60 protein-coding genes and 1 tRNA gene (2 of these 61 running past the window's edge) are annotated in these 56,991 nt (G+C 28.3%); 22 read left to right on the top strand and 39 right to left on the bottom strand.

All coding sequences use genetic code 11. The annotated features are described in order from the left end of the window. The 3 genes in view from CLV39_RS03870 to CLV39_RS08585 are tightly spaced (each overlapping or abutting the next) and all read right to left on the bottom strand, a layout consistent with a single transcriptional unit that may run on beyond the window. A protein-coding gene (locus CLV39_RS03870) for a 6-pyruvoyl trahydropterin synthase family protein (RefSeq protein ID WP_121923130.1) crosses the window boundary here: on the bottom strand, nucleotides 1–249 show its 5' portion. It extends 99 nt beyond the left edge of the window; 249 of the gene's 348 nt are visible here — the first part of the coding sequence; it begins with the start codon at nucleotides 247–249; its stop codon lies off the left edge, out of view. Then, entirely contained in the window at nucleotides 249–755 is a 507-nt protein-coding gene (locus CLV39_RS03865; protein ID WP_121922923.1) for a hypothetical protein, read from the bottom strand. The genes CLV39_RS03870 and CLV39_RS03865 overlap by 1 nt, the downstream gene beginning before the upstream one ends. Beyond that, nucleotides 745–906: a hypothetical protein gene (locus tag CLV39_RS08585; protein ID WP_170145602.1), complete on the bottom strand. Its 162-nt coding sequence runs from the start codon at nucleotides 904–906 to the stop codon at nucleotides 745–747. Before CLV39_RS08585 ends, CLV39_RS03865 begins: the two co-directional genes overlap by 11 nt. Before the next feature lie 91 nt (nucleotides 907–997). Between CLV39_RS08585 and serA the strand changes: the two genes are divergently transcribed. Both serA and gap read left to right on the top strand, forming a co-directional pair. Continuing rightward, the gene (gene serA, locus CLV39_RS03860) at nucleotides 998–2,587 is read left to right on the top strand and encodes a phosphoglycerate dehydrogenase (protein WP_121922922.1); all 1,590 of its coding nucleotides are present in this window, start codon (nucleotides 998–1,000) and stop codon (nucleotides 2,585–2,587) included. 12 nt (nucleotides 2,588–2,599) lie between these two features. Continuing rightward, nucleotides 2,600–3,610: a type I glyceraldehyde-3-phosphate dehydrogenase gene (gene gap / locus CLV39_RS03855; protein ID WP_211325048.1), complete on the top strand. Its 1,011-nt coding sequence runs from the start codon at nucleotides 2,600–2,602 to the stop codon at nucleotides 3,608–3,610. 18 nt (nucleotides 3,611–3,628) lie between these two features. Here gap and trpS read toward each other — a convergent pair whose 3' ends face one another. The 4 genes from trpS to lipA are packed head-to-tail and all read right to left on the bottom strand — an operon-like array spanning nucleotide 3,629 to nucleotide 6,628. Then, a complete protein-coding gene (gene trpS, locus CLV39_RS03850) occupies nucleotides 3,629–4,882 on the bottom strand; it encodes a tryptophan--tRNA ligase (RefSeq protein ID WP_170145601.1) in 1,254 nt (417 codons plus the stop codon). A 15-nt stretch (nucleotides 4,883–4,897) separates the two neighbouring features. Then, complete coding sequence (locus CLV39_RS03845; protein ID WP_121922921.1) at nucleotides 4,898–5,362, bottom strand: DsrE family protein; 465 nt, start codon at nucleotides 5,360–5,362, stop codon at nucleotides 4,898–4,900. 11 nt (nucleotides 5,363–5,373) lie between these two features. Next, complete coding sequence (locus tag CLV39_RS03840; RefSeq protein ID WP_121922920.1) at nucleotides 5,374–5,781, bottom strand: VOC family protein; 408 nt, start codon at nucleotides 5,779–5,781, stop codon at nucleotides 5,374–5,376. Nucleotide 5,782: 1 nt separating this feature from the next. Next, nucleotides 5,783–6,628: a lipoyl synthase gene (gene lipA, locus CLV39_RS03835; RefSeq protein ID WP_121922919.1), complete on the bottom strand. Its 846-nt coding sequence runs from the start codon at nucleotides 6,626–6,628 to the stop codon at nucleotides 5,783–5,785. Nucleotides 6,629–6,710: 82 nt separating this feature from the next. On the opposite strand from lipA, the gene CLV39_RS03830 reads away from it, so the two are divergent. The 3 genes from CLV39_RS03830 to CLV39_RS03820 are packed head-to-tail and all read left to right on the top strand — an operon-like array spanning nucleotide 6,711 to nucleotide 8,346. Next, complete coding sequence (locus CLV39_RS03830; RefSeq protein WP_121922918.1) at nucleotides 6,711–7,127, top strand: CoA-binding protein; 417 nt, start codon at nucleotides 6,711–6,713, stop codon at nucleotides 7,125–7,127. 11 nt (nucleotides 7,128–7,138) lie between these two features. Next, the gene (folE, locus tag CLV39_RS03825; protein ID WP_121922917.1) at nucleotides 7,139–7,702 is read left to right on the top strand and encodes a GTP cyclohydrolase I FolE; all 564 of its coding nucleotides are present in this window, start codon (nucleotides 7,139–7,141) and stop codon (nucleotides 7,700–7,702) included. After that, on the top strand, nucleotides 7,702–8,346 hold the full coding sequence (locus tag CLV39_RS03820) for a 7-carboxy-7-deazaguanine synthase QueE (protein WP_121922916.1): 645 nt from the start codon (nucleotides 7,702–7,704) through the stop codon (nucleotides 8,344–8,346). The genes folE and CLV39_RS03820 overlap by 1 nt, the downstream gene beginning before the upstream one ends. A gap of 30 nt (nucleotides 8,347–8,376) precedes the next feature. Here the strand turns inward: CLV39_RS03820 and CLV39_RS03815 are convergent, their stop codons facing one another. Genes CLV39_RS03815 through CLV39_RS03800 form a run of 4 tightly spaced genes read right to left on the bottom strand, consistent with a single transcriptional unit; the run spans nucleotide 8,377 to nucleotide 11,758 of the window. Beyond that, nucleotides 8,377–9,093: a 2-oxoacid:acceptor oxidoreductase family protein gene (locus tag CLV39_RS03815; protein WP_121922915.1), complete on the bottom strand. Its 717-nt coding sequence runs from the start codon at nucleotides 9,091–9,093 to the stop codon at nucleotides 8,377–8,379. After that, nucleotides 9,093–9,953, bottom strand: a complete 861-nt coding sequence (locus tag CLV39_RS03810) for a thiamine pyrophosphate-dependent enzyme (protein WP_121922914.1) — start codon at nucleotides 9,951–9,953, stop codon at nucleotides 9,093–9,095. Before CLV39_RS03810 ends, CLV39_RS03815 begins: the two co-directional genes overlap by 1 nt. Nucleotides 9,954–9,970: 17 nt before the next feature. Beyond that, nucleotides 9,971–11,161, bottom strand: coding sequence for a transketolase C-terminal domain-containing protein (locus CLV39_RS03805; protein WP_170145600.1), 1,191 nt, complete (start codon nucleotides 11,159–11,161; stop codon nucleotides 9,971–9,973). Between the two features lie 24 nt (nucleotides 11,162–11,185). Next, the gene (locus CLV39_RS03800; protein WP_121922912.1) at nucleotides 11,186–11,758 is read right to left on the bottom strand and encodes a carbon monoxide dehydrogenase beta subunit family protein; all 573 of its coding nucleotides are present in this window, start codon (nucleotides 11,756–11,758) and stop codon (nucleotides 11,186–11,188) included. Between the two features lie 240 nt (nucleotides 11,759–11,998). Here CLV39_RS03800 and CLV39_RS03795 point away from each other — a divergent pair, with 240 nt between their 5' ends. From CLV39_RS03795 to CLV39_RS03785, 3 genes are read left to right on the top strand one after another with little or no spacing between them, the layout of a single operon-like run. Continuing rightward, nucleotides 11,999–13,606 carry a proton-conducting transporter transmembrane domain-containing protein gene (locus CLV39_RS03795; protein WP_121922911.1) on the top strand — a complete coding sequence of 536 codons (1,608 nt, stop codon included), beginning with the start codon at nucleotides 11,999–12,001 and terminating at the stop codon, nucleotides 13,604–13,606. A 12-nt stretch (nucleotides 13,607–13,618) separates the two neighbouring features. Further along, nucleotides 13,619–14,359, top strand: a complete 741-nt coding sequence (locus CLV39_RS03790) for a hypothetical protein (RefSeq protein ID WP_121922910.1) — start codon at nucleotides 13,619–13,621, stop codon at nucleotides 14,357–14,359. After that, a complete protein-coding gene (locus CLV39_RS03785; protein ID WP_121922909.1) occupies nucleotides 14,349–17,216 on the top strand; it encodes a DUF2309 domain-containing protein in 2,868 nt (955 codons plus the stop codon). Before CLV39_RS03790 ends, CLV39_RS03785 begins: the two co-directional genes overlap by 11 nt. An 8-nt stretch (nucleotides 17,217–17,224) precedes the next feature. Here CLV39_RS03785 and CLV39_RS03780 read toward each other — a convergent pair whose 3' ends face one another. The 4 genes from CLV39_RS03780 to era all read right to left on the bottom strand — a co-directional run bounded on the left by CLV39_RS03780 (nucleotide 17,225) and on the right by era (nucleotide 22,564). Next, nucleotides 17,225–18,154, bottom strand: coding sequence for a CobW family GTP-binding protein (locus CLV39_RS03780; protein ID WP_121922908.1), 930 nt, complete (start codon nucleotides 18,152–18,154; stop codon nucleotides 17,225–17,227). 346 nt (nucleotides 18,155–18,500) lie between these two features. Beyond that, entirely contained in the window at nucleotides 18,501–19,235 is a 735-nt protein-coding gene (locus tag CLV39_RS03775; protein WP_121922907.1) for an ABC transporter permease, read from the bottom strand. A 33-nt stretch (nucleotides 19,236–19,268) separates the two neighbouring features. Next, nucleotides 19,269–21,578 carry a 5-methyltetrahydropteroyltriglutamate--homocysteine S-methyltransferase gene (metE, locus tag CLV39_RS03770; RefSeq protein ID WP_121922906.1) on the bottom strand — a complete coding sequence of 770 codons (2,310 nt, stop codon included), beginning with the start codon at nucleotides 21,576–21,578 and terminating at the stop codon, nucleotides 19,269–19,271. A 68-nt stretch (nucleotides 21,579–21,646) separates the two neighbouring features. After that, nucleotides 21,647–22,564: a GTPase Era gene (gene era / locus CLV39_RS03765; RefSeq protein ID WP_121922905.1), complete on the bottom strand. Its 918-nt coding sequence runs from the start codon at nucleotides 22,562–22,564 to the stop codon at nucleotides 21,647–21,649. Nucleotides 22,565–22,635: 71 nt separating this feature from the next. Between era and CLV39_RS03760 the strand changes: the two genes are divergently transcribed. From CLV39_RS03760 to CLV39_RS03750, 3 genes are read left to right on the top strand one after another with little or no spacing between them, the layout of a single operon-like run. Then, a complete protein-coding gene (locus tag CLV39_RS03760) occupies nucleotides 22,636–23,979 on the top strand; it encodes a glutamate-5-semialdehyde dehydrogenase (RefSeq protein ID WP_121922904.1) in 1,344 nt (447 codons plus the stop codon). 9 nt (nucleotides 23,980–23,988) lie between these two features. Next, nucleotides 23,989–24,780 (top strand): 3-methyl-2-oxobutanoate hydroxymethyltransferase, encoded by a 792-nt coding sequence (panB, locus tag CLV39_RS03755; RefSeq protein WP_121922903.1) that lies wholly within the window; start codon nucleotides 23,989–23,991, stop codon nucleotides 24,778–24,780. Then, on the top strand, nucleotides 24,743–25,369 hold the full coding sequence (locus tag CLV39_RS03750; RefSeq protein WP_121922902.1) for an L-threonylcarbamoyladenylate synthase: 627 nt from the start codon (nucleotides 24,743–24,745) through the stop codon (nucleotides 25,367–25,369). The genes panB and CLV39_RS03750 overlap by 38 nt, the downstream gene beginning before the upstream one ends. Here CLV39_RS03750 and CLV39_RS03745 read toward each other — a convergent pair. After that, on the bottom strand, nucleotides 25,347–26,300 hold the full coding sequence (locus CLV39_RS03745) for a hypothetical protein (RefSeq protein WP_147435394.1): 954 nt from the start codon (nucleotides 26,298–26,300) through the stop codon (nucleotides 25,347–25,349). The genes CLV39_RS03750 and CLV39_RS03745 overlap by 23 nt on opposite strands. Nucleotides 26,301–26,325: 25 nt before the next feature. Then, nucleotides 26,326–27,126 (bottom strand): thiazole synthase, encoded by an 801-nt coding sequence (locus tag CLV39_RS03740; protein WP_121922900.1) that lies wholly within the window; start codon nucleotides 27,124–27,126, stop codon nucleotides 26,326–26,328. A gap of 249 nt (nucleotides 27,127–27,375) precedes the next feature. On the opposite strand from CLV39_RS03740, the gene CLV39_RS03735 reads away from it, so the two are divergent. From CLV39_RS03735 to CLV39_RS03725, 3 genes are all read left to right on the top strand, one after another. Continuing rightward, complete coding sequence (locus CLV39_RS03735; RefSeq protein ID WP_121922899.1) at nucleotides 27,376–28,464, top strand: outer membrane beta-barrel protein; 1,089 nt, start codon at nucleotides 27,376–27,378, stop codon at nucleotides 28,462–28,464. Between the two features lie 109 nt (nucleotides 28,465–28,573). Further along, nucleotides 28,574–29,500, top strand: a complete 927-nt coding sequence (locus tag CLV39_RS03730) for a tRNA nucleotidyltransferase/poly(A) polymerase family protein (RefSeq protein ID WP_121922898.1) — start codon at nucleotides 28,574–28,576, stop codon at nucleotides 29,498–29,500. 146 nt (nucleotides 29,501–29,646) lie between these two features. Then, a complete protein-coding gene (locus tag CLV39_RS03725) occupies nucleotides 29,647–30,045 on the top strand; it encodes an HD domain-containing protein (RefSeq protein WP_121922897.1) in 399 nt (132 codons plus the stop codon). Here the strand turns inward: CLV39_RS03725 and mnmA are convergent. From mnmA to CLV39_RS03705, 4 genes are read right to left on the bottom strand one after another with little or no spacing between them, the layout of a single operon-like run. Then, on the bottom strand, nucleotides 30,022–31,080 hold the full coding sequence (gene mnmA / locus CLV39_RS03720) for a tRNA 2-thiouridine(34) synthase MnmA (protein ID WP_121922896.1): 1,059 nt from the start codon (nucleotides 31,078–31,080) through the stop codon (nucleotides 30,022–30,024). The genes CLV39_RS03725 and mnmA overlap by 24 nt on opposite strands. Then, on the bottom strand, nucleotides 31,080–32,306 hold the full coding sequence (locus CLV39_RS03715) for a type II secretion system F family protein (protein WP_121922895.1): 1,227 nt from the start codon (nucleotides 32,304–32,306) through the stop codon (nucleotides 31,080–31,082). Before CLV39_RS03715 ends, mnmA begins: the two co-directional genes overlap by 1 nt. A gap of 4 nt (nucleotides 32,307–32,310) precedes the next feature. Further along, nucleotides 32,311–33,384, bottom strand: coding sequence for a type IV pilus twitching motility protein PilT (locus tag CLV39_RS03710; RefSeq protein ID WP_121922894.1), 1,074 nt, complete (start codon nucleotides 33,382–33,384; stop codon nucleotides 32,311–32,313). A 29-nt stretch (nucleotides 33,385–33,413) separates the two neighbouring features. Then, nucleotides 33,414–35,135: a GspE/PulE family protein gene (locus CLV39_RS03705; protein ID WP_121922893.1), complete on the bottom strand. Its 1,722-nt coding sequence runs from the start codon at nucleotides 35,133–35,135 to the stop codon at nucleotides 33,414–33,416. Between the two features lie 126 nt (nucleotides 35,136–35,261). Here CLV39_RS03705 and CLV39_RS03700 point away from each other — a divergent pair, with 126 nt between their 5' ends. Together CLV39_RS03700 and CLV39_RS03695 are read left to right on the top strand one after the other, a co-directional pair. Continuing rightward, on the top strand, nucleotides 35,262–35,582 hold the full coding sequence (locus CLV39_RS03700; RefSeq protein WP_121922892.1) for a c-type cytochrome: 321 nt from the start codon (nucleotides 35,262–35,264) through the stop codon (nucleotides 35,580–35,582). Nucleotides 35,583–35,620: 38 nt separating this feature from the next. Beyond that, nucleotides 35,621–35,980, top strand: coding sequence for a c-type cytochrome (locus CLV39_RS03695; RefSeq protein WP_121922891.1), 360 nt, complete (start codon nucleotides 35,621–35,623; stop codon nucleotides 35,978–35,980). A 2-nt stretch (nucleotides 35,981–35,982) separates the two neighbouring features. On the opposite strand, the gene CLV39_RS03690 is transcribed toward CLV39_RS03695, so the two are convergent. After that, nucleotides 35,983–36,180 carry a hypothetical protein gene (locus tag CLV39_RS03690; RefSeq protein ID WP_121922890.1) on the bottom strand — a complete coding sequence of 66 codons (198 nt, stop codon included), beginning with the start codon at nucleotides 36,178–36,180 and terminating at the stop codon, nucleotides 35,983–35,985. 95 nt (nucleotides 36,181–36,275) lie between these two features. Here CLV39_RS03690 and leuC point away from each other — a divergent pair, with 95 nt between their 5' ends. Continuing rightward, the gene (gene leuC, locus CLV39_RS03685; RefSeq protein ID WP_121922889.1) at nucleotides 36,276–37,562 is read left to right on the top strand and encodes a 3-isopropylmalate dehydratase large subunit; all 1,287 of its coding nucleotides are present in this window, start codon (nucleotides 36,276–36,278) and stop codon (nucleotides 37,560–37,562) included. A gap of 154 nt (nucleotides 37,563–37,716) precedes the next feature. Here the strand turns inward: leuC and CLV39_RS03680 are convergent, their stop codons facing one another. From CLV39_RS03680 to CLV39_RS03670, 3 genes are read right to left on the bottom strand one after another with little or no spacing between them, the layout of a single operon-like run. Next, nucleotides 37,717–38,229 (bottom strand): 6-carboxyhexanoate--CoA ligase, encoded by a 513-nt coding sequence (locus tag CLV39_RS03680; protein ID WP_121922888.1) that lies wholly within the window; start codon nucleotides 38,227–38,229, stop codon nucleotides 37,717–37,719. Between the two features lie 45 nt (nucleotides 38,230–38,274). Then, the gene (locus CLV39_RS03675; RefSeq protein ID WP_121922887.1) at nucleotides 38,275–39,642 is read right to left on the bottom strand and encodes a class II fructose-bisphosphate aldolase; all 1,368 of its coding nucleotides are present in this window, start codon (nucleotides 39,640–39,642) and stop codon (nucleotides 38,275–38,277) included. A 52-nt stretch (nucleotides 39,643–39,694) separates the two neighbouring features. Continuing rightward, nucleotides 39,695–40,297: an NAD(P)/FAD-dependent oxidoreductase gene (locus tag CLV39_RS03670; protein ID WP_121922886.1), complete on the bottom strand. Its 603-nt coding sequence runs from the start codon at nucleotides 40,295–40,297 to the stop codon at nucleotides 39,695–39,697. Between the two features lie 60 nt (nucleotides 40,298–40,357). On the opposite strand from CLV39_RS03670, the gene CLV39_RS03665 reads away from it, so the two are divergent. Next, nucleotides 40,358–40,546: a hypothetical protein gene (locus CLV39_RS03665; RefSeq protein ID WP_121922885.1), complete on the top strand. Its 189-nt coding sequence runs from the start codon at nucleotides 40,358–40,360 to the stop codon at nucleotides 40,544–40,546. Here CLV39_RS03665 and CLV39_RS03660 read toward each other — a convergent pair. The 5 genes from CLV39_RS03660 to rpsT all read right to left on the bottom strand — a co-directional run bounded on the left by CLV39_RS03660 (nucleotide 40,543) and on the right by rpsT (nucleotide 44,906). After that, nucleotides 40,543–41,295, bottom strand: a complete 753-nt coding sequence (locus CLV39_RS03660; protein WP_121922884.1) for a TatD family hydrolase — start codon at nucleotides 41,293–41,295, stop codon at nucleotides 40,543–40,545. The genes CLV39_RS03665 and CLV39_RS03660 overlap by 4 nt on opposite strands. 10 nt (nucleotides 41,296–41,305) lie before the next feature. After that, nucleotides 41,306–43,192, bottom strand: a complete 1,887-nt coding sequence (ftsH, locus tag CLV39_RS03655; protein ID WP_121922883.1) for an ATP-dependent zinc metalloprotease FtsH — start codon at nucleotides 43,190–43,192, stop codon at nucleotides 41,306–41,308. A gap of 3 nt (nucleotides 43,193–43,195) precedes the next feature. Next, complete coding sequence (gene tilS / locus CLV39_RS03650) at nucleotides 43,196–44,539, bottom strand: tRNA lysidine(34) synthetase TilS (RefSeq protein ID WP_121922882.1); 1,344 nt, start codon at nucleotides 44,537–44,539, stop codon at nucleotides 43,196–43,198. Between the two features lie 6 nt (nucleotides 44,540–44,545). After that, nucleotides 44,546–44,622, bottom strand: a tRNA-Met gene (locus CLV39_RS03645). An 8-nt stretch (nucleotides 44,623–44,630) separates the two neighbouring features. Then, a complete protein-coding gene (gene rpsT / locus CLV39_RS03640; protein WP_121922881.1) occupies nucleotides 44,631–44,906 on the bottom strand; it encodes a 30S ribosomal protein S20 in 276 nt (91 codons plus the stop codon). A 156-nt stretch (nucleotides 44,907–45,062) separates the two neighbouring features. Here rpsT and CLV39_RS03635 point away from each other — a divergent pair, with 156 nt between their 5' ends. Then, nucleotides 45,063–46,265 (top strand): methionine adenosyltransferase, encoded by a 1,203-nt coding sequence (locus tag CLV39_RS03635; RefSeq protein ID WP_121922880.1) that lies wholly within the window; start codon nucleotides 45,063–45,065, stop codon nucleotides 46,263–46,265. Nucleotides 46,266–46,277: 12 nt separating this feature from the next. On the opposite strand, the gene CLV39_RS03630 is transcribed toward CLV39_RS03635, so the two are convergent. The 3 genes from CLV39_RS03630 to CLV39_RS03620 all read right to left on the bottom strand — a co-directional run bounded on the left by CLV39_RS03630 (nucleotide 46,278) and on the right by CLV39_RS03620 (nucleotide 49,657). Next, nucleotides 46,278–46,943 carry an MtnX-like HAD-IB family phosphatase gene (locus tag CLV39_RS03630; protein ID WP_121922879.1) on the bottom strand — a complete coding sequence of 222 codons (666 nt, stop codon included), beginning with the start codon at nucleotides 46,941–46,943 and terminating at the stop codon, nucleotides 46,278–46,280. Then, entirely contained in the window at nucleotides 46,944–48,950 is a 2,007-nt protein-coding gene (locus tag CLV39_RS03625) for a thioredoxin domain-containing protein (RefSeq protein WP_121922878.1), read from the bottom strand. Between the two features lie 107 nt (nucleotides 48,951–49,057). Then, complete coding sequence (locus CLV39_RS03620; protein ID WP_121922877.1) at nucleotides 49,058–49,657, bottom strand: bifunctional nuclease family protein; 600 nt, start codon at nucleotides 49,655–49,657, stop codon at nucleotides 49,058–49,060. Nucleotides 49,658–49,803: 146 nt separating this feature from the next. Between CLV39_RS03620 and CLV39_RS03615 the strand changes: the two genes are divergently transcribed. Then, the gene (locus CLV39_RS03615; protein WP_121922876.1) at nucleotides 49,804–50,214 is read left to right on the top strand and encodes a DUF2203 domain-containing protein; all 411 of its coding nucleotides are present in this window, start codon (nucleotides 49,804–49,806) and stop codon (nucleotides 50,212–50,214) included. A 133-nt stretch (nucleotides 50,215–50,347) separates the two neighbouring features. Further along, nucleotides 50,348–51,517 (top strand): DEAD/DEAH box helicase, encoded by a 1,170-nt coding sequence (locus tag CLV39_RS03610; RefSeq protein ID WP_121922875.1) that lies wholly within the window; start codon nucleotides 50,348–50,350, stop codon nucleotides 51,515–51,517. A gap of 21 nt (nucleotides 51,518–51,538) precedes the next feature. Here CLV39_RS03610 and thiD read toward each other — a convergent pair whose 3' ends face one another. From thiD to CLV39_RS03595, 3 genes are read right to left on the bottom strand one after another with little or no spacing between them, the layout of a single operon-like run. Then, nucleotides 51,539–52,312, bottom strand: a complete 774-nt coding sequence (gene thiD / locus CLV39_RS03605; RefSeq protein WP_121922874.1) for a bifunctional hydroxymethylpyrimidine kinase/phosphomethylpyrimidine kinase — start codon at nucleotides 52,310–52,312, stop codon at nucleotides 51,539–51,541. After that, nucleotides 52,309–52,551, bottom strand: coding sequence for a DUF454 family protein (locus CLV39_RS03600; protein WP_170145599.1), 243 nt, complete (start codon nucleotides 52,549–52,551; stop codon nucleotides 52,309–52,311). The genes thiD and CLV39_RS03600 overlap by 4 nt, the downstream gene beginning before the upstream one ends. Continuing rightward, complete coding sequence (locus tag CLV39_RS03595; protein WP_121922872.1) at nucleotides 52,551–53,039, bottom strand: ferredoxin-thioredoxin reductase catalytic domain-containing protein; 489 nt, start codon at nucleotides 53,037–53,039, stop codon at nucleotides 52,551–52,553. The genes CLV39_RS03600 and CLV39_RS03595 overlap by 1 nt, the downstream gene beginning before the upstream one ends. 195 nt (nucleotides 53,040–53,234) lie before the next feature. Between CLV39_RS03595 and CLV39_RS03590 the strand changes: the two genes are divergently transcribed. Beyond that, a complete protein-coding gene (locus tag CLV39_RS03590) occupies nucleotides 53,235–54,125 on the top strand; it encodes a YfdX family protein (protein ID WP_121922871.1) in 891 nt (296 codons plus the stop codon). Between the two features lie 32 nt (nucleotides 54,126–54,157). Here the strand turns inward: CLV39_RS03590 and CLV39_RS03585 are convergent, their stop codons facing one another. The 3 genes from CLV39_RS03585 to CLV39_RS03575 all read right to left on the bottom strand — a co-directional run. Then, nucleotides 54,158–54,451 (bottom strand): hypothetical protein, encoded by a 294-nt coding sequence (locus tag CLV39_RS03585; RefSeq protein ID WP_170145598.1) that lies wholly within the window; start codon nucleotides 54,449–54,451, stop codon nucleotides 54,158–54,160. A 158-nt stretch (nucleotides 54,452–54,609) separates the two neighbouring features. Continuing rightward, nucleotides 54,610–56,001 (bottom strand): amidophosphoribosyltransferase, encoded by a 1,392-nt coding sequence (gene purF / locus CLV39_RS03580; RefSeq protein WP_121922870.1) that lies wholly within the window; start codon nucleotides 55,999–56,001, stop codon nucleotides 54,610–54,612. A 47-nt stretch (nucleotides 56,002–56,048) separates the two neighbouring features. Next, a protein-coding gene (locus CLV39_RS03575) for a PEGA domain-containing protein (RefSeq protein WP_121922869.1) crosses the window boundary here: on the bottom strand, nucleotides 56,049–56,991 show its 3' portion. Its footprint extends 650 nt past the window's final position; 943 of the gene's 1,593 nt are visible here — the last part of the coding sequence; the start codon falls outside the window, past its right edge; it ends in the stop codon at nucleotides 56,049–56,051.

The raw sequence follows: 56,991 nt of genomic DNA, 5'->3' as shown, positions 1-56,991 counted from the left end.
TGCAACATTTTCTGCACTTGGAGAAAAATCATATATATCATTCATACATTTATAATTTGGTAATATCTCATCTAAAAATTTATCTATCTCTATAAAATCAAAACCCATTCCACCTTTATCAAGCTTATCTGCTCTTATAAATATTTCAACTTCCCAAGTATGTCCATGGAGAGGTTCTGGTTTTCCATGGTAATCTGTTAAAAAATGAGCTGCTTGGAATTCTTTTCTAACTCTTACTATATATGGCATTATTTTAGCTCCTTCTTTTTCTCTTTTAATTTCCAATAAATATCATCTAAAATAAGAGAAATTTCCTGACTATAATTTTGAACAATATCATCTAAATAGTTTGATGGAAGTATCATATCCCATATATAAGGATTTGTAGCAACAATAGAAGTTCCATCTCCTAAATCATATATAGATAGTGTAACTACTGCAGAGATAGATGCATTTGGAACTTCTTCCATAAATTTTTTTAGTAAATCTTTTTTTATTAATTGATATACAAAAACTTTATCTGATTTTGCTATTTCTATTAATGTTAATTTATTTTTTTTAGCTTCTATTTTTAACTCATTTATATATTCTTGAGGTTTTACTTTTGGATATGCTTTTTCAAGTAAAATAGCTTCTTTTACAGTTCTAATTGCAAGTTGTTGAACAAATATAAAAGTTATTATAAAAACTCCAACAACACCAAATCCAGTAATTACTATCAAAGGCCAGTTTAAACCCTTTTTTTCATTTTCCATCTTGATTTTCCTTTTGATTTTGTTTTTGTTTCATTTTTTCTTCATTATAACTAGCTTTTATAGCAAGTCCCCATAAAAGACCAACAGTTACAACCATAAAAGTAAAAAATATTATTCCTGCAAGCTCCCACCATTGACTTTCAGTATCCATCTTAACCTCCTTAAAAACAATAAAATTATTATAACTTTATATCTAATTTTGAAGTATAATTTAATTTTAATCAAGTAGTAGGAGGTAAATCTTGTTTAAAGTTTTAGTAGCTGATCATATTTCAACAAAAGGTTTAGATATTTTAAATCAGGAAGAAGATATAGAAGTAGATTACCAGCCAGAAATTCAGTTCGCAGAACTTCTTGAAATAATTAAAGATTATGATGCAATAATTACAAGAAGTAGAACACCTGTAACTAAAGAGCTTTTAGAAAGAGCAGAAAAATTAAAAGTTGTTGGTAGAGCAGGAGTTGGTGTTGATAATGTAGATTTAGAAGAATGTTCTAAAAGAGGAATATTAGTAGTAAATACACCAGGAGCAAATACTGTAGGTGCCGCAGAGCTTACAATGGCTCATATGTATGCTATTTTAAGAAAATTACATCTTGCCCATGAAGATATGCTTAAAGGAAACTGGAATAGAAAAAAATTTATGGGTGAAGAGTTAAATGGAAAAGTTGTTGGGATTATAGGACTTGGAAATGTTGGTTCTCAAGTTGCAATAAGATGTAAAGCATCAGGAGCAACAGTAATAGCATATGATCCATATATTCCAAGAGAAAAAGGCGATAGACTTGGTGTTGAACTTGTTGAAAATCTTGATGATTTATTAAAAAGAGTGGATATACTTACACTTCATTGTCCTTTAACTGAAGAAACTAAAGGAATGATAGGAGAAAGAGAGATTGGATTATTAAAAGATGGTGTTTATTTTGTAAATGCAGCAAGAGGTGGTATTGTTGATGAAGATGCATTATATAAATATATGAAAAAAGGTAAATTTGCAGGAATTGGCCTTGATGTATTTTCAAAAGAACCTCCAGATGAGAAAATAAGAAGACTTTTTGAGTTTGATAATATTAGCCTTTCTCCACATATAGGAGCAAATACTTATGAATCTCAAGACAATGTTGCTATAAAAGTTGCACAACAGGTAATAAATGCTCTTAAAGGAAGATTTGTAGAATCTGCAGTAAACGCACCATTTACAATTACAGAAGGACTTGCTTCTATAAAAGCATATCTTGAACTTGCAGAAAAACTTGGAAGTTTATTAGCCCAATATGCAGGAGGAAATTTCCAAGAGATAATTATAGAAACAAGAGGAGATATAAAGGAACATATAGACCCGATTTCTGCTTATGTTTTAAAAGGATTTTTATCACCAGCCCTGGATATACCAGTAAATATTATTAATGCTCCATATATAGCAAAGGAAAGAGGAATTAATATAGTAAAAACAACCAAAGAAAGAGGGGAAAACTTTAAAGATTTCATAAAAATTACTGCTAAAAATGAGAAAGAAGAAAAGGTTGTTGGTGGAACTGCATTTTATGGAAAAATACCAAGAATTATGCTAATAGATAATTACTGGATTGATATTGAGCCTACAGGAGTTATATTAATATTTGAAAACAAAGATGTTCCAGGAGTAATAGCTAAAATAGGAGAAATACTTGCTAAACATAATATAAATATAGCAGGATTTAGACTTGGAAGACTTGAAAAAGGAAAAATTGCTCTTGGTGCATTACAACTTGATGATAGATTAAACAAAACAATTCTTGAAGAAATACAACAAATTCCTGAAATTTTAAAAGCAAAAGAAATTATTTTATAAATGGAGGAAGATATGGCTATAAAAGTAGCAATTAATGGTTTTGGAAGAATTGGAAGAAACTTTTTTAGAGCTTGTTTAAATAATCTTGATATTGATATTGTTGCAATTAATGATTTAACAGATGCTTACACTTTGGCACATCTTCTAAAATATGATAGCGTTCATGGAGTTTTAAAAGATACTGATATAAAAGCAAAAGATGAGGAAATTGTAGTAAATGGAAAAGCAATAAAAGTAACTGCTATTAAAGATCCTGCTCAGCTTCCTTGGAAAGATTTAGATATTGATATTGTAATTGAATCAACAGGAGTTTTCAGAGATAGAGAAGGAGCAGGAAAACATTTAAAAGCAGGAGCAAAAAAAGTAATAATATCTGCACCAGGGAAAAATCCAGATATTACTATAGTTTTAGGTGTAAATGAGGAAAAATATAATCCTTCACAGCATAATATAATATCTAATGCATCATGTACTACAAACTGTCTTGCACCTATAGCAAAAATACTAAATAATGAATTTGGAATAGTTAATGGATATATGGTAACAGTTCATGCTTATACAAATGATCAAAGAATATTAGACTTACCTCATAAAGATTTAAGAAGGGCAAGAGCAGCTGCAGTTAATATTATTCCTACTACAACAGGAGCTGCTAAAGCAGTTGGAGAAGTTTTACCTGAATTAAAAGGAAAGCTTGATGGTACTGCAAGAAGAGTTCCAGTTCCAGATGGTTCTATGATTGATTTAACAGTAGTTGTTGAAAAAGAAACAACAGAAGAAGAAATAAATGCTAAAGTAAAAGAGTATGCAGAAAACCAAATGAAAGGAATTTTAGAATACTGTGAAGCACCTATAGTTTCTCAAGATATAGTAGGAAATCCTCATTCTTCTATATTTGATGCTTTATCTACAAAAGTAATTAATGGAAAATTTGTTCATGTTTCATCATGGTATGATAACGAATGGGGATACTCAAACAGATTAAAAGATTTAACTTTATATATAGCTGAAAAAGGGTTATAAAAAAGGGGGCTTTGCCCCTTAAATTTTATATAAATTCATTGCATCTTTAACTTCTTCCATTGTATTTTCTGCAATTTGTCGGCATTTTAAACTTCCATCTATGAATATTTTTTCATACTTTTTAATATCTTTTTCAATCTCTTTTCTTTTTTCTCTTATAGGATTTAGAAAATTATTTAAGTTTTTTGCAAGTATTTTTTTACATTCAACACAGCCTATTTCTGCATTTCTACATTTTTTATCTATATCATTTAAAAGAAGTTCATCTTTAGTAAATATCTTGTGATAATCAAATACAGTGCAAACTTCAGGATTACCAGGGTCAGTTTTCTTAATTCTTTTTGGGTCTGTTTTCATCTGTAATACTTTATTATCAACAGTTTCATTATCATCTGATAGATAAATAGCATTATTATAAGATTTAGACATTTTTCTTCCATCTATTCCAAGTAGTTTTGCCTCTTCTGTTAACATTGCTTTTGGTTCAGGAAAAATCTCTTTGTATAGATTATTAAATCTTCTTGCAATTTCTCTTGTAAGTTCTATATGTGGAAGTTGATCTTCACCTACAGGTACTGCATCTGCTTTATATATAAGAATATCTGCCGCTTGTAAAACAGGATAAGATAAAAATCCAAGGGTATCTATATCTTTACCAACATCTCCTTCTTTTAAATTTTTTACTGCTTCTTCAACTATTTTTTTCTGAAGTCCAAATTTTATTAATGTTTCTTTTAAATAATCAAAATCTAAACCTTTTTTATTGTAAAAAGCTTTATGGAAAATCTCTTTTAAATATTCTTCAAATATTTTATTTTTTTGTTTTCCATTTGCTTTTTCATAAGCTTCTTCAAAGCTTTCAGCTGGAGGTGCTTGGTTTATTTTTATTTTTTTTCCTAAGAAGAAATCTTTTAAGTATTGATAAAAAAGATTAAACTTTAAATCTTTATATGATGGGTTTAATTCAAGCCAACTTTTTGGTGTAATCATAGAAAAAAGTAAAGATAGTTCTGCATGTTGTTTTACCAATGATTGTATAAATAATGTAGATTTTTCAGGATTTAATCCACAAGCAAGCCAATCTATTATCATCTGTCTTATATTTTCTTTAAGATTTTCTGTTTCTTTATATTTATTTGTTAAAGCATGCCAATCTGCTATAAAAAAATAACATTCATGTTCTTCTTGTAGTTTTAACCAGTTTTGTATAACTCCAAAATAATGTCCAATATGAAGTTTACCTGTAGGTCTCATTCCACTAACTATTTTCAAATCTTTACCTCCTTCTTAAAATATTGGCATATAAGCATATCCTTTATTTTGCCATTCTACAAGGCCAACTAAGGCAGAATAAACTGGTTTTACAAATGGATATAAATTACTTATATCCAAATGTCTTGCTTCCATTCCGAGTTTGCATATTTCAAATTTTACTTTATAAAAATCATGTAAATTTTTTAATCTTTCATATAACAGTTTTTGTTTTTTTAAAAGCTCTTTATCATTTTTATAAGGAGTTTTTGATAAATCTTTTAGGAAAAATTTATAGCTATCTCCATGGGCTACTATAACTACCTTTAATGTTTTAAATTGGGACTCATAGTAATCAATATGTTTTGCTATTCCATTAATAGTATTTTCAAACTTTTTTATATCTCCTGTTCTTAAATCAAAAACAACCTTCCTAACTTCATTATCTTTTGCATAAGATGAAAAAATTAATACAAGTAGAAAAAATAATACCTTTTTCATGGCTACTCCTCCTAAAACTTTCTTTTGTCTTCTACTATTTCTAAAAAGTTTCCTTCTGGGTCTTTTACAAAAAAGTATTTAATTCCTGTTTTCCCTAAGTTTATTTTATTTATTGGAATTATTCCTTTTTCTTTCAGTTTGGAAGATACCTCTTCTAAATTTACAACTTTTAAAGCAAAATGTCTATATCCTTTATGTTTTAAATCCTCAAAAAGCTCTTTTTCTACTGCACCTTCTTTTACATCTTTAAAAGAAAAAAGCTCTAAAATAAAATTATTTAGCTTTAAATGAACAACAATTAGGCTATTATCTTCTGCTTTCCATCTTATAACTTCTTTAAAGCCAAATTTTTTGTAAAACTCTATAGTTTTTTCTATATTGGAAACAGTTAAAGCAACATGATGAGGTTGAAATTCCATATTATCCTTCCTTTAAATTATTAAAAACTTCATCTGCATGGTATGAACTTCTAACAAGCTGTCCACTATAAACCTCTTTAAAACCTATTTTATAACCTATCTCTTTTAACTCTTCAAACTCTTCTTTAGTATAAAACTTTTCAACAGGTAAATGATTTTTAGAAGGTCTTAAATATTGACCTATAGTTAAAATATCACAGTTATGCTCAACTAAATCTTCCATTACTTGAATTATTTCCTCTTTTGTTTCTCCAAGTCCAACCATAATTCCTGATTTGGATATGATGTTTTCATTTAATATTTTTATCTGCTTTATTAACTGTAAAGAAAGCTTATAATTTCCTCTATGTCTTACTTTTTTATAAAGAGAAGGAACCGTTTCTATATTATGATTTATTACATCTGGTTTGCTATCTGCTACTATCTTTAAAGAATTCCAGTTTCCTAAAAAATCAGGAATTAAAACCTCTATTTTACAATCTGGAAAATATTCTCTTACTTTATTTACAACTTTTGCAAAATGGGAGGCTCCTCCATCTGGAAGATCATCTCTATTTACAGAAGTAATTACAACATATTTAAGTCCTAAATATTTTACTGCTTTTGCTATATTTTCTGGCTCATTTTCATCTAATGGTTTAGGTCTTCCATGGCTTACATCACAATAAGGACAGTTTCTTGTACAGGTATCTCCCATAATCATAAAAGTTGCTGTTTTTCTTGAATAACACTCACCAATATTAGGGCAAGATGCTTCTTGGCATACTGTATTTAGATTCAATTTTCTTAACATTACTTTTACTTTTGTAACTTCTTCAGATAAAGGTGATTTTACTTTTGGCTTCATATTTGCTCCATAATATTATGGTAAAAATCATTTTAAATGATTATATCTAAAATTATAGTATATTAAAAAAAGAGGTATGCCAATGCCTATTATAGAGAAAGATGAAGATATAAAGAAAATATTAAAAGAAAGTAAAAATGTTGCAGTAGTTGGTATATCAACTAATCCTTCAAAACCAAGTTATTTTGTTTCAGAGGTTGTTAAAAATTATGGATTTAATATTTACTTTGTAAATCCAAAATATGCAGGACAAGAAATACTTGGAAGACCTGTTTATAAATCTTTACTTGATATACTTGTTGATATTGATATAGTTGATGTTTTTAGAAGGCCTGCTGATGTTAAATTTACAGCAGAAGAGGCAAAGAAAAAAGGATTTAAAACCTTTTGGTTTCAACCAGGTACTGTTAATGAAGAAGTTGTTAAAGAGCTTGATAAAGAAGGCTATAATGTTATAGTTGGAAAATGTATGAAAGTAGAATGTCAAAAACTTTTATAAAGGAGTAATTAATGAGCATAGATGAAAAAAAGTTAAAAGAATCTATTAGATTATTTTTAGAGGCTATTGGAGAAGATCCAGATAGAGAAGGACTAAAAGAAACACCAGATAGAATAGTAAGACTTTGGAAAGAGTTTAAATCTTATGAAAATTTTAATATGACTGTTTTTGAAGATATAGGAAATTATAATGAAATGGTTGTTGTGAAAGATATTCAGTTTTACTCTCTTTGTGAGCATCATCTTTTACCATTTTTTGGAAAAGCTCATATTGCATATATTCCAGATGGAAAAGTTTGTGGACTTTCAAAACTTGTAAGAGTTGTAAATAAGTTTTCATATAGACCTCAAGTTCAAGAAAGATTAACAGGCCAAATAGCAGAATTTTTAGAAAAAGAGCTAAATCCAAAAGGTGTAGCTGTTGTAATGGAAGCAGAGCATCTTTGTATGTCAATGAGAGGAGTAAAAAATCCAACTTCTTATACTGTAACAAGCAAACTTACAGGAATTTTTATGGAAAATGAAAAAACAAGAAATGAGTTTTTAAATCTTATAAATTCTCATAAAAAATATTAATGGCAAAAATAAAAATTATAGAGATATTTGATTCTATAGAAGGTGAAGGTAGTCTTGTTGGCTATCCTGTTTCTTTTATAAGACTTGAAGGTTGCAATTTAAGATGTTCCTGGTGTGATACTAAATACTCATATGATACAGAAAATTATAAATTAATGGATATTAATGAAATTTTAAAAGTTATTAAATTTTTTAAAAACAAAAAAGTATGTCTTACTGGAGGAGAGCCTTTATATAATGAAGGTTTTGATTTATTATTTAAAACTCTTTTAGAAGAAGGATATTTTGTTATTATTGAGACTAATGGCACTTTATTTAGAAACATAATATCAGTTCTTTACAAAAGATATAATAAAAATATCCATATAGTTTGTTCTCCAAAACCTTTTAATAATTTTTATATAAATGATAAGCTTTTACCTTATATAAAAGAATTAAAATTTGTTGTAGATAATTTATTAAAAATAGAAGATATATTAAAATTTAAAGATATTCATTTAAATGATATCCCTATAATTTTACAGCCTGAAGATAATAAAAAAGAGATGTTTAAAAAATCCAGAGATTTACAAAAAAAACTTTTAGAAAAAAATATAGAAGTTAGAATTATTCCTCAATATCATAAAATTTTTGAAGTAAAATAAGCCTCCAAAAAGGAGGCTTTTGCTTTTATATTAAGCTACTTTTTCCTCTTGTGGAGGTGGTGGTAAGAAAGGTTCTAATCCATTGTTTATAGCCCATTCTCTTGCAAGATCATAAGCTGCAGATGCAGTTGCAAGGTTTTTCTCAATTAATTCAAGTTTCTTTTTGAACTTTCTTTCAATAGCAGAATCAAGAGTAGCAGTACCACCAGATGCAACATATTTTTTCAAGAATCTATCTTTAATACCTTGTTCAATAGATTCTTTACTTACAACACCTATTGCTCCAAATAAAGCTCCAAGCATTGCCATATTAGTAGCAAGTTCTGTGCCTGCTAACTCTACTGCAAATTTTGTAAAGTCCTTAGTTAAAACTTTTACATTTAAGCTTTCAAGGAATTGAGCATCTTCTGCATTTAATAAGTTTTCTTCACTATTTATAAGAATTAATCCGTTTTTCTTAATACCTGAATAGAAAGGCATAGTGTAAGATTTACCCATAGTAATAACTTGTGGGTGGAATACCATAATTACATCAGGATAAACAACTTCTCCTCTATCATAGATAGGAATAATTCCTAATCTTGCATAACTTTCAGAAGGAGCCATTCTTTTTTCTGCACCAAAGAATGGATTTGAAATAGCATGATATCCTTCATAAGATGCAGCAGTAGCTATAATATGAGCAGCAGTAACAGCACCTTGCCCACCAAGAGCAGGCATTCTTATACTAAGTAATTGTCTTTGCATTATAACAAGCCCTCCTCTTTGTATTTCTTAATAACTTCTTCAGCTTCAGGAGATTTATATTCAAAGAATTTAAATCTTTCTTTATCTCTTCCTCTCATTTCTTCCAATCCATCATCAGAGTTTAATCCAATTTCAAGTATACATGGAGTATAAAGGTGAACATACGTAGGACCAACTTCTCTTGCTACATAAATAGCTTCTTTTATTACTTTCTCAACTCTTTTTGGAGATGAAACTGTAAGTCTTGCAACATAATGACAGCCTGAATCTATAGCTAATTGCCACATAGGAACCTTTTCAAACTGCTTTCCTTTTGGAGCCATTTTAAATACATGTCCCTTAGGTGTTAATCCTGATTCTTGCCCACCTGTATTTGCATAAACTTCGTTATCAAAACATATTGTAGTTATTTTTTCTTGTCTGAAGAATGATTGTAATGTGTAATCAAGACCAATATCAACTGTTGCACCATCACCAGCAAGAACAACAACATCTTTAGTTTTATCAGGGAATCTCCATTCTAAAGTTCTTTTAATTCCTGTAGCTACTGAGTTTTGGTTTCCGAAAAGTGAGTGAACCGTATGAAGTGCAATATGTGGGAACATTAAAGAAGTACATCCTGTTGAATTAACAATAATTGTATCCTCTGGATTTGGTAAAGATGCTAATATATATCTTAAAGCTGCTGATTCAGGGCAACCTGCACAAAGAGAGTGTTCTTCAAGAAGCTCTTTTGATACAGGAAGGTCCATAACTCCTCTTTTTGGATTTCCCCAAGTAGCATTTTCTTGAAGTGCTACTATCTCTTGAGGAACAATATTCCTAAATTCTTCATTTAATTGATATATTTTCATTGACATATTAAATTACCTCCTGTTTACTTTCTTATAAATTCTAAAACTTCTTTTACAATTGCTTCTTTAGGCATTGTCATACCACCAGCAACTCTTGGTGTACCAATAATTTCTGCATTAGATTTTTTATAAAGAGCTTTTCTAACTTCTCTTTCAAGCCATCCAACAACGTTAAATTCTGGAACAAATATATATTTAGCATTTTTAACTGCTTCTTCTAATTCTTTATAAGGGAAAGGTCTTATTGTTTTAAGTTTAACAACTTTTGCTTTTATACCTTCTTCTGCTTCTAAAAGTCTAACTGCTTCTTTTGATTGAGCTGCTGCTGTACCTGCTGCTACAAATACTATTTCAGCATCTTTATCACCAAACTCTTCAGTAAGACCTTTAAGGTAATGTTTAGCATAAGGTCTTGATCTCTCTATAGCCGATCTTACTTCCCATTGCCAGCTTGCATGAGTTGCATAAGATGTGTAATTAGATTTCATAACAAATGGATCTCTTAAAAATCTTCCCGGAGGAATTTCATTGTCTATTACAGGCATAGGAGATTTATATGGATCATACGGTGGTAATGCTATATCATCTGGTGGAAGATATACTGCTTCTCTTGTATGTGAAACAAAAAATCCGTCAACAGCTGTAATTACAGGAACATGTACATCAGGTTGTTCTGCAACAACAAATCCTGCAAGGATCATATCAAATAATTCTTGAACATTTTCTGCATACCAGATCATGCAACCTGTATCTAATAAAAATCCTACTTCCAGGTTATCTGGCTGTATAGTAAGCGGTGAGTTTACTCCTCTTGCCATTAAAACAAGCTGCATAGGAGCTCTTGTACCTGCCCACATTGGAAAGTTTTCAAAAGCTCTAAGAGTACCTGGTCCAGAAGTTGTTGTAATTGTTCTTCCACCTGCTATTGAACATCCAACAACTTCTGACATAACACCAAACTCATTTTCACCTCTGAAATATACACCTACATATCCTTCTGCCCAAAGTTCCCCAATTAAGTGAGCTGCTTCAGACTGTGGTGTAATAGGATATGAAACAGATGCATCTACTGAAGCTCTTTTTACTGCTTCTTTTGTTACCTCTGAGCCAGTCATAAAATGTTTTGTTCTTGGAGCTTCAAATAAAAGATAATCTGGAGAAACTATCTTTTGACCTGCTCTATTTGTTTGTGATTTATTTTTTATTGTTTCCATAATAAAAACCTCCTATGTTTTATGTTAAGCTAATCCTAGCTCTTTTTTTACTTCTTTTGCTATTTCTATAAATTTTTCTAAATCTTCTACATCTGTACTTCTTATAGTAATCATTGCATCTTCATGACCACTTGGAGTATCTAAACTTATAGTAAAACAGTCTGTTTCACATCTTATTATTTTTAAAGCAACACTTGCATAATGATCATGAACACCTATAAAAATACAAGCCTTTATATTATTTTGCCAAATAGTTAGATTAGGATGGTTAGGATTTATTTCTACTTCAGGATCAACTTTTGGATATTTTGGTCTATAATCATACATAGGAATTATTCTTGCATTTAAAACTTCTGCCATTTCTTTAACTAATTTAGCTTTTTTTTCTGCATCTTCATTCCATGCATATAATACAAGTGGTCCAACAAATATTGTTGGGTTTTCTCTTGTTAACATAGCTTTAGCAGCTTCTCTCATTGCTGTTTCTTTATCTACTACCTTATCAAATAAAAGAGCTTTTCCTTGAGGTGGATTTAAAACTCCTTCATACACTGCTACTGGATAAGGCGAGTAGTGTGCTGGTCCTAACTTTGCCATTTTATCCTCCTAAAATATAAATTTTTAGTTAGTAATTAATAATAAATTAAAATTTATCTTAATTCAACTTAATAACTTTTACCTTACAATAAAGGTATGTTAACATTTAAAAAATGATTAATATCACAAAATAAAACATTGTTATATTTTACAATAAATTTAAAATAAAACAGCGTTATATTTTATGTTTTTGTTGTATTTTTAACTAAAATTTCTTCAATAAAAAATTTTGAGGTTGAAATGGAAAAAACTGTGTTATTAATACCATTTATACCTGTTATTATAGCTTTCTTAATTTCCTTTATTAATAGCAAAGAAGCTATTTCAAAAATTAGTATGTATTTTTCCTTTTTAATTGCTGTTTTAGGAATTGCAGGGGCCTATTATGTAATAGCCAATCAAAAAAATATTTATGGATTTGGAGATTTATTAATATTTAATGAAATGGCTTCTATTTTAGTTGTATATGTAGCTATTTTAGGTATTGTTATAAGAAAGTATAGTGCTAAATATATGTGGGATGAAAAAGGGTTTAAAAGATTTTATATCTTATTAAATTTTATATTTGCTGCTATATATCTTCTTATTATGAGTAATAATATAATTGTACTTGCTATTGCTTGGCAAATAATGAGTTTAACTCTGTACTTCCTTGTATCATTTAAGATTGAAGATAAACAAACTGTTAAGTTTGGAAGTTGGACTATTCTAATTCATAAGTTGGCAGATTTTCTTTTTATTATAGGTATTATATTAGTATATAAAACTTTTGGCATATTTAATCTGACAGAGCTTTCTAAATTATGGCTTGAAAGATATGAATATGGGTTTTCAGGCAATATAGAAATATATTTAATAGGTTTTTTATTTCTTTTTGCAGCCTTAATGAAATCAGCGAATATACCTTTTCATATATGGTTACCTTATACATCTTCTGCACCAACCCCTGTATCTGCATTGATGCATGCAGGAGTTGTTAATGTTGGAGGAATTGTATTAAATAAGCTTGCATTTTTACTTTTACTAACTCCAACAGTTTTAAATGTAGCTTTTATTTTTGGTCTTATTACTGCTATTTTTGCATCTATTATAATGCTTGCAGTTCCTGATATTAAAAGATCTCTTGGTTATTCTACTGTTGGTCAGATGGGATATATGATAATGGAAATAGGCATTGGAGCTTTTAGTCTTGCAATTTATCATCTTATGGTTCATGGAATTTTTAAAGCATCTTTATTCTTAGAATCAGGGAGTTTAATCCATTATGCAAGACATGATCCAAATATACCAAAAAAATTATCCTATGAAGTTTTTTGGGAAGAGAAGGTTAATTACAGTAAGAACTTTTATTGGATAATTGCTTTATTTACTATATTACCTGTACTAATATTTGCTGGTATTAAATTTATTATCAGTGAAGAATTTTTCTATTTTAATACTGCAATAGTAATACTTGCTTTTGCATGGCTTACAAGTACGCAACTATTTCTATCTTTCTTTAAGGTTTCCAAATCTGATTCTTTAAAGGTTATATTTGGACTTCTAAGTTCATTTATTTTAGTAGTATTTACTTATGAATTTTTTGGTAGTTTAATTGAAAAGTTTTTATATGGTGAAAACGCAAAATTATTTTATAAAGTAGCTTCTTTAGATATATCTATTATTATATCCTTAGGTATTATGTTTCTTATTCTTATAATTGGTTGGCTATTTATATATAAAACCCATTTTATTGATATAGAAATAAATGGTGAAAAACCTAATAAAATTAAATGGGTATTTTACAAAATCTTGGCAAAAGAAAGTTTTTTTCCAAAATTAATGTTTAAAATTTCCAAATTTTTTTAATGAGGTAGGTTTATGGAATTACTAATTTTTATTTTAGTTGGAGGAATACCTTATTATTTTTTATTTGAAATTTTAGACAAAAAAAATAAAAATTTATCTAAGTACTTTCCTTTATTTTCTAATTTATTGATTATAGGTCTTCTACTAAGATTTATTTATCAAGTAGATTTTTCTTATGCTTTTATTATTATTTCTTTAATATCTACATTGATAACAGCTTATAAAGCTATAAAAACTTCAAACTTATATAAACTTGCTTATTATTTTCTATTTTTAAATAGTAGTATTTTTTTATTAATTGATATTAAGTATTCTATTTATTATGCAGTGGCTTTAATTATAACTTGTGTAGGATTATATTTTGTAGGAAATTATTATAAAAATAACTATGGAAGTGCAAACTTTAGTGGAATCTCTGGACTTGCTCTTGAATCGCCTATCATTGGTTTTGTCTTAAGAATTTATCTAATATCCTTAGCTTTATATCCACCATTTCCTAATGCAGTATTTTTGTTTAATAGTTTTATAAAAAATGAAACCTCTTATATCTGGTATATAGTTTTTGGCATTGTGTTTTTTACTAATTTCTTAATTGCTATGAGGGTATTAACAAATACTGTTTTTGGAAAACCAAATAAATATATATTCTATAAGGATATACTTGGAAGCGAAAAATTTATTCATTTTTTTATTATTTTTCTTCTTACAATATGGGGTATTAATGGTATTATGGAGGTTTTAAATGGTAAATAAAAATATTGATAATATAAAATCAATTATTCCTCAATACTGGCCAATAAAAAACTTTATTCATCACAATCCATTAAAAGGCTTTGAAAAACAACATTTTAAAAATGCGGTAAACAAAGCAAAAGAGATTTTTGAAGGAAATGTATATATGGAACCTGAGTATTATGTAAATCTTTATATGGATGGAACTATTAGGGAAGATATTTTTGAAGAAAATCTTCTTAAAGTATTAGAGGAAAACAATTATAAAAAATATTTTTATGAAGCAAAGAAATTTTTAATAGAGATAAGTCCAAACTGGAATAAATATAAATTTGAAAAAATAAACAAATGTATTGATGAAGAAGAGTTAATAGAGTTTATAAAAACAGAAACAATTGAGAAAACTACAGAAGAAACTATTAAAAAGCTTATAAAAAATCTTACCTTATATGAAATATATGATGCTATATTTGATACAAACTTAAAAGATCAAATAGAAAAAGATATTATTGAATTTATAACTAGATTTTTAGATGAAGAACAAACTACTCTTTCAATGTATCAAAGAAATTTAGGAATGTTTAACGTTTTTAAGTATTATGAAGGAGAAAACATTCAAGAATCTGCAGAGGTTTTTATTGAAAAAATATTAGAAAATCTAAAAGTAGAAGATAAAGAAAATTATTTATTAATTCATCTTTTAAAACAAGTAGGTTGGGCAGGATTTATAAAATATAGATCTGAAGACAAAGATTATCCCTTTCAACAAGAATATCCTTCTTCTATAGAAGATTATCTAGCTATTAGGCTTTTTTATGAGCATAAATATATTAGCAAACAAAAAATATCAGATTTTAAAAAGCTAAATGATTTTATAAATCAAAATCAAAATTATGTAATTCTAAAACTTTTAAAATATAAAGGTAAATTACTACCTAAATTTGTAGATTTAATGGAAACAGCTTCTTCAGAAGGTGAATTTAAAGAAATTTTGAGAATATATAAAGAAGAAGAAATTAATATAATTAAAAACCAAATTTTAAATATAAGAAAGGAAATAACAACCTTTGATAAAGATATTGTAGAATTTGCGAAATTTATATATACTCTAAAAAATGAAGAAGGATATTTATGGCTAAAATCCTTAGAAGATAGTTATATAAATAAATATTTAAGTGAGTTTTTAAGCTCTAATCCTTCTATGGAAAAATCCTATTTGGCAGCAGCTGTTTTTTGTATAGATGTGAGATCTGAATCTATAAGAAGATATTTAGAGAAAATAGGGCCTTATTTTACATATGGAGTAGCAGGCTTTTTCGGTGTACCTATTACATTCATTGAATTAGATAAAGGTCATGAGCAGTTTTTATGTCCAGCTATAATAAAACCTAAAAATACTGTTTTTGAACTTCCAAAGGAAGGATATAAAGAATATAAATCTAGGAAGAAAATGTTTTCAATCTTAAAGAATGTTTTAAATGATTTAAAAAACAATCCCTATACTCCATTTATTATGGTAGAAGCAGTAGGATGGCTTTTTGGTATAAATCTTTTTGGAAAAACTTTATTCCCAAGACAGATAGATAAATTTTTCTCTAAATTTAGGCCTAAAAAACCAAAAACTATATATACTATAAATAAATTAACAGATGATGAAGTAGAAGAATTCGCTAAAAAAGTTCATTTTAAAATTATAGAAGAGTTTTTAACTGAAAAGTTAAAAAGAAATATATCTTTATCTGAAGTTGAAAAAGTATGGGAATATCTAGTTTTAAATAAAAGTTTAGATTTAAATATCCCTGAAGAATTTCTTGAAATTTTAAAAACCAAATATTCAGTAAACAAAGAAAATTATGAAATGCAAAAAGAAAAATTAAGACAAGTAGGATTTACTTTAGAAGAGAAAGTATCTTATGTTAAAAATTTCCTTCAGCTTATAGGATTAACACAAAATTTCCCAAAATTTGTATTTGTGTTTGGTCATGGAAGTAAATCAGATAATAATCCTTTTGAGTCAGCTTTAGACTGTGGTGCTTGTGGTGGTGGAGTTGGTCTTCCAAATGCAAGAGTAATATCTATGATGGCTAATGATAAAGAGGTAAGAAAAAAGCTACTTGAAGAAGGTATAAATATTCCTGAATATGTAAAGTTTATACCAAGTCTTCATAATACAACAACAGATGAGTTATTTTTAGAAAATTTAGATATTCTTAATGATGAAGAATTAAAGTTGATAGAAAAAATAAAATCTGATTTTGAGAAAGCATCTTCTAAATCTAGGCTTGAAAGAGCTAAATTTTTACCTTATACAGAAACAGAAGAAGATATATTTACAAAATCTTGTGATTGGTCTGAACCAAGACCAGAATGGGGATTATCTAAGAATAATGCTTTTTTTATAGGTAAAAGAGAAAGTACTAAAAATTTCCCTATGTTTAATAGAGTATTTTTACATTCTTATAACTGGGAAGAAGATGAAGATGGAAATGTTTTAACTACTATTTTTTCAGGCCCATTAGTTGTTGGAGAATGGATAAATATGGAGCATTATTTTTCAACAACAGATAATGAAGTTTTTGGGGCAGGTTCAAAGGTTTATCATAATATAGTTAGTAAGGTAGGGGTATTTTTTGGCAATTTCAGTGATTTAAAAATTGGTCTTCCTGAACAAACTGTTAACCTTGCAGATCAACCATATCATGAGCCTATGAGATTGATAACTTTTGTAGAAGCCCCTATTGATATTGTAAATAAAGCTATGCAAAAATCAGCTTTATCAAATAATATAATAAAAAATGAATGGATTAGATTAGTTGTTTTAGATAGAAAAGATAATAAGATTTATAAATATGAAAACAACAACTTCATTGAAATTTAAAATTTAATCTAATTTAATTTAATTATATTTTTAGTTTCTAAATTAGAGCCTATGAAAACTAAGAAAGATTTTCCTTCGTAAGAAGGAAGCTCTGAAAATGAAAGATCTCCAAATGAGTAATTTACTACTAAAGGAGTTGGTACATCTTTGGCTTTAATAATGCCTTTTATCCTAAAAATATTATTTGGAATATTAGACAATATTTTATCAATATCCTCAAATGAAAAATTATCAGGTAGATATATAATTCTTTGAGAAAAGTTATGTTTAGATTGAAAAACTCCTGTTTCTACATTTTCTTGAGCTATTTTTATAATTTCATCTATTTTATAGATACCATCAAATATTTCCTTGGGTAATATTCCAAATTTTGTTTTGTATATAACATAATTTTTGAATATAACCTCTCCAGTTAAAATATTTTTTATATTATATTTTTCTTTAATTTCTCTTACTTCTTTTTCTAAACTTTCTAACTGTTTTTCCTCTATTAAATCAATTTTATTTAAAACAATTATATTTGAACCACCTATTTGATATTTAGCAGTAGCATCATCTTTATAAGAATTAAAATTCTTCGCATCTATGACACATATAATACCTTCAACTGATATCCCAAGATTTTGTAAAGAAAGGAATATTGGAAAAGGTTCTGAAGTTCCAGAGGTTTCTATAAAAATTATTTCAGGATTATAATCTTTAATAATTTCTTTTACTCCTTTTTCAAATTCTGCAGATAGTTTACAACAAATACATCCTTCAGATATTTCTAAAACTTCGCTATATACATTTTTTAATATTTGTCCATCAACACCAACTTCTCCAAATTCATTAACAACTATTGCAATTTTTTTATCTTTAAAATATTTCTTTATATTATTTATAAGTAAAGTTGTTTTTCCTGTACCTAAAAAACCTGTTATTATAAAAGAATGCATAGTTTTTTATTATTCTCCTTTATACTCAGCAGAGTCATTTTTTATCCCAATAATATTATATAAAAGGGGGATTGCTAAAGCTACCCCTGATAGAATCAAGATACACCAATTTATAATATTTTTATAATTTCTCACTTAGGTATATAAAAGATTAAATAAATTATAAAAACTAATATTAATAGATTAGCAATAAAGAATCTCAAACAAAACTGAAAAGTGTAAAAGTATTAAAAACTGTCTGGAAAAAATATTTCATTAAAAACTATTACAATAATACTTTCAGCTCTTGAAATTTACGCAGAAATAAAAATTTTGATAACTATCAAAGAAAATAAAAGTATCTAAATTAGCTAAAAACTGAAACAAATATCTTTCTGTATCCAATATTTATAGTTATAACAGCTGTAAATAAAGCGACTGCAACCATCATATACATTATTGCAAGCTGATAAGAAACTGCTTTTAAAGGCTCTGCACCTGCAAGAAGCATTCCTGTTGTAATTCCCGGAATATGGATTATTCCAACTGTTTGAAGATTATTTAAAGTTGGTATTAAAGCAGCTTTTACTGAAGCTTTTTTCATCTCATATAAAGCATTTTTTAATGTTGCACCAATAGCAATAAAATTTTCAATTAAGTCTATATTATTTTTTATTTCACCTTTTAATCTATCTACTGTTAAACTATAAACATTTAAAGAGTTTCCTATTACCATTCCACCAACAGGAATAAGCTCATTAGGTTTAAAAGATATAATTTGTAATACTAACAAAGAAGCTATAACTAAAGATGATGAAAAAAATATAGATAAAAAAGCTACTAAAAATCCTTTTTCTTTTAGATTTACTCTATTTTGAGCAGTATAACTTGCAAATAAAATCATTAAAAAAAGTATAAAAATAAGTTCAATTGGATGTTTTAGTTTAAAAATATAAACAAGAGCATATCCAAGGATTAATAATTGAATAAATGCCCTTAAAGAATTTATAAGTATAGTTTTCTCTATTCCTAATTTTTCTCTGTAAGAATAATAAAGAGCTATTAAAATGAGAACATACGAAACTAAGAATTTATATTCCATATGCTTTATAAAAATAGGGGAAAGAATCCCCTATTACCAATCATATTTTTCACCGTATTTTTCTCTTAATATCTTTGCAACCTGAACCATATTTTTTAGAGCTGGTATTGTTTCTTCCCAACCTCTTGTTTTTAAACCACAATCTGGATTTATCCAAATGAGATTTTTATCTATTACTTGGACAGTTCTTTCTGCTATTTCTAACATCTCTTCAACAGGTGGCACTCTTGGAGAATGAATATCGTAAACTCCAACTCCAATTCCATGATCATAATTGAATTTTTCAAATGCCTCTATTATTTCACCTTTTGATCTTGATGCCTCTATTGAAATTACATCAGAATCCATTGCATAAATCCATTCTATAATCTCATTAAATTCTGAATAACACATATGAGTATGGATTTGAGTTGTTTCTGCAACTGTATTGTTTGTAAGTCTAAATGCTTTAACAGCCCAATTTAAATATTCTTCTTGTTTTCTTTTCTTTAAAGGAAGTCCTTCTCTAAATGCAGGCTCATCAATCTGGATTACTTTTATTCCAGCTTTTTCTAAATCTAAAACTTCATCTCTTAAAGCTATTGCTATCTGATATGCAATATCTTTCTTAGGTATATCTTTTCTGTAAAAAGACCAGTTTAATATAGTTACAGGCCCTGTTAACATACCTTTTACTGGCTTTTCTGTAAGACTTTGAGCATAAACTATCTCTTTTATAGTCATTGGCTCTGGTCTTGATACATCTCCATATATAATTGGGGGTCTTACACATCTTGTACCATAAGACTGAACCCACCCATTTTTAGTAAATGCAAATCCATCCATTTTTTGTCCGAAAAACTCAACCATATCTGTTCTTTCAAACTCTCCATGAACAAATACATCAAGTTCAAGCTCTTCTTGTATTTCTATAGCTTTTTTAATCTGCTCTTTTATAAAGTTTTCATATTCTTCTGCAGATATTTCACCTTTTCTAAATTTAGCTCTCATCTGACGAACTTCTTTTGTTTGAGGAAAACTTCCAATTGTAGTAGTAGGAAATCTTGGAAGGCCTAAAAGTTCTATCTGTTTTTTATATCTTTCTTTGAAATCATGAGGTCTTTTAATCTCATGATTGTCTATGTCCTCTATAGCCTTTTGAACTTCTTCATTTTTAAACTTATCTCTAAATTCTTGGAGAGTTTGAGAAGGTATTTCTTTTCCTTTATTTATTATCTGTTTTAAAGTTTTTATTTCTTCAAGTCTTTCATCTGCAAAAGATAGAAGCTCTAATAAATCTTCATTTAAATGTCCTTTTTCTGACTCAAGAGAAACAGGTAAATGGAATAAAGGCGCAGCATTAGATAAAATAATTCTATCTTCAGAAACATATTTTTTAATTTCTTCAATAAGATTTAAAACTTGTTTATAATCTGTTTTCCAAGGATCTCTTCCTGATATTACTCCAGCTTGAAGTTTTTTATCTTCAGGGAATCCATATTTCTTTAAATTCTCAAGATTTTCATTATTTACAACAAAATCAAGTCCAATACCAGAAACTGGAAGCTCTTTTGTTATTTTTTCAAAATGATCTAAGCTTTCATAATAAGTATGAACAAAAATCTCTATATCTGTAATTCCTTCTGTAATTATTCTGTAAGCATCAATAAGAGCATTTATTTTATCTTCATCTAAATCTAAAACAAGAGCAGGCTCATCAAATTGAACAGCTTTAACACCTTCTTCTTGAAGCTCTCTTAACATCTGGTTATAAACAGATGCAAGCTCAAATAAAAGTGGCTTAAATTTTTCACTTTCTTCAGCTTTTACCATTTTCATTAAAAGAGAGCCTTCTTGTCTTTCATAAACCTTGGAAAGCATTAAATATGTAAAAGCTCCAACTAAAACAGGTTTTGTTTCAACTCCAAGTTTTTCTTTTGCCCATTTATATGAATCTAAAGGTCTATTTTTTACAAGTTTAAAAGCTCCTTCTATTTCAGGTACTATGTAATGGTAGTTAGTATCAAACCATTTTGTCATTTCACAAGCAATAGCATCTTTTGTTCCTCTAGCCATTGCAAAATATCTATCAAGTCCATCTTCTATATTTCTAAATCTTTTTGGGATCATATCTACCATAGTAGATACATCTAAAACAAAATCATATAAAGAAAAATCATTTGATGGGATATAGTCTAAATCTGCATTTATTACCCTTTTCATTCTATCAATATCAACTTCTTCTACTTTTTTTAGCATCTCTTCTTTAGATATTTCACCTTTCCAGTAGCTTTCAATAGCTTTCTTTAATTCTCTATTTGGGCCAATTTTTGGATAACCAAAGATTGTAGTCTTAACTGCCATAAAATTCCTCCTAAAAATTTTCCTTAATATTTTATTTTCACATATTATAATTTTTAGTGCAAATTAAGTTAAGATATATATTGGTATCCTAAGGTTTTTAATAAAGTTAGGTCTTCTTTCCATTCAGGTTTAACTTTTACCCAAAGATTGAGATATATCTTTTTCTTCAGTAAAAACTCAAGTTCTTCCCTTGCAAGTTTTCCTATTTTTTTAAGAGTTTGGCCATTCTTACCTATTACTATTTTTTTATGATTTTCTCTTTCTACATAAAGAACTGCATCTATTATTAATAGATTTTTATTTTTTTCTCCTTCTTTAATACTTTCAACTTCTACTGCTATTGAGTATGGAAGTTCTTTTTTTAATAGATTGAATGCTTTTTCTCTAATTATTTCTGCAATATAAAATTTTAAAGGTAAGTCTGTTATCTGATCTTCTGGAAATAATGGAGGAGATTCAGGTAAATATTTTTTTAAAACTTCTATATATCTATCTAAATTTGTGCCTTTTAAAGCTGAAATTGGAATAATTTCTTTAAACTCATATTTTTGTGATACTTCTTCAATTAAAGGAAGTAAAACATCTTTTGGCTTAACTTTATCTACTTTATTTATAAGTAAAATAGTTGGTTTGTTTAATTTTTCTAAATAGTTTTCTACTAATTGATCATCTTCTTTTGTCCAGCCTTTTACTCCATCTATTACCATAGTGATAATATCTGCTTCTTCCATTGAAGAAACTGCAGAATCAACAACTGTTTTTGTTAATATATCTTTACCTTTTTGAATTCCAGGAGTATCTAAAAATATTATTTGAGCATCTTTATCATTGTAAACACCTACGATTCTTAATCTTGTAGTTTGGGGCTTTGGACTTACTATAGAAAGTTTAGTTTTTAATATATTATTTAAAAGGGTTGATTTTCCAACATTTGGCTTTCCTACTAATGCAACAAACCCTGCTTTAAAATTTTCATTTTTTTCCATTCTTTTAACCTACCTCATAATTTTTAGCTTAATACTATAATATATATTAAATATACCCAGGAGGTAGTGCAATGAATCCTAAGGATTATGCAATAGAAATAGCTAAAAAAGTAGATAAAGTAAAAAGAAAGCTTTTTTCCATAGACACAGATACAAAAAATAAACTTTTAAAAAGAGCAGCTGAGCTTATTTTAGAAAGGAAAGAAGAACTTCAAAAGGAAAATCAGAAAGATTTAGAAAAAGCAGAAAAAAAAGGATATTCAAAAGCTTTACTTGATAGACTTGCTTTAAATGAGAAAAGAATAAATGGAATGGTGCAGGTTTTAAATGATGTTATAGCTTTACCTGATCCTGTTGGTGAAGTAATTTCAATGTGGACAAGGCCAAATGGTTTAAAAGTTGGACAGATGAGAGTGCCTCTTGGAAGTATTTTAATAGTTTATGAAGCAAGACCAAATGTTACTATAGAAGCAGCATCTTTATGTATAAAATCTTCAAATGCAGTAATTTTAAAAGGTGGAAGTGAAACAATAAACTCAAATAGAGTACTTGTTGATATATTAAAACAAGCAGCAAGAGAAGTAGGTTATCCTGAAGATGCTATTGCTTTTGTTGATAGCACAGATAGGCAAGTAGTTAATGAACTTTTACAACTTGACCAATATATAGATGTTGTTATACCAAGAGGTGGAGAAGGACTTATTAGAGCAGTTGCAGAAAATTCTAAAATACCTGTAATAAAACATTATAAAGGTGTATGTAATCTTTACATTGACGATGAAGCAGATTTTGATAAAGCATTAAATATTGCATATAATGCAAAAGTTGAAAGACCTTCAGTTTGTAATGCTATAGAAAACTTAATTGTTCATAAAGATATAGCAGAAAAATTTCTACCTGAAATAGCATACTATTATGGTAAAGCAGGCGTTGAGATGAGATGTGATGAAAGAGCTTTACAGATTTTAAAAGATGATCCAAAAGCAAAAAATACAGAAATAAAACCTGCAACAGAAGAAGATTTTTATGAAGAGTTTTTAGATTTAATAATAGCAGTAAAAGTAGTTGATAGCCATGATGAAGCAATAGATTTTATCCATAAATATGGATCTTCTCATTCAGAAAGTATAATCACTGAAAACTATACAAAAGGAATGAAATTTATAAACAATGTAGATAGTGCAGCAGTTTATATAAATGCATCTACAAGATTTACAGATGGAAATGAGTTTGGACTTGGTGCAGAAATGGGAATATCTACAGATAAAATCCATGCAAGAGGTCCAATGGGATTAAAAGAACTTACTATCCCTAAATTTATAATCTTTGGAAATGGACAGATAAGAAATAATGTTGGCATTCCTAAAGAAGAGGAAGAAATTAATATAAACAAAGAAGCATGTGAAAGAAAATAAGGAGAAATGATGAAAAATATAAATGATTTTTTTAAAGCAAAAAAAGAAAAGAAAAAAATAAGTATGATCTCTACTTATGAATACTGGTCTGCAAAAATATGTGAAGAAGCAGGAATTGATTGCATTTTAGTTGGTGATTCTGTTGGAATGGTAGATGCAGGTTATGATTCTACCCTTCCAGTTTCACTAAATGAAATGATTTATCATGCAAAAGCAGTTAGAAAAGGGGCTCCGAATACATTTATAGTAGTAGATATGCCTTTTTTAACCTATCAAGTTAGCAAAGAAGAAGCATTAAAAAATGCAGGAAAAATAATGAAAGAAACAGGAGCTAATGCAGTTAAAGTAGAAGGTGGAAGAGAGATAGCCCTTATAATACAAAAGTTAGTAAATGCAGGAATTCCTGTAATGGGACATTTAGGACTTACCCCTCAATCTGTTCATGCATTAGGAGGATATAAACTACAAGGGAAAACAGAAAAACAAAGAAGAAAAATAATAGAAGATGCTCAAATTTTACAAGAAGCAGGAGTTTTTTCTATAGTTCTTGAAGCAGTTCCTTCTGATTTAGCAAAAGAAATTACAGAAATTTTAGATATTGCGACCATAGGAATAGGTGCAGGCAAATATACAGATGGCCAAGTGCTTGTTTTACATGATATGCTTGGATTTTTTGATAAATCACCTAAATTTGTAAAAAGATATATAGAAAGTAGAAATTTATTTTTAAATGCTTTAAAAGAGTTTAAAGAAGATATAATAAATGGAAAATTCCCATCAGAAGAACATATTTACAAATAATTTAGAAGATATTATAAAAGCTTTAAAAAACGGAAAAGTTGTTGTTTTTCCTACAGATACTTTATATGGAATTTTAGCAGATGCTTTTAATAAAAAAGCAGTAGAAAGAGTTTACAAAATAAAAAAGAGGAAACCGGATAAACCATATATTATCTTAATTAAAGATATATCAGTTTTAAAAAAGTTTAATGTTTATTTATCTACGGAAGAAAAAAAGCTTTTACAAGCAAAAGGAATTACTGTTATTTTAAATCTAAAAAATCCTACGGAGTTTGAATATTTACATAGAGGATTAAATAGTTTAGCTTTTAGAATTCCAAAAGAAGGTGTTATAGTTAATTTATTAAATAAAATTCCTGCAGTAATTGCACCAAGTGCAAATCCTGAAAACTTACCACCTGCAAAAAATATTGAAGAAGCTTTTAAATATTTTAAAGAAAATATAGATTTATATTTTACAGGCGATAAACCTAAATCTGAAAAACCATCTACAATAGTAAAAATAGAAAATGGGAAACCAATTATATTAAGAGAAGGAAATATTTCTGAAAAAGAGATTAAAGATATTATTGAACATAAAAAGAATTAGTTATTATTACAGGTTCAAAAGAAAAATAAATATTTTTTAGATTAAAATCATATTTATAAACAATAAAAAAATAATATCCAGCAGTTTTAGGTTTTATTGAAAAAGAGCTATTATAATACTTATAAACTTTACCATTTTTATAAACTGCTATAATATAATTTCCTGTAGGTTTATAAACATAAATTATTGGATTATTTTCTAATTTTAATGGGCTTCCAAGAGTAAGTTCTTTCTTTCCTTCTACTGCATAAAAATCAAAATCTGGATTTTCATAAAAATAAGTGTAAGAACTTCCATTTTTAATACTTTCAGCAATTTCTATCTTTTTCTTAAAAAAACTTAATTTATCAAAATCTTTCTTAACATAAACAGCATTTTTTATAAGCTTTAATTGATATTTTAAGCTTGGATATTCAAAATTAGTTGTTTTTAAAGATATATAAGCATCAGATTTAGCAACAAAACACTGGCCTGTAATAGGGCTAAATTTTTTGAAAAATTGCAACTTATCAATAATTTCTGATTTTTTATAGAAAGCATACTCTTTATTAAATGGATAAAAAATATAATATTTAAATTTTTTAAAAAAACTTAAAATTCCTGAAGATTCCTCTTTTACAGAAAATATCTCTTTACAAGGTATATTTTTTACATATATAAATCTATTTTTATACTTTCCTTCAAAAAAAAGAGGATTTTTTTCTGTAAGGAATATATACTGATTTTTATTTAGATTATCTATTAAATCTTTTAAAGTTATTAAAGAATTTCCATCATATTCAGTTATTGGATGATATATAAGATCTATCTTCTTTAAAGTTTGTGGTTTTTCAATTTTATTGTTTTCAGAATATACTTTTTTTAAATAAGCAATAGGAAAAAATTTTTCTAAATAAAGGAAACAAATAAATAAAATTATAAAAAGGAGCAAAAAGCTCCTTATTTTAGATTTCATTTTATCTGCCTATAATTCCTTCAGTTGGAGAAGATGCAGAAGCATACATCTTTTTAGGAATTCTTCCTGCAAGATATGCAAGTCTTCCAGCTTTAACTGCATATTTCATTGCAACAGCCATTTTAATTGGATCTTTTGCTTGTGCTATAGCAGTATTCATTAAAACACCATCAACACCAAGTTCCATAACAATTGCTGCATCTGATGCTGTACCAATTCCTGCATCAACTATAACAGGAACATTTACTGCTTCTTTTATAAAGAGAATATTATATGGATTTTGAAGTCCAAGTCCTGAGCCAATAGGAGCAGCTAATGGCATTACTGCGGCACAACCAATATCTTCAAATCTTTTTGCCATTACTGGATCATCTGTAATATAAGGTAAAACTGTAAATCCTTCTTTAACTAAAATTTCAGCAGCTTTTAAAGTTTCTATCATATCAGGATATAATGTTTTTTGATCTCCTATAACCTCAAGCTTAACAAATCCATGTCCGAGAGCTTCTCTTGCAAGTTTAGCAGTTACAACTGCTTCTTCTGCAGTATAACAACCAGCAGTATTTGGAAGAATCATTACTTTAGAAGTATCTATATAGTCCAAAAGGTTAGGCTCATCAGGATTTGTAATATTAACTCTTCTTACTGCAACAGTTATCATTTCAGCTCCAGAAGCCTCTGTAGCTTTTGCAGTTTCTTCAAAATCTTTATACTTACCTGAGCCAACTATAAGCCTTGATTTAAAGGTTTTATCTCCAATCTTTAAAACATCATTTTCTAAGAGTTTTTCTTCATTAAACATTTAATTCCTCCAAAAACAAATTTATGTTTTAATTATATCAAATCTAAAATATATTAATTTTTTTGTAAATTTGCAAAAAAACAAAAGATTTAGCTGATAAAGGCTTATCTTATAAAAGTCTCTTTTGGTATAAAGTTTGCATAAAAATATACGAATTAAGAAATATGGTAAGTAAATACTTGACAACTTAATATAAAATAGAATATCTTAATAATAGAAAAAACTATATTTTAATGGAGGTTTAGTAACATGAAAAAAGTATTAGGTTTAGCAGCAGCAGGATTAGTTGCAGCAGGAGCTGCAAATGCAGGAACTTTAACTGTAGCAAATACAGATATTACACTTTATGGTGGAGTTTCTGCAAGTTATGATTACATGGATAATGATCATGTAGCAGCACAGAATAATGTAGCAGGAAATCAAGATAATTTCCATGTTACAACTTTTGCTATTGGTTTAATGAAAAAAGCAGATCCTAACAAAAGCCCAATAGGATTTAATGCAGCGTTTGCAAGCTTTGATATTCCAACTGTAATTGCATCTGGAAAAGTTGTAAATGATAACAATTTAATAAAGTATGGTCAAACTTCTGAATTCAAACCTTGGCTTGCTTATGCAACAATAGCTCCTATTGAAGGGCTTTCTATTGATGCAGGTCTTTTATGGAACAAATTTGGAGAAGCTCCTTTAACTATCTTAAATAAAAACTATACAAGAGGTATCTTATTTACTGGTCATCCTGTTCTTTATCCAGGTGCAAGAGTTAATTATGATGCAGGTATTGCTAAAGTTTATGTTGGATATAATCAAGGTGGTGGTTTAAGACAGGGTAATGTAAAAGATGCAGTAGAAGCCGGTGTAATGGCAGATCTTGGAGTAGCAAAAGTTGGACTACATATGTACGATGAGTCAGCAGGTAGAAATCTTTATGTAGCATGTGCAAAAGCTGATGCAGGTGTTGCTAAAGTTGGAGTAGAAATAGATTATACTACTTTAGATGATAATGCTAAAACACCTGGTGCTGATGATTCAGCATTAGGAATAGCTTTAAATGTTGATCCTGTAATTAATGAGCAAGTTTCTGTACCTGTAAGAATTGAATATGTAAATAATGGAGATTCAGCTCCAGGAGATATATCAGGAAGTGGAATTTACCTAACAGGTGAAAAAAGTGCTTGGTCATTTACAATAACTCCTACTTATAAACCAACTAAAAACACATTTGCAAGAGTAGAAGCGGCTTATGTTACTACAGATAAAAAAGTATTTGTAAATGATAAAGGAAATGGTAAAGATTCAAGAACTGTATTAGCATTTGAAGCTGGATTCTTATTCTAATTAAAAATATCTAACTGAAACTTACCAAGCCTCCCGTTAAAACGGGAGGCTTTTTTATTTTATGAGATATATCTTTGATTTTTAATTTAAATTCATTGATAATAATCTTATGTTTGGAATAGAAAAACTTCTTGAAAAGATTTTAAATAGGCAAAATACTCCAAAAGAAAAAAGAGAAGAGTTTAATATAAAAACAAAGTATGTTCATGGCCTTTTGTTTTATAACTCTTATTTTGATAAACTTGCAGGAGCTTTATCAAGAGATACAGTTGCTTTTATAGTTGGTGGATGGATTAGAGATAGACTTTTAAACAGGCCTGTTGGTAAAAAAATAGATATAGATTTTGTAGTTACTACTGATCCTTTTGAAATTGTTAAAAATTTTCAAAAAGTAGTTGGTGGAGATATTTTTAAGTTTGAAAAAGAAACAAAAGTTGCATCTATCATATTTTTTGAAGGAGATATTAAATACAGATTTGACTTTTCATATATGGATATATCAGATATTTTAAATTCTGATTTAAATTTTAATGAAAAAGAATTAAAAATAGTAGATAGATTAAATGAAAATCTATTAAGTAGAGATTTTACAATAAATGCAATGGCTATAGTATTTGATGATGCATTAGGACTTGGAGCATCTCAAACTGTTTTGTTTGATCCTTCAGGTGGATTAGAAGATTTACAAGCTGGGATAATAAAACCTATTTCTTATGAAAATATTGAAAAAGATCCAGTAAGAATTATTAGAGGATATAGAATAGCCCAAGAAATAGATTTTGATATAGACAAAGATTTTGAAAAATGGGTAAAAGAAAATAAATCTATTTTAAAAAATGCACCAATAGAAAGATTAAGAGATGAGATTTTAAAAATATTTGATAAAGAAAAAAGTTATGAAACCCTTGACAAACTTTTAGATAAACATATTTTACAAGAAATTGTACCTGAGATTAATGAAGTTTTAAATGAAAAAGAATCAATAGAAGTTCTTAAAAATTTAGAAAATTATTTAAAAAAAAAGAAAGTTTTATAAATAAAAATCTTTTAAAAAATTTTGGTAAAAAAATATTTCTTTCAGATTTTACAGATGAAACTTTTTTAAAGGTTTCTGCTTTTTTTATTAATTATACAGATTTTAAAATAATTGGAAAGCAGTTATCACTTGGTAAAAAAGCCACTATGTTTTGTAATAATTTAATTAAAGGCTTTCAATCTCTTGAAAAACTATTTATAAACAGAGAAAATTTAAAAAAAGAAAAGCTAAACCTTTGGTTATACGAAAACAAAGATAGACTGACTCATACATTTTTAATTTTAATTTCTAAAATCAATAAAAAAGAAGCTGTAGATTTTATTAAGCAGATTCAAGATTACTATTTTAATATTTATCAAAAGCAGATAAGAGAAGAACCTTTTTTGTCAGGTAAAGAAATAATAGAAATTTTTAATTTAAAGCCTTCTCCCTTAGTTGGAAAGCTAAAAGATAGTTTATTAAAAGCACAGATTAAAGGAAAAATAAAAACAAAAAGGCAAGCTGTAGAATATATAAAGTCTTTACTTGATAATTCCACCACCTAAAAGAATATCATCTTTATAAACTGCTAAAATCTGTCCAGAAGCAAATTTTATCTGTGGTTGTTTAAATTTTACTTTCAAAACACCATCTTTATATGAAAAATCTTCAACATCTACTGGCTTTTGTCTATATCTTCCTTGAACTTTTAAATTTCCTTGCCATTTTTCTATTGGTAAATGGAAATTAAAATTTATTGTCTCAACAAAATCAGTTAAAAGCTCTTTATTTTCACCAACAATTAAAATATTTTTTTCAGGGATTTTATCTAAAACATAAAGAGGCTCATTCCATCTTATTCCAAGGCCTCTTCTTTGTCCTATTGTGTAATAGGCAATGCCTTTATGTTTTCCAAGTTTTTTTCCTGAAATATGGTAAATATCTCCTTCTTCTAGCTCAAAACTTTTAGTTTCTTGTATATATTCTGCTGGTGTTTTACCGGCTGTAAAACATATCTCAAAGCTATCTTTTTTCTTTGATACTGGAAGTTTATATTTTCCTGCTATTTCTCTTGTTTTTTCCTTAGTTAAATTTCCAAGAGGAAAAATAAGCCCATTTATAACCTCTTTTTCTACAAGAGCCATAAAGTAAGACTGATCTTTATTTTTATCTATACCTCTTTTTATAAGCTTTTGACCTTCTATCTCTACAGTGTTTATATAATGTCCTGTAGCTAAATAGTCTATTCCTAAAACTGCTTTTACATATTTATATAATCTGCCTGTTTTTATCTCTCTATTACATATACTACAAGGATTTGGTGTTTTTCCTTCTTTTAAATCATTTATAAAGTAATCAATTACTTTATCTTTAAAATCTTTTTCCCAGTCTATTGTAAAATGCTGAATACCTAAATAAGAAGCTACTTTTTTTGCATCTTTTACATCTTGAGGAGAACAGCATACTTGTATATCTTCACAAGCTTGGATAGAAGAAAGCTTTAAAGTAATACCTATTACCTCATATCCTTGCTCCTTAAGGAGTAGAGCAGCTACAGAGCTGTCTACTCCACCACTCATTCCAACAGCTACTTTTTTCATTATTTAGATATAAGTTCTCCCATTTTGAATATAGGTAGGTAAAGAGCAACTATTATAAATCCTACTATACCACCTATAAAAACCATTAATAAAGGTTCTATAGTTGATAAAAGTCCTTCTACTGCTCTATCTACTTCATCTTCAAAGAACTCTGCGATGGTATCAAGCATTTCATCCATTCTACCTGTCTCTTCACCTACCTTTAACATAGAAATGAATATAGGAGGGAATATATTTTTATCAAGAGATGACCATAAAGGTTTACCTTTTTCAACTTCATCTTTTGCTTTTAAAATAGCATCTTCTATTATTACATTTCCTACAACCTTAGAAGCTATTTCTAAAGCTCTAATAATAGGAACACCACCTGCAACTAATGTAGCAAAAGTTCTTGCAAATTTAGCTATAGCTCCTTTTAAAAATATCTGGCCAAGTAATGGAAGTTTTAACATAATACGATGGTATATTTTTTTCCCAATAGGCGTTTTATAAAAATAAGAATTTATACCAAATAAAGCAAATATAAATATAATTATATAAAGAGCATTTGTTCTTAAATTATTACTAATATCTATTAAAATCTGAGTTAAAAATGGGAGGTTTGCACCCATTCCAGCATACATTTTTGCAAAAGTAGGAACTATAAAAGTTAAAATACCTATTACAATTAATGTTGCTATAATTAATACTGCAGCAGGATACCAAGAAGCACTTATTAACTTTCTTTTAATTGCTGCAATTTTTTCATAATATTGACTTGCCCTTTGTAAAATAATATCTAAATTCCCAGATTCTTCAGCAGAAGCAATAAGATTAACTAAAAAATTTGGAAAAACCGTAGGAAATTTTTCCATTGCTTTTGATAAAGAAGTCCCTGCTATTACATCTTCTTGAACTTTTAATAATGCTTCTTTTAAAGTTTTGTTTGTTGTTTGCTCAGCTATTATCTCTAAAGCAGTTGCAATACCAACACCTGCACTAATCATAGCTCCAAGCTGTCTTGTAAATAATGCAAGGTCTTTTTCTTTAACTTTTGGTTTAAATAAAGAGATTGATATTTCTATATTTTTCTTTTTTTCTGAAGGTATATTTATTTCCTGTATTTTTACTTCTTTAAACCCTTGAGAAATTAATTTTTCTTCAGCTTCTTTAATATTATTACCTTCAATAAATCCTTTTCTTAAAACACCATAATTATCTCGTGCAGTATATCTAAACTTAGCCAATTTCTTATATTCCTCTCATTTTCAATAGTCTTTCAAGTTCTTGAGGTTCTGGAGAAGCTTTAAATGCATCTTCAACAGAAATAAGTCCTTCTCGTAAAGCTTTTAATATAGATTGATTCATTGTTTGCATTCCTGATTCTGCTTGTCCCGATTGCATTAATCCATAAATTTGGTGAATTTTATTTTCTCTAATTAAGTTTCTTATAGCTGTATTTGGAATTAACACTTCATGTATTAATACTCTACCACCACCAATTCTTGGAAGTAATCTCTGAGAAATAATTCCTTGAATAACAAAACTTAATTCTGTTCTAATTTGATCTTGTTCATGTTCCGGAAATACATTTATTATACGGTTTATTGTTTGAACAGCTGTATTTGTATGAAGTGTACCAAAAACTAAATGACCAGTTTCTGCAGCTGTTAAAGCAGCTTTTATAGTTTCTAAATCTCTCATTTCTCCAACAAGTATTACATCTGGATCTTCACGAAGAGCATATTTTAGTGCTGTTGAAAAACCATATGTATCATTTCCAACTTCTCTTTGTGAAACTACCGACTTTTTATGTGGAAATAGATATTCAATAGGATCTTCTATTGTAATAATATGATAAGAGAAATGAGAATCTATATAATCAATCATAGATGCTAAAGTTGTAGTTTTACCAGAACCTGTTGGACCTGTTACCAAAACAAGCCCCATACTTTTATGGCAAAGTTCTTTCACTGATGGAATTAACCCAAGTTCTTCCATTGGTTTTATTTCATAAGGTAATCTTCTTAAAGCTGCAGCAACTGTTCCTCTTTGAGCATATACATTTACTCTAAATCTTCCTATGCCTTTTATACCAACAGAGAAATCAACTTCATGTTTTTCCTCAAAAGTTCTTCTTTGTTTTTCATTCATTATTGAGTATATTAACTCCTGTGTATCTTTTGGCATTAAAACTGGATATTGAGTAAGATAAACAATCTTTCCATCAACTCTTAATGCAGGTGGTGCTCCTGCTAATATATGAATATCTGAAGCATTAGCTTCTACAGACTCTTGGGCTATACTATCAATAGTTAAACTCATTTTATCTACCCTCTTTTTATATACTTAATTTACTTCATTAATACCCTTTCTACTTCAGCAATATCAGTAATTCCTTTCTTTATTTTTATTAAACCATCTTGATATAATGTTTTCATTCCTTTTTGTATTGCTATTTCCCTTATTTCTTCTGCTGTTTTTCCTTTTATAACTGCTTTTTTAATATCTTCGTCAATTTTTAAAAGTTCATGAACAGCAGTTCTTCCTTTGTATCCTGTATGATTGCAATACTCACATCCTCCAGGATTATGATCATAAAACTCCCCAGTCTCTATATCTTCTTCTGTTAATCCTTCTCCAAGCCAAAACTCTTTACCAAATCTACTAGGTTTTTTACATTTAGGACATAATTTTCTTATAAGTCTTTGAGCGACTATAAGATTTACAGATGTAGAAACTAAAAAACTTTCAACACCTATATCTACAAGTCTTGTAATAGAAGATGGTGCATCATTAGTGTGAAGTGTAGAAAAAACAAGGTGTCCTGTTAATGCAGCTTTTACTGCTATTTCTGCTGTTTCTCTATCTCTAATCTCTCCAACAAGTATAATATCTGGGTCTTGTCTTAAAAATGCTCTTAAAACTTCAGCAAATGTTAAACCTATATTTTCTTTAACCTGAACTTGATTTATACCTTTTATTGCAACCTCAACTGGATCTTCTGCAGTAGATATATTAACATCTTTTGTATTTCTTTCCATTAAAGCAGTATAAAGGGTTGTAGTTTTACCAGAACCTGTTGGACCAGTTACTAAAACCATTCCCCAAGGGCTATATATTGCTTCTCTAAATAACTTTAAATCATCTTCCTCAAACCCTAAATCTTCAAGTTTAAGATTTCTATAGCTTTCTACATCTTGAATTCTCATTACAATTTTTTCACCATACACAGTAGGAATAATAGAAACCCTTAAATCAATAGGTTTACCATCAATTTTTATTCTAATTCTTCCATCTTGAGGAAGTCTTTTCTCTGATATATCAAGATTAGACATTATTTTATATCTAGCTATTAAAGCATCTTTTACAGAAATAGGTAAAATTTTGATAGGCCTTAAAATACCATCTATTCTATATCTAACTCTAACTTCTTTTTCAAAAGGTTCTATATGTATATCAGACGCTCCCATACGTACTGCATTTACTATAAATGCTCTTGATGCTTTAACTATTGGAGATTCTTCTGCTTCTTTAACCAGTAATTCATTAGATTCTTCCTCTTCTTTAATAACTTCTTCTTCTACTTCACTTTCAAGCTCTATATCTTCTAAAACATCTTTAGCAGACACATGAGGAGCTAATTGTGATAGAAGTTCTTCTATTTCTGATAAAGTAGCAATATACATTTTATAATTTTTTACACCTGTAAACTTAAGATACTGGATAATTTCTCTATCTGTTGGATTTAAAATAGCAATTTTTAAGTTTTCTAAATCTGCATTTAAAGGAACAAAATATTTTCTTCTTAAAAATGGGAATGAAAATATTTTTAAAATATCGTTGACAGGAATTGATTCTACCTTTTCTTTTTTGAAAGGTAGTAAATTTAATTTTTTTACAAAAAATTCTTTAATTTTATTCTCTGAAGCTAAATTATTTCTTATCAATGAGACTAAAAAAGAAGAAAAATCTTTGGTTAATAAGTTTTCATTCTCTCTCACAGTTTCAGGGGAAACTGCTCCAAAATCTACTAATAATCTTAATAGATTATATTTTCTTTTTTCTTTTTCCATTTTTTATAATTTTTACGATTTAGTTTAAATAAATTATATAAAAATAGATTATACAACATAATAAAGTTTAATTTATAATATAATAAAATCAAAATATTCAAATTCAATTAAGTAGGAGGTAGTATTATGAAAAAATTATTATTATCATTAAGTGGAGCAATGGTTATTGCTTCTGGAGCATTTGCAGCAGATGGATCTCAAGTTTTCCAATCTAAAGGATGTGGAGCTTGCCATCAAGCTACTGTTGATACTGTAGGGCCATCTTTAAAGAAAATTGCATCTGCTTATAAAGGAAAGAAAAATGAATTAATAGCTTTTTTAAAAGGAGAACATCCAGCTGTTGTAGACCCTGCTAAATTTGCTATTATGCAACCACAATTAAACACAACAAAAGCTTTACCAAAAGATCAGCTTGAAGCATTAGCTGATTTTATCTTAAGCCATTAAGAACATTTTCCCCCTTCTTGGGGGATCTTATTTAAAAAATGAGGCTATTAATAATAATATCGTGCTTATTTTCCTTATCTATTGCTCAAGAAAAAAATATAGGCAAACTTTTAGTTGAAAAGTATAACTGTTTATCTTGTCATGATTTTTCACAAAAGAGAACTGGACCTTCTTTTGCAGAAATAGCGAAAAAATATGGAACATCGGAAAAATCTGCAGAAGAAGTTGCTAAAATAATAATAAATCCTCCTTCTTTTATGCCACCATTTAAAATTCCTTTTTCTCAAGCTAAAGCTATAGCTGAATATGTTCTAAAAGAAGGTGCAAAAGCTGCAAAAGAAAAGAAGAAAAAAGAATATGATGACTCTTATCTTGATTTAGATAGCCAGTTTCATTAAAATTACTGCCATTTTTTTGCCCTTTCATCATCTTTATTTGTTTCTTGATTTTTCTTTACAAACCATAAAGTTAAGGCTACAAGAATTATTACTCCTAAAATAATAATAAATCCTTCAATATAAGAATCAGCATTACAAAAAACACCAAAAGAAGAGTACGGATCACATTTTTGAAGATTTCCTAAATCTGGATTCTGCATTTTTATACCTCATATATTAGCATTTATCATACTATTAACATATAATATTACATATAATAAATTTTGTCATAATTTAATTTTAGGAGGATTTTTTCATGGGTATGACATTAACAGAAAAAATAATAGCAGCTCATGCTGGAAGAAAATATGTAGAACCAGGAGAACTTGTAACAGTTAAAGTAGATTTAGCTATTGCTAATGATATAACAGCACCTCTTGCTATAAAACAACTTGAAAAATATGGAATAGATAAAGTATATGATCCTGATAAAATAGCACTTGTTATGGATCATTTCTTCCCACCAAAAGATATACTTTCTGCACAGCAAATTAAAATATCAAGAGATTTTGCAAAAAAAATGGGAATAAAAAACTATTTTGAAGGTCAAGATAGCGGAGTAATGCATACTGTTTTACCTGAAAAAGGATTTATTGTACCAGGAGATTTAGTAATAGGTGCAGATTCACATACATGTACTTATGGAGCATTAGGAGCTTTTTCAACAGGTGTAGGTTCTACAGATTTAGCATATATTTGGGCTACAGGTGAGACTTGGCTTAAAGTACCAGAAACTATGAAATTTACATTTTATGGAAAACCTCAAAGATGGGTAGGTGGAAAAGATTTTGTTTTAACAGTAATAGGTGAAATAGGTGTTGATGGAGCTTTATATAGAGCAATGGAATACCATGGAGAGGCTATAAAAGAATTAGATGTTGAAAATAGATTAACTATTACAAATATGGCTATTGAAGCAGGTGGAAAAAATGCAATTATGGAAGCAGATGAAAAAGTTTTAGATTGGTTAAAAGGAAGAATAAAGAGAGAGCCTGTAATATATAAAGCAGATAAAGATGCTAAATACTGCTGTGAATATGAGTTTGATGCATCAAAAATAGAGCCAGTTGTAGCAGCTCCAAACTTACCTTCAAATGTAAAACCAGTAACAGAAGTAGCAGGAAGACCAATTAATCAAGTGTTTATTGGTTCTTGTACAAATGGAAGAATGTCAGACTTAAGAATAGCTGCACAAATATTAAAAGGTAGAAAAGTTCATCCAGATGTAAGATGTATTGTAATACCTGCTTCTGACAATATCTATAGACAAGCAATGCATGAAGGAATTTTAGAAATTCTTTCAGATGCAGGATGTTTAATAAGTACTTCTACTTGTGGTCCTTGCCTTGGAGGACATATGGGTATTCTTGCAGAAGGAGAAGTAGCAGTTTCAACTTCAAATAGAAACTTCACAGGAAGAATGGGACATCCAAATTCAGAAGTTTACCTTGCAGGCCCTGCAGTAGCTGCAGCTTCAGCAGTACTTGGAAGAATTGCTCATCCTGATGAAGTTGTAGGTACAAAAGCAGAAGCTTTAGTATAAATAACTTAACCTTATATAAAAGGCTACCTTTTGGTAGCCTAATTAATTTTATTTATAAATTTTAGCTTTAAATAGCTGTAATATAGAAATATAAATATCTTTAAAATATACGATTGAGAATTATTCTGGTGCTTTTTATGACAGTTTCCTAACTTTATAAATTAGCCTCTTTTTGGAACTCTCTAAATTTTATAACTGCTTGTTTATTTTTTAAGTTTTGATAGATTTTGTGAAAGTCTATAGCTTGTTTATAGCTTTTAATTAAGGTTTTTATTAAATCACATACAACTTCATCTCCGGCTATACATTCATTCATCATATCTATTAATAAATCTTCTAAAGATATTACATTAATAATATCTCCATTAACTTCTATCTGATTAAAGGTTCCTGTTGGTATAAGTTCAAATTTTTTGCTTATTTCTACTACTAAATCTCCTTTAGTCCAAAAATCTCCTATTTGCTCAAATCCAAGATTTTTTAAAACTTTTTGTAAAAGATTTAAATCAGGAAAAAGAAGAGAGATTATATTGGCTGGATACATTCCTTGAGAATAAACAGTTAAAGCAAATTTACCAACAATAATAGGTGTAATGTTATAACCTGCTTTTTTTATTTCTGAATATATCTGCTTTATGGCTTTTATCTGATTTTCTAAAGTAGACATTTTTACTCCTAAAAGTAAAAGCAGGGGCGAAAGCCTGCTCATTGATTATTTCTGATATGGTAGTTTTACAAGTTTTATATATTTATCTGTATATTCCTTTGTATTAAAAACTGCAAGCTGATCAAATAAAAACTCAAATTTGTTATAAAGGGCTTCTAATATTTTATCTTTATACTCTTTATCTAAGGTCCACCATTCATATTTAAATGGTCCAAATCCTTTTTTTCTTGTTTTATAAATAAACTGTTCTTCTGTCCAGCCTTCTTTCCATTCATTTTTAAGATTTTCTTTTATCCAGTTATAAATCTTATTTCTAAAATCTTCAGGAATTAAATCATACATTATGTTTTGAAAACCTGTAGCAAGGTGGATTTCACAACAGTTATTATTTGGGAATTTATGGAATAACTCATCTGGTAATGTAGATGCACCATGTTGAACAGTACCACCAAGATTATATTTTTCTCTTGCTACTTTTCCAATATCTCTTAAAACATTAAAATCAAGCTTTACTTTAGCAACTGTTCCATCTGGTAAAGGAATACCACCATGTGCTGTTCCTGTTTGAACAGATATTTTAGAAATGCCTTCCATATTTTCAGGAATATTTTCTAAATATCCTTCCATAAATGCTTCAAACTCTTCTACTGTAGAGTTTTTGCCACCAATATGTCCAATCTCTCCACCAATAGAAACAGTTATTCCTTCTGGTTCTATTTCTCTTATAAATTTTGTCATTTTTGCAGTGTTTAAATAATTATGGTATTGTTGCTCTTTTAATGTAGATTTTGAGTAATCAACAAGGGTAGAAGGATCTATATCTATATTATAAAATCCAGCTTTTATAGCTTCTTCTGTTAAATCTTTTATAGCGTTAAGCTCTGCTTCTGGGTCTTTTTCATAATTTTTTGCATTAAATTGGAAATGATCCCCTTGAATAAAAACAGGTCCTTTATATCCTTCTTTTATTGCAGCAGCTAATACTGCAGATGTATATTCAGAAGGTCTTTGGAATGTATAACCAATCTCTGATTTTGCAATTTCAAATATGAAAGCTCCAACATCATGTTTTAAAGCTACTTTAAAAATCTGTCTTGCAACATCATAAGTCATTCCTCTAATGTTTATAGCAGGTGTTGTAAAATCTCTTGTTTCTCCTCTTGCCATAGCTCTATATAAATCATTTATTGAAGAGGCAACTGCTCCAAGTTCATTTGCTACATCTCTTATAATCTTTTTAGCTTCTTCTTTCGTCTCTTCATTTTCAGAAAAAACTGCAGTATAAATAAGATCATCTATAACAGAATCTCTTAATTTATTTTCATCTTCTATTTTTACATTTCCTTCTTCATAGGATATAGTACCTTCTAATAACTGCTGTAATTCTGCTGGAGAATTTGCAATAGATGGCATAATTTTCCCTCCTACAATTTTAATTGTAATAAATTATATCAGTTTTATTTAGTTAGAGCACATCATGAATTACGACATTTTTTCCAGCCCATTGGCTCATTATATTACATGCAACATGTGCTCCTGAACCTATAGCTGCAGCATACATTGTAAAGCATCCTGCGGCATTTCCTACAACCCAAAGATTATCTTTAACTTTAAAATCTCCATCATGTTTAATCATTACTTTTCCAGGCCTTGGTGATTTCACATTGTCTATAACTTCAACATTTAATCCTTCAATTGAAAACTCATGGAAACCTGTAGCTATTACTAAAATATCACCTTTATAAACATTTCCACTTTCTGTTTCTACTTGAAAACCTTCTCCAGATTCTTCTGCTTTTACAACTCTTTCATTTTTAATCTCTATATTTTCATACTCAAGAGCTTGTTTTTTTATTTCTTCAAGTAAATCTTTTCCAACTGTTCCTTTTTTTATACCTGCCACATTATTAAGTTCAGCTTTTAATAAATCTGAACTTCCACCAGAATCAATAACTAAGTATTTTCTGTTTTTTGACCAATCAAATCTATCATTTGCAGAACCTAAGGTAATTGCACATGATAAACCTGCTGGTCCACCACCAATTATAATTACATCATATTTATCCATTGAATTTCCTCCTTGCTAGCATTATCTTTTTTTTAAAAGTTTCTTAAGGTGTAATAGTTAATGAATTTTTTAAAGTATCTTTTTATTATTATATTTATAATTTTAACATATTCCTGTAATCAAAAGAATGAAATTCTTAAAGTTGGAACTAATGTTTGGCCGGGGTATGAGCCTATTTATATAGCAAGAGAAATAGGAAAACTTGATAAAAATATAAAACTTTATAAAAAGTATAATAAAGAAACTTAAGATAGCTTTAAAACATTCTTTGCATTTTGATCTGTTATCTTCTCAAGCTCTTCAGGTGTTAATCCTAACAGGTTTGCTACAAAATCTCTTGTATAGTATATATAAGATGGTTTATTTGGTTTTCCTCTTTTTTTCTGAGGTGCTAAAAATGGGCTATCTGTTTCAAGTAATAATCTATTTAAAGGTACTTTCTTTGCAATTTCTCTAAGATTTTCAGCTTTCGGGTATGTAATATTTCCTGCAAAAGATATATAAAATCCCATATCTACACATTTTTCCATCATTTGCATATCTCCACCAAAACAGTGGATTATGCCACTTGCAGGATATGGAGCATATTTTTCAAGTATTTTTTCTGTATCTCTTGGTGCCTCTCTTGAATGTATAATAATAGGTAGATTTAACTGTTTAGCTATTTCTATCTGTCTTTCAAAAAAGTATTTCTGTTTATCCTTAGGAGTATAATCTCTATAATAATCTAAACCAAACTCACCAACTGCTATTACTTTTTTTTCTTTTTGTATGGTATCTTTTAGCTCTTCTAAATCTTTATCTGTAATATCCTTAATATCATAAGGATGAAAACCTATTGATGCATATACATTTTCATATTTATTTGCAAGTTCAACTGCTTTTTTAATCTCTTCTTTATCACAACCAATAGTTAAAAGGAAGTCTAATTTTTCTACACTTTCTTTTAAATCTTCTTCAGTTTTTAACATATCAAGATGGCAATGGGTATCTATCATTTACTACCTCTTAAGCAGGTAATGTTCCCGGTGGTACATCAGGAGCTGAAGAATCTGAAATTACATTAACTTCTTTTTTTCTACATTTATTTAAAGCAGGTACTCCATACTCTTCAAGTATTGCAAAAAACTCTTCACAAGTAATAGTTTCTTTATCAAGTAAAAGCTCTACAATTGCTATTACTGCATCTTTATAACTTTCAATTATATTTTTAGCTTTTTCATAAGATTCTCTTAATATCTTATTTACTTGCTCATCTATCTTTCTTGCAGTTTCTTCACTTATTTCAGGAGATTGGGAAGGCATAAATGGATTATTTCTTGTTGTTGATACATGGATAGGTCCTATCTCATCATACATTCCCCAAGATGCTACCATTCTATATGCAAGTTCTGTTGCTCTCATTAAATCATTTTCTGCTCCTGTTGTAATTCCATCTTTACCATAAAATACTTCTTCTGCAGCTCTTCCACCAAAAAGCTGTAATATTCTTGCCATTAAATCTTTCTTAGAATAAAGATGTCTATCTTCTTCCGGAAGATTTACAGTTACACCAAGAGCCATTCCTCTTGGAATAATAGATACTTTATGTAATGGATCTGCTTCTTTTAACATTACACTTACAATAGCATGTCCAACTTCATGGTAAGCAATTTTCTCTTTTTCTTTTTCTGTAATTGCCATTCCTTTCCTTTCAAGTCCCATCATTATTCTATCCATAGCATCTTCAAACTCTTTCATTGTAACTTTTTCTTTTCTTCTTCTTGCTGCAAGGAGAGCTGCTTCATTTACTACATTTGCAAGGTCAGCACCTGAAAATCCTGGTGTTCCTCTTGCTATTACCATTAAATCAACATCATCTGCAAGAGGTATTTTCTTTTTCTTCACATGAACTTTTAATATTTCATATCTTCCTTTTACATCTGGTTTTGGAACAGATATCTGTCTATCAAATCTACCAGGTCTGAGTAATGCAGGATCTAATATATCTGGTCTGTTTGTAGCAGCTATAACTATTATTCCTTCATTTGAATCAAAACCATCAAGCTCAACAAGAAGTTGGTTTAATGTTTGTTCTCTTTCATCATGTCCGCCACCAAAACCAACGCCACTTCTTGCTCTACCTACTGCATCTATCTCATCTATGAATACAAGACATGGAGCATGCTTTTTTGCCGTTTCAAATAAATCTCTTACTCTTGCAGCACCAACACCAACAAACATTTCCACAAAGTCAGAACCAGATATAGAAATAAATGGTACATCCGCTTCACCTGCTATTGCTTTTGCAAGTAATGTTTTACCAACTCCTGGATCTCCATAAAATAAAATTCCTTTTGGAGCTCTACCGCCAAGTCTTTGAAATCTTTGAGGGTCTTTTAAGAAATCTATAATCTCTTTTACTTCTTCTTTAACCTCATCCATTCCTGCAACATCATCAAGTTTTACATTAGGCTTTTCTTCCATATAGACTTTTGCTTTACTTTTTGCAAATGAGAATGCCCTATTAGCTCCTCCTGACATCTGTCTCATCATAAATATCCAAAGTCCTATGAAAAGAATAATTGGAAGCCAAGATATTAAAAGAGTCATTATCCAGCTATGACTTTCAGAAGGAATAACATTAACTTTTACACCATTTTCAGTAAGAATATCATAAATTTTTGAATATCCTTCTGGTACTGCAGTTTCTATCTTCTTACCTTCAGTAGTTGTTGCTATTATTTCTGTTCCTTTTACTGTTGCTTCTTTAATTTTATTTTCCTGAATTTGATGTATAAACTCAGTAAATGATATTTTATTACTTGCCATCTGCTGTGAACCAAGCATATTAAAGGCAAGTATCATTAATGCTCCTATTAAAAACCAAATCAATAAACTTTTTGACAATTGCAAGGCTTAAACCTCCTTCAATTTAAAACAAATCACATTTTTAGAATTTTCATTAATAGGATAAAGGTCTGATCTTTTATAACCAATTATCCATAAAATTTTATCCTTAAAAGTTAATAATGGTATGTTATCCCTCATATCTGCTGGAATTTTTAAATCAATCATCACATCTTTTAGCTTTTTCCATGAACTACCAAAAGGTTTAAATCTATCTCCTTTTTTTCTTTGTCTAATTTTAAACTCTATATCTTTGGAATCTATATCAAAACATACCATCTCTTTTTCATTTTTTAAATCTTCCAAATTTGGATTAGAAAGCTTAAAAATCTCTAAAATTTTATCCATCTCCTTTAAATAAATCTTTTCATTGGGTTTAACTGTATATTCAAAATAGGTAGTTTTATCACTTTTTTCAAGGTTTAGATAAAGTCTATCATATTCCTTTATAAGATAATAATTATTGCATATTTTAACTTTTTTTGTACCACCTGTTTCTACTAAATCTATTATTGATTTAAGAGTTTTATAAGAAAGTTTACAACCTATTTTTTCGTATATCCATTTATCTATTAACCTATATAAAATGGCTTTTTCTTTTATCTGATTTAACTCTATAAAATCAACTAATAAATCAAAATTTTCAATTTTTTTATTAAAATAATCCTCATCTAAATTAAAAAAATAAGACATTATAAGAGCAGAATTTTCAAAAGATGGATTAATCTCTTTTAATTTTGGAATAATTTCATGCCTTACTTTATTTCTTTTAAAATCTACACTATAGTTTGTAATATCTTCTTTATATTCTATCTGTTTTTCTTTTGCATAGTTATATATTTCTTCTTTTGTTAAATAATACAAAGGTCTTATAATATTTTTTTCTTTTGGCTTAAATCCTTTTATACCTTTTTTATTTCCTTGTATAAACCATAAAGTCATAGTTTCTGCAAGATCAGAAAGATGATGGCCAGTGGCTATTTTATCAAAATCTTCTTTTTTTAGAATTTCATTAAAAAATTTATATCTTTCTTCTCTTCCTACTTGTTCTACTGATTTTTTTTCTTTTTTTGCTATTTCTTTTATATTAACCTGTTTGGTAAATGCTTTTATCCCAAACTTTTCTGCTACTTCTTTTGTAAAAATCTCTTCTTCTTCTGCTTCTTTTCTTAATTTGTGATTTAAGTAAGCTAATGCTATTTCTTTTATTTTAAGATAATTTTTAAACTTTAAAAGCAAATAGGTTAATACTGAAGAATCAACACCTGTTGAGTATGCTATTAGTATTTTTTCATTTTCAGATATAAGATTAAAATCATTAATTGCTTGAAGAAATTTTTTTTCTACATTCATTTTTTATGGTGGCGGTGGCAGGACTCGAACCTGCGACCGCACGGATATGAGCCGTGTGCTCTAACCAGCTGAGCTACACCGCCAAAATTATTTATTTAGCTAAAGCTTTTGCTTTGTTTATCTTTTGAGCATATCTTGAAACTCTTCTTGCAGCTTCATTTTTATGGATAGCTCCTTTCGCTGCAGCTCTATATGCTATTTTTTGTGCGGTTGGAAGTAAACTTTCAGCTTTTGCTATATCTCCTTCTTTTAATGCTTCTCTTATTCTTTTGAAAGCAGTTCTCATTCTTGATATATGGTATCTGTTTATAAGTCTTCTTTTTTCAGCTTGTCTAACTCTTTTTCTTGCATTTCTTGTGTGAGCCATTAATTCCTCCTAATTTTTGTGAAAAATAATTTACAAAATTTTTATTAAAAATTCAAGACTAATATTTTATTACAATTAAACCCTCTTGTAAAGAATATAAAAATATATTATTCTAATATTTTCAAAAATTTAAAAATTTAGCTGGAGGTCAAAAACTTGGCAAATATTTCTATTGGAAGTTTGGATTTTCCAAAGGTTAGTGAGCAACCTGTTGAAATTGTAGAGAGAAAAGGAACAGGCCATCCTGATACTATATGTGATGCTCTTGGTGAAGAGCTTTCAATAGCACTTTCAGAGCTTTATATAAAAGAGTGTGGAGCTATTATGCACCATAATGTTGACAAGGCTTTACTTATTGGAGGTATAGCTGATCCACAATTTGGTGGTGGAACAATTATTTCTCCAATAGAGATATACCTTACAGGTAGAGCAATAAATGAACTTAACGGAAAGAGACTCCCTGTAGAAGAGCTTGCAATAGAAACAGCTCATAAATGGCTTTCTGAAAACATTCCAAATTTAGATATTTCTAATCATGTAATTATCCATCCACAATTAAAACCAGGTTCTAAAGATTTAGTAGAACTTTTTGAAAGATTCCAATTAAAAGGTGAAATTCCTCTTGCAAATGATACATCTTTTGGAACTGGATATGCTCCTTTTGATGATATTGAAACTATTGTTTATGAACTTGAAAGAGCATTAAACAACAAGGAATTTAAAAAGGATCATCCATATGTTGGTGAAGATATAAAAATAATGGGTGTTAGAAATGGAGAAAATATAAGAATAACAATCGCTATGGCTTTTGTTGATAAATATGTTAAAGATTTAAATGATTACAAAGAAAAAAAAGAAATAGTTGAAAATTATGCATATTCTATAGCTCAAAGATTAACAGAAAAACATGTTGATATATTTTTAAATACTGCAGATGATGAAGAAAATGGCTCTGTTTATATTACAGTTACAGGAACATCTGCAGAAGCAGGAGATGATGGTGAAATAGGAAGAGGAAACAGAGTTAATGGACTTATTACACCATATAGACCTATGAGTCTTGAAGCTGCAGCAGGTAAAAATCCAGTTTCTCATATAGGTAAAATCTATAATACTGCAGCAATGGATATGGCAGAAAGAATAGTTTCTGAAGTTGAAGAAGTTGATGAAGCTTATGTTTATCTTGTAAGTCAGATAGGAAAACCTATTACAGAGCCTCAAGTATGTGATGTAAAGCTTAGAACAAATAAAGATATTAAAGGAATTGAAGAGAAAGTTAGAAAAATAGCCCAAGAAGAGATAGATAATCTTCCTCAAACATGGAAGAAATTCTTAAATAGACATTTCAGACTTTATTAAAAATAAGGGGATTTAAATCCCCTTCACTTTTTCTAAAATAAATTTTTCATTTATAAATTCTCTAATTTGATAGAAGTTATCAAAAGAAAAGAAATCCTTGTTTTTTAGATATTTTTGTAAACTACCTGTCGCAAAAATAAAATCTACATATTCAGATGCTGTTAAATCTGTAATTCCATCCCCTGCATAAAATTTAAAATAATTTTTAAAATCTTTTTTGATTATATAAGGCTTACAAACACCACAACTTCTTTTGCATACTCCATCACATTTATATATAAACTCAACATCTATATAATCTTTCTTAAAGATAGCTTTATTTGAATAAATTTTATATATTTTGTCTTTGTATGGCTCTATTAAAGGATTTATATAAAAATCAATTCCACCACTTAAAATAACAAATAGGATATTATTTTCATTTAAAAAATCTAAAAAATCTTCAAAACCTTCTCTTATTTTTATATTTTCCAAAACCCAGTTTATAATCTCTTCTTTTTTATCTGAAGGTATAAGATTAAACATTTTTTTTATTCCAATATCTATATCAATCTTTCCAGTCATAAGTTCATTTAATATATTTTTCCAAATAGGTGGTGCAAAATTTTCCATTATTGAATGGATTACATCTCTTTCTGTAATAGTTCCATCAAAATCAGATAGAAAAACTTTTTGCATTTATCCCTCCAGTAGCTGTTTTAAAGCATCTTCCTTATTATCTACAGGATATTTACAGGTAAAGTTTTTACATACATATATCTTTAAATTAGAAGAAGGTTTATAGTCCAATACTTTTAAAGGAATATATTCTTTTTCTAAATAAAATCTTGTATCAAGGGCTTCTTCTTTATTTCCTTCTATAACAACTTCTGAACCATACACTAAATTTAAATAGCCATTTAAAAACATACTAAATCCTTGAGGAGCAACCTTTATTTGATTATAAAAAGCTTTTTCTGTATTTTCTATATAATCTAAATATTTATTATCTTGAGTAATTTTATAAAGATTTACAAGCATATTATAAGCCACTGAATTTCCTGATGGATAAGCCCCATCATAAGCTTCTTTATTTCTTACTATAACATCTTTATTGTTTTCAGAAGTATAGAAAAATCCTCCTGATGTTTTATCCCAAAAGTTTTCTATTAATTTATCTGTTAATTCTTTAGAAAGATCTAAATATTTTTTATCAAATGTAGCTTGATAAAGTTCAAAAAGCCCATAAGATAAAAATGCATAATCATCAAGATTACCTTCAAATGCAATATCTCCATCTTTATATCTGTGATATAAAATACCATCTTTATACATATTGTTAATAATAAAATCTGCTGATTTTTTAGCTTTCTCTATAAATTCTTTATTGTTAAAAACAACTCCTGCTTGAGCTAAAGCTTTAATTATAAGTCCATTCCAATCTGTAAGAATTTTTGTGTCTTTTAAAGGTCTTACTCTTTTTTCTCTAATATTAAAAAGTTTTTTTAATGATTTTCTCCATATATCCTTTAATTTTTCTTTTGAGATACCTGTTTCTTTTTCTAAAACTTCCCAGTTCTTAGATTGATAGATTATATTTCTGTAAGAAGGTTGTCCTGTTGCTTCTTCAAGGTAATTTCCTTCTTCTTTTATATCTGATATTTTTGCAAAAATTTCAAAATCTTCTTTTAAAATATCTTTCAGTTCTTTATATGTAAAAGTATAAAATTTTCCTTCTTCACCTTCACTATCTGCATCTTCTGCACTAGAAAAAGCACCTTCTGGACTTTCCATATCTCTAAAAAGATATTCAGATATCTGATAAACAGTTTCTTTGAAATTTTCATTTTTTGTAGCTTGGAAACCTTCTGTATATGCCATTAGAAGCATAGCTTGATCATAAAGCATTTTTTCAAAATGAGGTAAAAGCCATCTTTTATCTGTTGAATATCTATGAAAGCCATAACCTATATTATCGTAAATACCGCCTTTTCGCATTTCAGTTAAGGTTTTTTCTACCATTTTTAAAGCATTTTCATCTTTAAAAACAAAATAATATCTAAGTAAAAATAAAAGATTGTGTGGTGATGGAAATTTAGGAGCTTCTCCAAATCCTCCATATCTTTTATCAAATGAATATTCAAAATGTTTATAAGCAGTTTTTACTAAATGATCTGAAATTCTATTATCTGTATAAGTAGGTTTTAAATCTTCTTGTAAAGCTTTTAATATTTTTTCTGATCTTTCTTCAAGAGCTTCTTTGTTTTCTTCCCATATTTTTTTTATCTGTGGAATAAGTTCTTTCATTCCTATTATTGAGTATCTTGATTCTTTTGGTATATATGTTCCTGCAAAAAATGGTTTTTTATCAGGTGTCATAATTATTGTTAAAGGCCATCCACCTCTACCAGTTAAAAGCATACATACCTGCATATAAACTTGATCAATATCTGGCCTTTCTTCTCTATCAACTTTTATATTTACAAATGTTTCATTCATCATTTTTGCAATTTCAGGGTCTTCAAAGCTTTCTTTTTCCATTACATGACACCAATGGCAAGTTGAATATCCTATTGACAAAAATATTGGTTTATTTTCTTTTTTTGCTTTTTCAAAAGCTTCTTCACACCAAGGATACCAATCAACAGGATTATTTGCATGTTGTTGTAAATAAGGACTTTTCTCATTTATTAATCTATTTGGCATAGTTATTTCCTTTAATTTTAATTGTATAGAATATATAGTGATATAAAAAAGGGAAAAGTTTTAGGTGATATATCAGGTTTTTTTAGTTAGAAAGAAGAAAGAGGGAATTATCCCTCTTTTTTATCTTCTTTTTTAGGTTTTTTTGCAAAATCTTCAGGTCTTAAATTTTCAAGCATTTTTCTAAATTTTTCCAATTCTTCATCTTTTTCTGGCTCTGTGATTTTATCTAAATCTTCTACTGTTTTTATACCTTCTGTTTCTTTATCAACCTCTTCTTCTAAATCTTCTGGCTTAACTTCCTTAATCTGACTAATATCTATTTTCTGAACAACATTTTCATTTAGGTATATAGGAACATCAAATCTTAAAGCTATATTTATAGCATCACTTGGTCTTGAATCTATAGCTATTTCTTCTCCATTTTCTTTTTTTAGTGTTATTTCAGCAATATATACACCATTTTTATGGTCAGTAATTGCAACTTTTTCTACAGTTGCTCCTAAGCTCTCAATAATATTTTTCATTAAATCATAAGTTAATGGTCTTGGAGTTTCTACTTTACTTTTACCAAGAATAATACTTTCTGCCTCTGGAACACCAATCCAAATTGGATATATATTATTTTCATTTTCTATATCAGCTAGCATTAATATTGGGCTTCCTGTTAAGCTATCAAGACCTATACTTCTAACTACTACTTTTATCATTTTTACGCCTCCAAATATTTAATACGATTAGTATCATATTTTCTAATATGAACTATATGATATTTTTAAAATATGTCAAGTCCTTTATTGCTTGACGAATTAAATTATATATATTTAAATATAGGTATTTTATGGAGGTTTTAAAGATGAAAAATTTTACATTAAGAGAAGCAAATAGTTTATTGCCTCAAATAAAGCTTTTAGTTGATGAGATAAAAGAAAAAAGAAAAGATTTATATATTTTTTTAGAAAAATATGAAGATGAGCTTGAAAATAGACAAGATTTACTTGAAATGATGTATTATAAAACTCAGATAGAAGATTTACATAAAGAGATAAATGAGCTTATAGAAATAATTGAAAGTTTTGGAGTTATGGTAAAAGGAATTGATCCTTTCTTAGTTGATTTTCCTTCAGAGTACCAAGGAAGAAAAATTTTATTATGTTGGAAAGAGGGCGAAGAAAAAATAGAGTATTGGCATGGTTTATATGATGGTTTTGCAGGTAGAAGACATGTTTCTGAGATGAAAGATAAAAAAAATAATGTTGAAATATAATTTTTTTAGCGTATAATAGAGTTTAAAATATAAAATTTAAGTAAGCGGGGAAGTATCAGCTTATCACTGATAAACCTTTCAAAATTGTCAAAGTAGTAATCTGGTATTTCCTCTGAAAAACAGGAGGACATTTATGTCAAAATTTACAGATTTACCAATTTCTAAGGAAGTACTCCAATCTATCTCAAAAATGGGATACGAAAAACCAACAGAAGTACAAGAAAAAACAATTCCAATTGTTGCAGAAGGTAGTGATATTATTGCTCAAGCACAAACTGGAACAGGGAAAACAGCCGCATTTGGTATTCCTTTAATAGATAAAGTGAATACAAATGAGAAAAAAATACAAGCTTTAATATTAGTGCCAACAAGAGAGCTTGCTATTCAGGTTGCAAGAGAGTTGAAAGATATTGGAAAAACTAAAAAAGCTTTTGTTCTTGCAGTTTATGGAGGAAAATCTATTTATCATCAGATTAAATTTTTGAAAAAAGGAAATGATGTAATAGTTGTAGGAACGCCAGGAAGAGTTAAGGATTTAATAGACAGAGGATACCTTAAGCTTAATAATGTTAAACATTTTGTTTTAGATGAAGCTGATAGAATGTTAGATATGGGATTTATAGAGGATATTGAGTATATTATGTCAAAACTTCCAAAGGAAAAGCAGATATTACTATTTTCTGCAACTATGCCAAATGAAATAAAAAAACTTGCTGAAGAATTTTTATCAGAAGATTATAAAACAGTAAAAATAGCTCCAGAAAAAGTAACTGTTGATAGAATCAAACAGATAGCATATAGAGTTGATAATAAAAACAAATTCTCAACCTTTATGGATGTTTTACAAAAAACAATGGGTAAAAAATCTATAGTTTTTACTCAAACAAAGCTTATGGCTGATGAAGTAGCTGAAAAACTTCAAGAAGCAGGATTTAATGCATCTGCTATCCATGGAGATTTCTCACAAGCTAAAAGAGAAAGAACCTTAAAAAACTTTAGAACTGGAAAGCTTGATATATTAGTAGCTACAGATGTTGCCGCAAGAGGGCTTGATATTAAAGGTGTTGAAACTGTTTATAATTATGAACTTCCTCAAGATGTTGAAAGTTATGTACATAGAATAGGTAGAACAGGTAGAGCTGGGAAAGAAGGAGTTGCTATATCATTTTTCACACCTTCAGAAGATTCACAGTTTCAAAGAATTTTAAAAATTACTAAAGCAAATATAGAACTTATTAATCTTTCAGATAAACCTTTTAATAAACCACAAAATAAAAGAAAAAGAAGATTTGTAAGAAGATAATAAAAGGGGGTTACCCCTTTTTTATAATTTCATGTAAAAATATCCTTTCCCGAATTTAAAGCTATCTTCTATTTTTTGTTGAATATATGCCCTTGCTATTTTTATAGATTTTTCTAATGATTTTTTATTTGCTAAATTAGCAGTAATTGCAGAAGATAATACACATCCTGTTCCATGTACATTTTTTACTTTAACTTTTGGGTATATTAAATGTATAAATTTCTTTCCATTAAAAAATATATCTATTACCTGATTTTTAAAATCAAAATGGCCACCTTTTAAATATATATTTTTAGCACCTATTTTGTGAAGTTTAATACAAGCATTTTCTAAATCTTCTAAATTATTTATTTTTATACCAGTTAAAACTTCTGCTTCTAATTTGTTTGGAGTTATTAAATCTACTAAAGGTAAAAGTTTTGTCTTAAAATCTTTAATAGCATTTTCTTCAAGTAAATATTTACCACTTGATGATTTTATAACTGTATCAAGGACTATATTTTTTAAATTAAAATCTTTAATAGCTTGATAAATTGCATTTACATTTTCTTTTGTTAAAATCATTCCAATTTTAACAGCATCTATTTTTGTATCTTCTGCTATAGCTTTTATTTGATTATATAAAACTTTTGAACTAACAGGAATAACTTCATAAACAGCTTGTGAGTTTTGAACCGTTATAGATGTTATAGCAGAAAGGCCAAAAACTGAAAAATCTTTAAATACTTTTAAATCTGCTTGTACGCCTGCACCACCACTATTATCACTTCCAGCTATAGTTAATGCTTTTTTCATAAAGAAAATTTCCTTTTATGAATATATCTGATGATAATATGATTAATTAGCTTATTTATCCATTTTGCCATTTTTTGATCTTTTATCTTAAATTTTTTTAAACCTTTTATTAATTGCTCTTCAGAAATTATGCCAAATAAGAAAGCTGATATGATGAAAAAAGGGATACCGGGTAATACCGGTAAAATAACCCCTGCAATTCCTAATATAAAAAATACTATTCCCCAAAAAATTTTCATTATTTTTTCCTTGCTACCTTTTCTGCCCATGCAATAATTTCTTCTTCTGGAATGTCAAGATTATGTTCTGCTACATACTCTTTTAAATATTCAACAATTTTATCAAATTTAGCTAATGCTCTACCTTTATCTGGAGTTGGGTCTTTTACTAAACCATAAATCTGCCTTCCTTCATGCCATTCAGGTAAATATTCAGTTATAGGTTTTCCTTCTTCTGTTGTAAATAAAAGACAATGACAGTATTTAAATATCTGCATTTCATCACATGCACATATCCATCTTCTTTTTTGAACTTCTTCTTCTTTATTTGGATAAAAATTACAAGGACATAAAGGTCTTCCAAGTTCTTGTAGATGCTGAGCTAAACCTAAAATAACTGAATCAGAAACATCTTTTTGTGGATTGACAACAGTTCCAGATTTTTGAGAAAAAGTCTCAGCAAACTTTCTCATTTTTTCTACATATTTTTCATCTACCTTAATATCCATTTTTAAACCTCCATAAATTTATATTCAAATATAAAGATACCATATATTTATTCCAATGATAACTATCATTTAAAGTAAATTTTAACTTAAAAATGTTTAGTTTTTAATAATATTAGTAAAATATATATTGATTTATTTAGTAAATTAATTTATATTATTTTATAATAAAAAACTAAAATCAATGGAGGATAAATTATGAAAAAAGTAATGGCATCTTTAACTGCTGCAGCGATACTTATTTCTTCACCTACTTTAGCAAAAACATCTGCAGAAGTTAGTAAAGAGGCAGTAAAAACTGCAGAATCTAAAGCAAAAGCTACTCAAGAACAGATTCATATTGTTAAGGAAGCTGTAGAGGCTGTTGTCTTAACTAAGAAAGTTCTTATTGATCTTGAGAAAAAAGATCTAAAAAAAGCAAAAGAAGATTTAGAGAAAGCTATAGGCAAACTTGAAGTTATCTTAGCATTTAAAAATGCTCCTTTAATGCTACCAATAGATTCAGAAGTAGTTGCTGTTGAATATACTGGAGATTTAAAAAGTATTAAGGAAAGTTTGGAATTAGTAAAGGATTTACTTGATAAAAATAAAGTTCAAGATGCGAGAAGAATTTTAGATACCCTTCAAAGTGAGATTGATATTATTACTATAAATTTACCTTTAGCATCTTATCCTCAAGCTTTAAAACTTGCAGCTAAATATTTAAATGAAGGAAAAATTAAAGAAGCAGAAGATGTACTTGATATGGCACTTAATACTCTTGTGAAAGAAATTACAGTTATTCCTATTCCCATATTAAAAGCTCAAGCATTAGTAGATGCTGCAAGTAAAATAGCTAAAAAGGATAAAAATCAAGCTATAAAACATCTTGAAGAAGCAAAAAGACAATTAAAAATTGCTGAAGCACTTGGCTATACAAGTACAAGTGATACAACATACAAAATGTTATATGATGCTATAGAAAAACTTGAAAAAGAAATAAAAGGTAAAAACAGATCTGAAAAATTATTTGAAAACTTAATAGAAAAATTAAAAGAATTCAAAGAAAAAGCAATTCGTACTTTACATTCAAGTGAAGCTAATCAATAAAAATAGGGAGTATTTCTTGCTCCCTTTTTCTTTTACATAAAACTTGCAAATCCTTCTGTTTTTAATCTATAAAGCATTTCTAATAATTTATGTATTGTATGGATATATAGAGTTTCTATCTCTCTTTCTTCATTATTTAGTTTAAGTTTTAAAGAATTTCCCTCTATTTTAGGAATTCCTTCTAAATTTTCATAAATTATTTCAATATCATTTTTATTTTCTGAGTTGTTAACATTTTTTAGTTTAGTATCTACTAATTTTAAAAATTCTAAAATAGGTTTTTCTAATCTTTGTCTTGTTCCATGAAATTTTGGTAATACTTTCATTTTTATAGCTAAATCAAAAGCTTCATCTAAATTTTCAAATTTAAAGTATGAGTTTTGACAGTTTATGCTCTATTTTTTTTATTTCATTTTCTTCTAACGTTAACTTATTCTCTGCTAAATGTAGAGAAAACCCCTCCATTTTAAAAAACCTATTATTTTTATAACACTGGATAATTACCTGTGAAACAAGCAGTGCAAAATCCTTTTTGTTTATATTTATTTGCAGCTGTTATCATTCCTTCTAAAGAAAGATAGTAAAGGCTATCTGCTCCTATATATTCTCTTATTTCTTCTACAGTTTTATTTGAAGCAATTAACTCTTCTTTTGTTGGTGTATCAATACCATAATAACAAGGGCTTATTACAGGTGGAGAACTTATTAAAAGATGAACTTCTTTTGCTCCTGCTTTTCTTACCATATTTATTATTTTTTTACTTGTTGTGCCTCTTACTAAAGAATCATCAACTAAAATTACCCTTTTATCTTTTATTACTTGTTGAACAGGATTTAATTTAAGTTTTACACTTAAATCTCTAATTTCCTGAACAGGTTGTATAAAACTTCTTCCAACATAATGATTTCTTATTAATCCTATCTCAAGAGGAATTCCACTTTCTTCAGAATATCCTTTTGCCGCGAGCATTCCAGAATCTAAAATAGGTACTACAACATCTGCATCTATTTTCTTTTCTCTTGCTAAAGCTCTTCCCATTTCTTTTCTTATTTCATAAACCCAATCACTAAATATATTACTGTCTGGCCTTGCAAAATAAACAAACTCAAATATACATTTGTAATTTTGCTTTGTATTTTCTTCAGTTTCATCTAATGGAAAATAAGATCTCATTCCTGCATCATCTATTACAAGAACTTCTCCCGGCTGAATATCTCTTAAATACTCTGCATCTACAATATCAAATGCACACGTTTCTGACGCTACAAAATAACTTCCACTACGATTTTTTCCTAAAGCTAAAGGTCTAAATCCATAAGGATCCCTAACTGCAATAAGCTGATTTTCTCTTAAAATTACAAGAGAGTATGCTCCTTTTACTTTTCTCATTGCATCAAAAACTAAAGGTATAAATTCTTCATCATTTTTATGAAGAATTACATGAGCAGGAGGAGGATTTTTAGATTTTGCTATTAGATGTACAAAAACTTCTGTATCTGAAGTTGATCTGAATATTGCTCCTTCTTTTTCAAGTTTATTTCTTATCTCTTTAGCATTTACTAAATTTCCATTATGGGCTATAGCAAAAGCTCCACCATAAAAATGAGCATAGAAAGGCTGAATATTTTTAGGATTTGAACCACCTGCAGTAGAGTATCTAACATGCCCTATTGCTATATCACCTTTTAGTGATTGAAGATCTTCATCTTTAATAGCTTGAGTAACTAAACCTTCTCCAAGTTTTAGATTTATATCATAACCATCAGATACAGCTATCCCTGCAGATTCTTGCCCTCTATGTTGAAGGGCATGAAGCCCAAGATATGTTAAATATGCTGCATCTTTATTATCAAAAACTCCAAAAACTCCACACATTTATTGTTTACTCCAGTATTAGTTATAAAAATAAATATTATATGCCATTATTCTATTGCTTGTACCCATTTTTTAAGTAAATGACCATTTTTCCATATTCCTACATATGGTGTTTCTATACTAGATGCAGTAATTAAAACCTGATTGTCTCTAAATTTCAATGAAATTATTTCTGCTGGTAAATCTTTAATTTCATATTTTAATTTGCCTGTATTTGTATCTAAAACTTTAACTGATTTCCCAATAGAAATTGCTATTAATGATTTATCAGGGGATAATGCCACTGCTTTTGGATTTTCTATATTGAATGTTTTTATAGCTTTTAATGAATTTAAATCTAAAATAGAAACTTTATTGTAAGCTATTGCGACTAAATTATTATCGTTAGATATTTCAATATCAGAAATTTTTCCATTAACTTTTTTCATTTTATTTAAATTATTTGAATTTTTATTAAATTCATAAATATTTCCTTCTAAGTCTCCTATTAATATTTTCTCTCCTAAATCAGCGCTAGAAGTTGGTGAAGAACCTAATTTAGCTATTTTAGATATATTTCCTGTTTTTAAATCAATTTTTTGGATATTTCCATTTTTTTCTATTAGGAATAAAGCATTATTATCTTTATCAAAGAAAACAAATTTTGATATTGTGTTATATAGTTTAGAAAATTTAACTGCAGTAGTTTTTAAATCCCATACTATAATTTTGTCAAACTTACCTTTTTCTTTTAATGCATATGCAAGTCTTCTAATTGGTTTTATACCTGCTACAAACTCATCATTTTCAGATATTTCAAAGTTTATAAATTTGTCAAAATTTCTTACATCTTCAGGATCATAAAGAGATATTTGAGGTTTAAATTTATTTATATCCCAAAAGTATATACCTGCTTTTCCCATAGATACTAAATATTTTTTACTATGTGTAAATTTAACAGGACCATAAGCTTCAACTGGTGGAAGCTGGACAGGTTTTAATTCATAACTA

It is taken from the genome of Hydrogenothermus marinus (assembly GCF_003688665.1).
In the GTDB taxonomy this organism is placed as follows: Bacteria; Aquificota; Aquificia; order Aquificales; family Hydrogenothermaceae; genus Hydrogenothermus; species Hydrogenothermus marinus.
This window is presented reverse-complemented; position numbering and strand designations above follow the sequence as displayed.

Excerpts from the sequence above, each read along its gene's own strand:
- CLV39_RS03595 (WP_121922872.1), bottom strand. The coding sequence starts at position 53,039 with ATGGATATTAAGGTAGATGAAAAATATGTAGAAAAAATGAGAAAGTTT.
- CLV39_RS03615 (WP_121922876.1), top strand. The coding sequence starts at position 49,804 with ATGAAAAATTTTACATTAAGAGAAGCAAATAGTTTATTGCCTCAAATA.
- CLV39_RS03600 (WP_170145599.1), bottom strand. The coding sequence starts at position 52,551 with ATGAAAATTTTTTGGGGAATAGTATTTTTTATATTAGGAATTGCAGGG.
- CLV39_RS03660 (WP_121922884.1), bottom strand. The coding sequence starts at position 41,295 with ATGATAGATACCCATTGCCATCTTGATATGTTAAAAACTGAAGAAGAT.
- CLV39_RS03790 (WP_121922910.1), top strand. The coding sequence starts at position 13,619 with ATGGAATTACTAATTTTTATTTTAGTTGGAGGAATACCTTATTATTTT.
- CLV39_RS03865 (WP_121922923.1), bottom strand. The coding sequence starts at position 755 with ATGGAAAATGAAAAAAAGGGTTTAAACTGGCCTTTGATAGTAATTACT.
- CLV39_RS03690 (WP_121922890.1), bottom strand. The coding sequence starts at position 36,180 with ATGCAGAATCCAGATTTAGGAAATCTTCAAAAATGTGATCCGTACTCT.
- CLV39_RS03625 (WP_121922878.1), bottom strand. The coding sequence starts at position 48,950 with ATGCCAAATAGATTAATAAATGAGAAAAGTCCTTATTTACAACAACAT.
- gap (WP_211325048.1), top strand. The coding sequence starts at position 2,600 with ATGGCTATAAAAGTAGCAATTAATGGTTTTGGAAGAATTGGAAGAAAC.
- CLV39_RS03815 (WP_121922915.1), bottom strand. The coding sequence starts at position 9,093 with ATGCAAAGACAATTACTTAGTATAAGAATGCCTGCTCTTGGTGGGCAA.
- purF (WP_121922870.1), bottom strand. The coding sequence starts at position 56,001 with ATGTGTGGAGTTTTTGGAGTTTTTGATAATAAAGATGCAGCATATTTA.
- CLV39_RS03630 (WP_121922879.1), bottom strand. The coding sequence starts at position 46,943 with ATGCAAAAAGTTTTTCTATCTGATTTTGATGGAACTATTACAGAAAGA.
- CLV39_RS03665 (WP_121922885.1), top strand. The coding sequence starts at position 40,358 with ATGAATTTTTTAAAGTATCTTTTTATTATTATATTTATAATTTTAACA.
- mnmA (WP_121922896.1), bottom strand. The coding sequence starts at position 31,080 with ATGAAAAAAGTAGCTGTTGGAATGAGTGGTGGAGTAGACAGCTCTGTA.
- CLV39_RS03760 (WP_121922904.1), top strand. The coding sequence starts at position 22,636 with ATGAATCCTAAGGATTATGCAATAGAAATAGCTAAAAAAGTAGATAAA.
- CLV39_RS03780 (WP_121922908.1), bottom strand. The coding sequence starts at position 18,154 with ATGCATTCTTTTATAATAACAGGTTTTTTAGGTACAGGAAAAACAACT.
- CLV39_RS03740 (WP_121922900.1), bottom strand. The coding sequence starts at position 27,126 with ATGTTTAATGAAGAAAAACTCTTAGAAAATGATGTTTTAAAGATTGGA.
- CLV39_RS03705 (WP_121922893.1), bottom strand. The coding sequence starts at position 35,135 with ATGGAAAAAGAAAAAAGAAAATATAATCTATTAAGATTATTAGTAGAT.
- CLV39_RS03840 (WP_121922920.1), bottom strand. The coding sequence starts at position 5,781 with ATGGAATTTCAACCTCATCATGTTGCTTTAACTGTTTCCAATATAGAA.
- tilS (WP_121922882.1), bottom strand. The coding sequence starts at position 44,539 with ATGAATGTAGAAAAAAAATTTCTTCAAGCAATTAATGATTTTAATCTT.
- CLV39_RS03750 (WP_121922902.1), top strand. The coding sequence starts at position 24,743 with ATGGAAAATTCCCATCAGAAGAACATATTTACAAATAATTTAGAAGAT.
- rpsT (WP_121922881.1), bottom strand. The coding sequence starts at position 44,906 with ATGGCTCACACAAGAAATGCAAGAAAAAGAGTTAGACAAGCTGAAAAA.
- CLV39_RS03590 (WP_121922871.1), top strand. The coding sequence starts at position 53,235 with ATGAAAAAAGTAATGGCATCTTTAACTGCTGCAGCGATACTTATTTCT.
- era (WP_121922905.1), bottom strand. The coding sequence starts at position 22,564 with ATGGAAAAAAATGAAAATTTTAAAGCAGGGTTTGTTGCATTAGTAGGA.
- thiD (WP_121922874.1), bottom strand. The coding sequence starts at position 52,312 with ATGAAAAAAGCATTAACTATAGCTGGAAGTGATAATAGTGGTGGTGCA.
- CLV39_RS03725 (WP_121922897.1), top strand. The coding sequence starts at position 29,647 with ATGTTTTGTAATAATTTAATTAAAGGCTTTCAATCTCTTGAAAAACTA.
- CLV39_RS03735 (WP_121922899.1), top strand. The coding sequence starts at position 27,376 with ATGAAAAAAGTATTAGGTTTAGCAGCAGCAGGATTAGTTGCAGCAGGA.
- lipA (WP_121922919.1), bottom strand. The coding sequence starts at position 6,628 with ATGAAGCCAAAAGTAAAATCACCTTTATCTGAAGAAGTTACAAAAGTA.
- CLV39_RS03670 (WP_121922886.1), bottom strand. The coding sequence starts at position 40,297 with ATGGATAAATATGATGTAATTATAATTGGTGGTGGACCAGCAGGTTTA.
- CLV39_RS03775 (WP_121922907.1), bottom strand. The coding sequence starts at position 19,235 with ATGGAATATAAATTCTTAGTTTCGTATGTTCTCATTTTAATAGCTCTT.
- CLV39_RS03820 (WP_121922916.1), top strand. The coding sequence starts at position 7,702 with ATGGCAAAAATAAAAATTATAGAGATATTTGATTCTATAGAAGGTGAA.
- CLV39_RS08585 (WP_170145602.1), bottom strand. The coding sequence starts at position 906 with ATGGATACTGAAAGTCAATGGTGGGAGCTTGCAGGAATAATATTTTTT.
- CLV39_RS03700 (WP_121922892.1), top strand. The coding sequence starts at position 35,262 with ATGAAAAAATTATTATTATCATTAAGTGGAGCAATGGTTATTGCTTCT.
- CLV39_RS03800 (WP_121922912.1), bottom strand. The coding sequence starts at position 11,758 with ATGGCAAAGTTAGGACCAGCACACTACTCGCCTTATCCAGTAGCAGTG.
- CLV39_RS03730 (WP_121922898.1), top strand. The coding sequence starts at position 28,574 with ATGTTTGGAATAGAAAAACTTCTTGAAAAGATTTTAAATAGGCAAAAT.
- metE (WP_121922906.1), bottom strand. The coding sequence starts at position 21,578 with ATGGCAGTTAAGACTACAATCTTTGGTTATCCAAAAATTGGCCCAAAT.
- CLV39_RS03810 (WP_121922914.1), bottom strand. The coding sequence starts at position 9,953 with ATGTCAATGAAAATATATCAATTAAATGAAGAATTTAGGAATATTGTT.
- CLV39_RS03710 (WP_121922894.1), bottom strand. The coding sequence starts at position 33,384 with ATGAGTTTAACTATTGATAGTATAGCCCAAGAGTCTGTAGAAGCTAAT.
- CLV39_RS03620 (WP_121922877.1), bottom strand. The coding sequence starts at position 49,657 with ATGATAAAAGTAGTAGTTAGAAGTATAGGTCTTGATAGCTTAACAGGA.
- folE (WP_121922917.1), top strand. The coding sequence starts at position 7,139 with ATGAGCATAGATGAAAAAAAGTTAAAAGAATCTATTAGATTATTTTTA.
- CLV39_RS03785 (WP_121922909.1), top strand. The coding sequence starts at position 14,349 with ATGGTAAATAAAAATATTGATAATATAAAATCAATTATTCCTCAATAC.
- CLV39_RS03830 (WP_121922918.1), top strand. The coding sequence starts at position 6,711 with ATGCCTATTATAGAGAAAGATGAAGATATAAAGAAAATATTAAAAGAA.
- CLV39_RS03610 (WP_121922875.1), top strand. The coding sequence starts at position 50,348 with ATGTCAAAATTTACAGATTTACCAATTTCTAAGGAAGTACTCCAATCT.
- CLV39_RS03695 (WP_121922891.1), top strand. The coding sequence starts at position 35,621 with ATGAGGCTATTAATAATAATATCGTGCTTATTTTCCTTATCTATTGCT.
- CLV39_RS03680 (WP_121922888.1), bottom strand. The coding sequence starts at position 38,229 with ATGTCTACTTTAGAAAATCAGATAAAAGCCATAAAGCAGATATATTCA.
- CLV39_RS03585 (WP_170145598.1), bottom strand. The coding sequence starts at position 54,451 with ATGAAAGTATTACCAAAATTTCATGGAACAAGACAAAGATTAGAAAAA.
- CLV39_RS03845 (WP_121922921.1), bottom strand. The coding sequence starts at position 5,362 with ATGAAAAAGGTATTATTTTTTCTACTTGTATTAATTTTTTCATCTTAT.
- leuC (WP_121922889.1), top strand. The coding sequence starts at position 36,276 with ATGGGTATGACATTAACAGAAAAAATAATAGCAGCTCATGCTGGAAGA.
- CLV39_RS03805 (WP_170145600.1), bottom strand. The coding sequence starts at position 11,161 with ATGGAAACAATAAAAAATAAATCACAAACAAATAGAGCAGGTCAAAAG.
- CLV39_RS03795 (WP_121922911.1), top strand. The coding sequence starts at position 11,999 with ATGGAAAAAACTGTGTTATTAATACCATTTATACCTGTTATTATAGCT.
- panB (WP_121922903.1), top strand. The coding sequence starts at position 23,989 with ATGAAAAATATAAATGATTTTTTTAAAGCAAAAAAAGAAAAGAAAAAA.
- CLV39_RS03675 (WP_121922887.1), bottom strand. The coding sequence starts at position 39,642 with ATGCCATCTATTGCAAATTCTCCAGCAGAATTACAGCAGTTATTAGAA.